This window comes from Thermodesulfovibrionales bacterium (assembly GCA_035686305.1).
Taxonomy (GTDB): Bacteria; Nitrospirota; Thermodesulfovibrionia; order Thermodesulfovibrionales; family UBA9159; genus DASRZP01.
Genome location: DASRZP010000002.1, coordinates 1 through 57671, shown reverse-complemented (window position 1 = coordinate 57671; position 57671 = coordinate 1). Strand labels below are relative to the sequence as shown.

Below are 57671 nucleotides of genomic sequence, written 5' to 3'. Positions count from 1 at the left end.
CAGGGCTCACACCTCCAGAAAATCTCTTATCTTCAGTCTCTGCACGACGAGCTTCATTTTCCCTGAGGGTCTTTTCGGGATCTCATCGACAAAATCGAGTTCTATCTCGATAGCGTCCTTCATGGGCCCAAGCATCTCGTCAAGTTTAGACCTGATGGTGAGAGTATCAGATTTGGAGAAGGCTTTCCCTCTTACGATCCTGAGATAGGCCCTCCCGGGTTCTTCTTGAACGAACTGAAACTGCTTCGTATTCGGAAATGTCTTTATCCATGGCATGAGACGCGGAATGACCTCGCCACCACTCCCGATGAGAAAGTCGTCCGTCCTGCCCTCAAGTGACGGGAAATTCTTATGGGGGCGGTTGCATTGCGAGCAGAATTCTTCATGACCCTTCACCAGATCGCCTGTCTTGTACCGTATGAGAGGCATGGCATAATTCGTGAATCCCGTAGCGACTATCTCTCTATAACCTGGAAGGGCATCCGTAAGTTCTGTCATACCATATGCAGGATGGAGGTGAAGGCGAGTGGAGCACTCGCATTCTGCCCCAATCGTCGAAAGCTCTGTCATGGCATACATCGAAAATACCCTTGCGCCAAAGGCCTCCTCAATAAGCGTCCGTTGCCAGTCATAGAGGGTTTCCGCATAGGATATAACGGCCCGGGGTTTTTTGCCCGAACTGAGATTCGTGTTCTTTATAAAGGATGAAAGGACTGATAGGGCAGAGGGAAACCCGGCTATAAACGCAGGATCGAACTCTCTTATCATATCGGAGAATTGATAAAGCCAGGCCCCTGAGAGATACCGTATGGAAAGAATCAGTTTATTGCCGTATCTGAGAAAAGGGAGGTTCTTGGTCCTTCCAACCTCTATGGAAGACCAGAGCATCACCTCTTTTGACCTGGTGCTGTGGCCTATCCTCGCTAACAGGTTAGCCCTGAAAGCATGGAAGGCGGCCACGGCTTCTCTGTTCTCATACATAGTCAGGGGTATACCGGAAGAACCGCTCGTCTGTCTTTCTCTGAGAGAGTCTGGGGCCAGATGCTCATCAACAAACTGAGCGGGATTGTCCCTTACCGTCTCTTTGGTGAGGCAGGGAAGGGTTCGTAAGTCATCGAGACTCTGCATTTTCAGGGGAGAGAAAGAAACATCGGGGAAGAGTCTTCTGTAGAAAGGGACGTTCTTCATTGCGTGATCAAGGAGATTCTTTGTCTGTTCGAACTGGTATGCGTCGAACCTCTCCCTGTCCCACTCCTCCGATTCCTTTAGAAAGGAGAGCCACCGAAAGAACCCGGGTCCGCAACATATCCTGTAACGGAGAGCGAGCGGCAACCCCTCATAGATATTGAGGGCCCAATTCTCCGCTATGGTTGACGACCTTATGAATTTTTTGAGAACCTCGAAAGGACTCATCGTCTCACATGATACTGTATTATACCTTTCCAGGGGAGATTGTGGCTTCATGAAATGTCTCAGCCTTTGCGAGCAGTATTCGTCCGTAGCCTTTTCGGGAACCGGCATCCGTTATTGCGCCCGGTAAAACCTTTGCGGCCGTCCTTCCCGAAGCAATCCCTGTGCTATAATTTTTTATCATGAGAGAGCTTGACGACATATATAGGACACCCCTGAAGAAGGTCCTCGATGAGATAAGAGAATGGAAGCGGGGCAAGGGACAATATGCCCGGTATGCGACCCGCAATATTCGAAAGGATCAGATCATCCTGTCCTTGAAGAACATTTCGAGAAAAACAGACCGTTCCACAGCCTATACCATTCGATATGATCAGGACATTTACTATGAGCCTCTCAGCGGTGTCTACTATCTCAATCACAGCTGTAATCCGTCAGGGTATATCTGTTTTGACGATTTTACCTTTCGGGCCCTCAGAGAGATAGAGGAAGGTGAAGAATTGACGTTTCACTATTGTACGACAGAGTTTGCATTGTCCGCTCCCTTCAGGTGTCTTTGCGGCTCAGACAGCTGCCTGGCATATATTCGGGGATTTCGGTTTCTCAATGTAAAAGAACAGATCAGACTCCTGCCGCTGCTCTCTCCCTTTCTGAAAAGATTCCTTTCTTGCACGAAGCCTCATCACCGGACCTGAAGCACTCTTCGGGCCGCATCGGAAGCTAAGGGTGTCCGGCAAAGGCACGGACATCGAGCATCTGGTGAACCATGGCGAACTTCCCCGACGGCATCTTCTCGATATGGTCAACAAAGACCATTTCAACCTCAAGGTCACTCTCCCTCCCCTCGAGACCAATGTCCGTAACAACCACCTTTCTGATCTTCCGGAGATCTGAATCGGAGAAGGAGTCCTTTCTCACAAGACGGAGGAGAACCTTTCCCGGGGTATCCTGGTAGAACTGAAATATTCTTACATGGTCGAAGACATCCGAATCAACCCCCACCGTCAAGGGAGAATAGAGGGCCCCGCTCTTGCCGACGAGGAGATACCGTACCCTTCCCATGGCTAAATCGAGGCACGGGTAATCACTCTTGCATCCCTGACATTTTCCCGCGGTGCGCAGCGTTCCCAAATCCGCGGTCTTATACCTGATCAAGGGAAGTGCGTAATTGATGAGGCCCGTTCCCACAATCTCGAACAGGTTGTCTCCCATGGACAGGCCCTCGAGAACGCCGTATTGCGGATAGATGTGATACGTCTGTGTCTCCATGCACTGGAAGCCATGGAGTACCTTCTCAACAAGACCGTAGGTGGTGAATGTCCTGGTATGGAACATTTCCTCGATCACTTCTCTTTGCCACGGGTAGAGGGTGTCACTCTCAACGATACAGGCCTTTATATTCTCAAAGGGTGCTATGTTTCTTTCCTTCATGAAGGTTGAAAAGGCATATAAGGCTGAGGGGATGCCATAAACGACTTCAGGCCCAAAGGCTCTCATGAGGGAGGCAAATTCTTGCTGGAGAGGCTCGTCATCAAAAAAGTAACGGGAAAGGAGCAAAGTGTTGCCGTAGCGTTTCATCCTCTGACGGCTGTTCCAGAACATGACGATCCTTGATTTCGGCGAGTAGCCAGTCTTGCTCCAGGAATAGGCAACGGTTGCCCAGTGCTTTTCCTCTGCTTCCTTGTCCGAATAGATTGTTAATGGTATGCCAGTGGAGCCGCTTGTGGTCTTCTTAAAGAGTGATCTGACCGGGACATCTTCGGCAACAAAAGCCCCGATATTATCCCTGACAATCTCCTTGTCTGTATAGGGCAAACTCTGAAGGTCTGTCGGAGAGTGCAGTTTCTCAGGCCTGAACCCATACTCGGCAAAGATCTTCCGGTAATAGGGCACGTTCTTTCCGGTATGGATCAGGAAGTGCCTCAATTCTTCAACCTGATAGGCCTCAAGCCTTGCCCTATCCCACGTTTCGCATTCCTTCAGGAAGCCGAGCCAGTATCTGAAGGTCGGACCGTAGGATATCCCGTAGCGGAACCTCAGGGGGAGTCTTTCAAGGATTCCCCTCGCGGCCTTCTCGATGATCCAGCTGGACTCGATAAACTTCTTTATGACGTCGAGCGTTGCCATCCCTTTCGGAGCCTGCTGATCCCTAAGCACCAGAACAGGGCGTAACGATGGTGTCCAGCCTGAGAGAGGGGGTTACACGATGAGGAGGGAAGCCTGAGTGTTTCGAGTCGGTCTTCGCACATTATCGAAAGGCATCGAAGAACCGAAGCAGTTCCTATTGAAAGAACTCTGTGTCACAAGCGCATGCTATCCGGAAACTCAGCAGAGGTCCGGAGAGGACCCGCTTCTCATCGCCATGGAATGTCCGCCGCTGCAAGCCGGGCCTCAAAAACTCTTGTCGCAGGACGCCTTGATAAGCTCCCTTAACCAATCATAGAGAGTCGCTTTTCCTTGCGTAAAATCTTTCAGGGGTTTCAGCTCTCTGTGCGTTTCTATCTTACCGTCTGAATAGAGCCCGATATATCCTGAAAGGATCTTCCCGCTGAGCATTGTGTAAAGACAGTATGCCCTTCCCGTGAGCATGGTGTTGTCACGGACAACGACAAAACCGATATTACCTGTGGGCGCCGTGCTCCCGTCTATTTCTCCGGGAGGGGTAATCAGATAGGTGAGTCCAAAGGCGAAGGTTCTGTCGAACTCTTTTACCCCTTCACTGACCTTCGAAAGGAAATCGAGGAGACCGCTCTCTTCTTCCCATGTCTGGAGTTCATCCACTCGTTCAATGGTCTTTTCACTCTTCACCATAACCTCTTTCTCCGCTCACGCCCGTTCTTCCCGGTGTACACCTGTCCTCCCCGGAGCCCTTGCGAAGTTCCTCAGGAGACCATCAGTATGATTGCATTGATTCAGGGAACGCCTCCCAGCCCCCTCGTAAGATAAGAGAGGCCGAGGGTGATCTATCCAACCACGGTAGCTGAAAGACTTATTTCTTGCCGAGGATGGCGTCTTTCGCTGCCTTTGCAACCCTGAACTTCACGACCTTCTTGGCCGGTATCTTGATAGCCTCGCCCGTCTGAGGATTCCTCCCCACACGCGCTTTCCGCTGCATGAGCACAATCTTTCCAATGCCGGGAAGCGTGAAAGAGTTCTTCGCCTCCTTGTAAGCGAGCTTCGCAATTTCATCAAGAACCATTGCGGCCTGCACCTTCTTGATGTCCGCCTTCTTTGCCAGGTGGTCAGCAATCTGAGACTTCGTCATAGCCTTTGCCATATCGCCTCCTTGAAAGGAATGAGTTATGAATTCTTTATAGCATAAATTATGATCTTAAGCAAGTCCGAAATGTTCTTGCCGAAGGGACCCGTCTTATATTTGTCACGGCGGGGTACTCGCCAGGTGTTAAGGTTTATGACAAGAAGCCCGATGGGAGTGTCGCTCCTTGATTGTCTGACCGGCTCCACGCAGTCTGATATAATGTGAGAAAACAGAAGGAGGAACGTATGAACGCTATCATCGAAGCGATAAGGACGAGAAGGTCAATCAGGTCCTATCAGTCAAAACCGGTATCCCGCGATATCGTCGATCTGATCATCGACGCAGGCAACGAAGCCCCGTCGGCAATGAACAGCCAGCCATGGAGGTTCGTGGTCATTGAAGACCCTGAGGTGAAGAAGAAGCTGCTCAAGGCTGCCCTTCCGAACGCAAAGAGGATTCTCGATCTGGTGAGGGAGTCCGATCCTGTGAGGTATGAGACGATCACCCGGCGGCTCAATGAATTGCCCGATCCTGTTTACTACTCCGCTCCGGTGATCATCTTCGTTATCGGATCGGGGCGTTACGCCGACCATTCCTGTCCGCTTGCCTGCGAGAACATGATGCTCGCCGCTCATTCCCTGGGGCTGGGAAGCTGCTGGGTCGGCTTCGGCTCCATGGTGACTGATGACGAGGAGGTAAAAGGGATCCTCGATCTCAAGGATGACGAGACAATATTCGGTCCCATCCTTCTTGGGTATCCCACGGCCCATCCTGAGAGGCCTCAAAAGGAGGAGCCCGCGGTGAAATGGGTTTAACCCTGATTATTCACCCGTCTTTTCTCCGGGGGCCAAACGCGGCTTCAGCAGAAGTTCTCTGTGATATATACCTTCCCGTCTTTTATGGAGGCGCCTATGCCATGGGACCTGAAGACGGGCTGAAGGATATTTTCCCTGTGCCCGGGGCTTTTCAACCAGCCCCTGACCGTTGAACGGGCGATCTCTTCAAGGCTGTTCCAGGAGTAATGGGCCCCCGTGTCCATGTATGTGACTGAAGAGAAGAGATTGTTCTGAGATATGTTCTCGGCGCCCCCATAAATGTGCTGGCCAACACGCACTGAACAGACAAAACCCTTTTTCTTATATCTCGAGAGGAAGTCCTCTCCCTCGGGGCTTCTATGGGAGAAGTAATCCCTTTCAGCCATGTCCCGGCTATGTCCCCTTGCAATGGCGGTGAGCATTGCATCCAGTGCGAGGGGCCTCAGTCCCGCATGGTGCCTTTCGATATTGATCAGCTCATGGATCCTGGTCTCCAGCTCTTTTGTATTAACGCGTGGCTCGGCAGGTTCGGCAAAGGATTGAGAAGCCAGGAGAAGAATTATGAGTAAAGGGATCATTCCTCTTCCTTGCATACATCTATTATATACAAAAAAAATGATCACACAGTATGATCATAGGCCGGATTGGCTTATGCGTGCAAGGGGAGGGTTCATAGCGCTGCTGTCTGCTGCTTCGATCGCTCCTCCCGCAGCACCTTGGCAGCCTCGATCACCGGCGAGAGGCCGAATGCACACCATGGAGCAAGCCCTCTCGTGAAAGACCGCCGATGCCATCACCCGACAGGACTTCCCATGCTACGTCGAAAGCCTTAGGCCTGCGACACCTCCCACGATCATGAGGACATAAAGTATGCGCGCCACACTCGCGGGCTCGCCAAGGAAGAGGACCGCAATCACGTTGCTGCCAACAATAGCGGTTCCGGTCCAGACTGCATAGGCCAATCCAACGGGAAGTTCTTTCAGAGACTGAGAAAGGAAAAAGGCCGCTCCCAGTCCGCAGAGGGCATAAGAAATAAGCGGCGCCACTCTGGTAAAGCCTTCAGAGAATTTCAGACTGAATATCCAGCCTATCTCAAAAAGCCCTGCCGCAGCAAGATAGATCCAGTGCATTCTCATGCCAGACAGCGCTCCTTTTCCGCGAATTGTCTGCGGAGCTTTCCCCGCGCACTCATCTCGCTTTCATAGACCCTTTTTACTCCATCGCCCATCGCCTTCTCGATGTCCCTGATGTCCTTGACGAGCCGATACATTCCGATGATCTCGACAGATGCCGCCTGGTCGGTCCCCCACATTGACCTGTCGAGGGTGACATGCCGTTCGATAAAGGTTGCGCCCAGGCTGATCGCTGCCCAGCTCGGGGCGAGACCGACCTCATGCCCTGAGTATCCTATAGGCGTCTCAGGATACTGTTCCCGGAGAGACCTGATCATCCGAAGGTTCAGCTCGGTGACATTGCATGGATAAGCCGAGGTGGAATGTGCGATAAGGAGGTTGTCCGTACCGAGCTGACGCACAGCCTCACCGATCTCCTCAGCTGTTGACATCCCGGTGGAGATGATGAGGGGCTTTCCCGTCGCCTTCATCTTCTTGAGGAGGGGGATGTCGGTCAAAGAGGCTGACGGAGCCTTGTAGATCGAAGGGTTGAACTGCTCGATAACGTCAACGGACTCCTCGTCCCAGCACGAGGCAAACCAGTCTATCCCTTTTGCCTTGCAATAGGCATCGATCCGCGCATACTGCTCAACGGAAAACTCAACCTTGTGACGGTATTCGATATAGGTCATCCTCCCCCAAGGGGTGTTCCGTTCCTGGTGCCACTGGGACTTGGGCACGCAAAGCTCAGGTGTGCGTTTCTGAAATTTGACTGCATTACAGCCCGCGAAGAGGGCGCCGTCGATCAACTGGAGTGCAAGGTCCAAGGAGCCGTTGTGGTTTATGCCGATCTCAGCGATGATATACACCGGTTCATTTTCACCGATGAATCGGTCCTTCACCCTTACTCTTCTTGCGTGATTCATTGTACCTCCCTAATTATGCCGGCCTGGTTATGTGGGAAATAATCATTTCCGCGAACTCGCGGAATGCCCCAAAGCCTCCTCTATTCGTCGAAACGAAATGGGCGATCTGAAGCACCTCCGGCACGGCGTCGGCAGGGCACGCGCAGAGGCCGACCGCATTCATCGCACCGATGTCGTTCGTGTCATCACCGATGAATGCGACTTCTTCTGGCATCAGCGCCCGTCTCTTCATGATTTCACTCACCGTCGCTTCCTTGTCCTGGACCTGAAGGTGAACCTCCCTGATCCCGAGTTTCTCGGCCCTCCTCATGACGGCGCCGGAGTTTTCGCCGGTGACAATGCCGGTCTCGATCCCCGCCAGTTTGCGGAGCCGTTCCACACCCATCCCGTCCCTCAGTGAAAATCGTTTCATCTCCTCGCCCCGCTCCGAATAATAGACTCCCGTGTCGGTCCAGACTCCGTCGATGTCAGTAAGGAGGAGCCTTATTCTCCCCGCTCTTTCCTTCATTCCATCGCTCATATAATGGTCCACCCGCCGTCAGCAACGAGGTTCTCACCGGTGATGTAGCTCGAGGCGTCGCTTGCGAGGAAGATGAGGGCACCCCGGTAGTCATGGGGATTGGCCATCCTGCCGAGGGGTGTCTTACTGGAGTACTTCTCAACAAAGAAACTATCCTGTCCGTTTCTGACCCCTCCCGGCGAGAGGGCGTTCACCCGAACACCGGCAGGTCCCCAGTAGGCGGCAAGATAGCGGGTAAAGGCGATGACGGCTCCTTTGCTCGTCGGATAGGCAGGGGACTTGAAGAACGCCTGCTCCCCCGCAGGTGTACGGTAGAGCGACTGGTCCGGAGCCACAATACCGTAAGTGGATGCAATGTTGATGATGCTTCCCTTTCCCTGCTTCTTCATCTGGCTTCCAAAGACCTGTGAGCAGAGGAAGACACCCGACACGTTCACATCCATGAACCGTTTCCACATCTGGAGAGGATAGTATTCAAACATGGATTCCTGAAGGGCGAGGAGAGGGTCTTCGAACATATCGTTCACCCCCGCATTGTTCACGAGCACATCGATGCGGCTGAATTCATTCATGACCGCGTCAAGAAGCCATCGCACAGAATCGGCATCAGTCACATCGAGAAAGTATCCCCGCGAGGGCGTCGGAAGACTCGAGGCGAATTCCCTGCAGCGCTCTTCTGCAAGATCGGCTGCGATCACATGGGCGCCTGCCTGTGCAAGACAGCGGCAATGCTCCCGGCCGAGGAGGCCGAGGGCACCGGTCACAATCGTGACGCTCCCCTCCAGGCTAAAGAGCTCCCTTATTTCATTATTCATAGCCGTCTCCCCACCGGTTTCATATCGAAATTCCCCGTCTTCCGGAAGACGGGTTCCACCGCTGCTCCCCGAAGATACTCTGCCACGCGCTGCTCCTCTACCGCCTGCCGCAGAATGGGAAGGACGGCTTCATACACGGCGAGCATATAGTCCACATCCCGATCAGAATGGCTGAAACAGAGATTATGGAACCCCGACCAGAGCACTCCGCGCTTGATCAATTCCTGCTGCATGAGGGACTTCATGGCAAGGGGGTCGCCTGCGGAAGCATCAAAGGTAATGATCGTCCTTGAGGGATATCCCTTGCATCTCGTGTAGTCCATTCCCAGGGCTTCGGCTCGCTCGTTGTAGCCTGCCTTAAGCCTTTCGCCCTGACGGGCAAGGTAGGTCGGAACATCCCTGTCTCGTATCTCTGTCAGCGTTGCGCGGGCAGCTGCGAGGGAAAGGGCCTCGCCTCCAAAGGTTGTGAAAAAGAAGACGTCTCTTTCGAGGAGCTCCATGATCTCACCCTTCCCTGCAAGTACCGAGAGCGGCATTCCATTTGCCAAGGCCTTTGAATAACAGGACAGATCGGCGCGGACCGAAAAATACTCCTGTGCACCGCCCTTTGCCAGCCTGAAGCCTGTCCACATCTCGTCGAATATCAGGACCGTATCGGTGGCGCTGCATGCATCTCTGAGATGATGAAGAAAGCTACTGCGGGGCTCGTCGAAGACCACAGGCTCAAGGATCACGCAAGCCGTGTCGTCATCGATCGAATCCAATACTGAGGTGATATCGTTATAGGCAAAGGTGTGGGTCATATCCTGAATGCATCGGGGGACACCGCTGTTTCTGTCCGTTACCCCGATATACCAGTCATGCCAGCCATGGTAACCGCAGCAGAGGATCTTGTTCTTTCCCGTATAAGCCCTGGCCAACCGCACCGCAGCCGACGTCACGTCGGCGCCGGTCTTGCTGAAGCGCACGCATGCTGCATTGGGGACCATCTCCCTGATGAGCTCTGCAACCTCGACCTCGAGGGGGTGCATCATCGAGAAGGTAATCCCTTCCTCCAGCTGAGCCCTGATTGCGTTGTCCACTTTTTCGTAACAGTACCCCAGTGAGAGAGGGCCTACGGCCATGGTGAAGTCAAGGTATTCATTGCCGTCCGCATCCCACACGTGGCTTCCCTTTCCCCTTACGAGGTACTTGGGTGCTATCCCCCGAACATATTGCCCCGGCCCCTTGGCAAGGGTCTGTGTGGCGGCCGGTATCAGGCCGACGGCCCTGCGATAGAGTTCATCAGATTTCGTGATCTCAGGAAAGGATTGGTTAAGATCGAGCGTATTCGGCATGCTTTTCAAGCTCCTTGGCAATTGATTCGGCGATGTCCTCGCCTCTGAACCTCTCGGAGAAGAGTACGTCCTGAAGCGGGGCCGGACGGAACCACCGGTCCTTCAGGTTTATCGGCATAACGTTTCCAGGCACCCTGCGCGCTGTAAGAATTTCGCATATGATCGAATAAAGTCCGCCTGAATGGAAATGGTCTTCAAGGGCAACGATGAGAGAACGGCGCGACGCTGCCTCCACGATGAGCTCCTCATCGACGGGCTTCAGGGTCCGCATGTTCACGACCCCCGCCGATATGCCCTTCGTTTTAAGAATCTCCCTTGCGGTGATCGCCTCTTTGAGGAGGATCCCGTAAGTGAGAATCATCACGTCCTCACCGGGAGAGATTACCTCGGCCTTTCCGATCTCGAAAGCCGGGGAATGATCGGTCACCGGATGGAGGTCGTTGTAGCGCATATAGCATGGAGCGGGACTGTCGATCATTGTCTTCAGTCCTATGAGCATGTCCGCCTCATCGGAAGGGCAGAATATCTGCATGGCCGGCACTAACCGCATGAGGGCGATATCCTCGATCGCCTGATGGGTCGGACCGTTTGCGGTAGAGAGGAATCCAGGAACTCCCCCAACGAGCTTCACCGGAAGTCCCGGAATTCCGATATCGGTCCTGATGAACTCGAAGCCGCGCATGGTGAGAAAGGCGGCGAGGGCATGGACGACCGGGATTCTCCCCCGCAGGGCGAGTCCGGCAGCAATGCCGATCATCGCCTGCTCTGCGATGCCGACATCTATGAACCGGCCTTCCAGGCTGTCCGTTATTTCACGGATTGCGGCCCTGTTTTCGGCGGTCAGCACCACAAGGCGACTGTCTTCAAGGGTGATATCCTTGAGACATCCGGCATAGCTCTCCGCCTTCACGCCGCTTTTCATACGAGCTTCGCCGCCAGCATCTCTGCCTCCTCAGAAGAGAAATTGCAGAACCATTTGTCTACGCGCCCCTCCAACTCAGGGAGCCCCTTGCCTCTCACCGTAGCTGCTATGACTACGGAAGGCATACCTTTTTCGAAGGGAAGGCCCCTGAAGACCCTTGCAAGGTCGGCGAAATCATGGCCGTCAACCGTTCGCACCGATGTTCGGAAGGCCGCGAATTTTGCCGCAAGGGGCTCCAGACGGACAAGATCTTCGGTCATGCAGTTGGCCTGAAACCTGTTCCTGTCTACAACGATGACAAGATTCTCCAGCCCCTGGCTGGCGGCAACGAGAAGCGCTTCCCATATGGACCCTTCGTTCAGTTCCCCGTCACCGAGAATAACGACGACCCTGTTTGAAAGCCTTCTCATCGCGCAGTCGATAGCAACTCCCGCAGCCACCGGAAGGATATGTCCGAGTGAGCCTGAGTGAAATTCGACGCCGGGGATAGCGGCGTTCGGATGCCAGTAGATTGAGTCCGCGATGCTGAGATGATCATGCAACCGGGCCGGATCGAGGACGCCCGTTTCTGCCAGAACAGCATAGAGAGCAGGCACGGCGTGTCCCTTGGAGAGAAAAAGGTAGTCCCGGTTGTCGTCGCAGAGCGTTTCTCTCGAGATATTCAAGAAATTTGTGTAAAGAAAGAGCAGGACATCGGCACATGAGAGGGCCGAGCCGACAAAGCATCCCCCCCTGGCCGACATCCGTAAGATGTGCTCCCGGACCTTTCTCGATGCCTTTCTGAGCCGGAGCTCTTCCGCATTTCTCGTGCTCATATTACTCATGCGCTGCGTCACGCTCCAGCCTTCCATGCGGCCTGCGCAGGCCCTATTGTCTTCAGTTCATTGGCATGATGCCGGTACCAGATCACTCCTGCATGTCTCCTGTTGATCTCCTGGATATGCGGCTTTTCATCGAGGAGTTGAAGAATCTCTTTCATGTCGAACGAAGGGTTACGGGGGTAAAGTTCGTCGTATACCCTCTCTATGAATTGATAATCCTCGCGGTAATCGAGCACCCACCGATGGCTCATCGAGTAGTCGAAGCCCGTTTCCCACGTGACATTTCCGATACGAAATCTCTCCGGGTTGTCCCAAATGAACGGTGTGGTATGCTCCCTCTCGAAGGTCTTGTCAGCCTCCTTCCATGCCGCCTCAAGGACTTCCATGGGAATGACCTCGACGTCATTTCCATCAGGATAGGAGGCAGGATGGAGATTGCTCACAAAATCGAGGGAACCGCGATTCCCTTCGTAAAAGGCGACAACACGGTCGATGATCTTCGGATCGATGAGGGGACAATCGGAGGGTATTTTCACGACCGTGTCAGCTCCGAAGGCAAGGCCTGTCCTGTAGTGTCTGTCGAGGAGGTCGGAAGGATGGCCCCTGAAGCAGGAAAAGCCTTCGCGTTCACAGAGATTCAGGATTGCATCGTCTTCGGATGCCGTTGTCGTCGCGACGACGGTATGCGTCAGCAGAGCCGATCTCAGGACCCGTTCGACGAGCCGGACCAGCGCTGCCTTGCCGGCGAGGGGCAGCATGACCTTTCCCGGGAGCCTGGTGGACCCGCAGCGGGCCTGGATAACCCCAAGTATCCTCATGCGAGATGCTCCCGGCATACCTGCGCAATATTTTCGGCTGATCTGCCACCGTTCTGAATGGGCAGCAGCCGTTTCAGCTCTTCCCTGTCAAAATAGGAGTGGACCTCCTTGCCGAGGGCAAGGCCGACAAAAGAGACGGAAGAATACTGGGTGATCAGCACATCGCAATTCGCGATCATCGGATTGATATCGCAGTCCTGGAAGACGAGGGCCTCGGGGACAATCCTCTTGATCTCATTCGCGCGCTCGGTCTTCTCATTGGGGTGGAGCTTGAATATCATGGGTCTGCCGTTGGAGATCTCTTGCGCCTCTCTGATAAATCGCTTCCTGTTGTCGGGCTTGAATGTCTCTCTCGCATCGGATGTGGCGACGAGCGTGAAATTCTTGTGCGGGAAATCACTGAAACGATGCCTTTCGATATTGTCGAAGTTGGGCAGGCCGGTAACGGCGATCTTCTTCGGATCAACTCCCTTTCGCACGAAGAGCTCCCGGTATCCTTCGGAGGCAACGCAGAATTTCTCGTAGGAATGGGAAAGCCCTGTCATCGCGGTACTCGCAAGATACCGGGGCAGCCTCAGTGTGCGCACGAGATGATAGACAGCGTTCTCGGGATCCGTCATCCCTTCCTGCACGAGCACGATCTTCTTGTCCCTAATGTTCTTCTGGATAATGAGGTCCTGACAGGTTACCACGAGGTCGTAGGAGTTCCGTTCACCCCGGTAATCGATCTTGAGGCCATGCTTCTGGAAATGCCCTTCGGTATGTTCCCTGAACCGTCCGCCGAGCACCGTGAAATCAAGCAGTCCCCTTTCGGTAAGAGCCTTCACGATGCCGTCTCCGTAATAGGGGGTGAAGAAGCATTCATGTTCGACGAGATGGTTTGCTATCTTATGCATGATGGTGGTCTGGTTGAGGGAGCCGCAGATGAAAAGTATCTTTCTCTTTTCTCTCTTCACGATTTAGAGCATACAACGCAATTGTTAACAGATAATTAACAGAATATTACAATTGTGTGAAATTTTGCGGAACCGCTGAAAGACCTCTGGGCCAACCTCAGACCGACGGAGGGGTTCGTTCGAAAACAGGGAAGGGTCTGCCTTACGAGAAGAGTGTGACGTGAAGGAGGAAAACGGCAAGGGAGGCGCAAAGACAGTATATTCCAAAAAAATGCCAGCGCCCGCGCTCCAGCCAGTCGGACAACCAGCGAAGGGCCAGGATACCGGTGCCAAAACTCAATACCATCCCAAGGAGACTCGGGTAGAAGAGACTCATCATACTTGCTGACATTGACGGGCTCATGTGGTGCGCCTTCAAGAGCCTCAGGACTTCCCGGACGATAACGGGCGGAGTAAGGACAACGGCGAGGGCAAAACTGAATTCCTCTATCCTTGCTCTTTCGATCCCCAAGAGGAGCCCCGTCGAGATCGTCGCCCCTGAACGGGAAAAGCCGCGGAATGGCAGGCAGACACCCTGCATAATCCCTATCCAGATCGACCTCCTCGTGTCCAATGCCGACGGTGCTTCCCGGCGCTCATGGGCTTTCCATCCCGCGATGATGATCAAAATGCCGACTGTGGCAAGGGAGATCGAGATCAGAACCAAATTTCCGAAGAGCAACTCTATTTCGGCATGAGGGAGATCCTTCATAAAGAGTTTCTCGATGAGGAGTTTCAGAGAGAGGCCCGCCACCGCCGTGAAGACTGTGGCGAGGGCAACGAATTTCGCTGAAGTTAGAAACACTTTGCGGGAAGCAAAAAAATGTCGCTTCCATGCTCTCCAGAAAAACCCTATGACGGCGAACATGGTGCCCGTGTGGAGCATCACGAGCAGCAGGGTCATTTCAGGGCGCGTGGGATCAAGCCCCATGAGTTTCTCTGCCACAATGACATGTGCGGAACTCGATACCGGCAGCAGTTCAGCAGCGCCCTGCACGATCGCGAGCACCATGATCTTGAATATGCTCATATCACGCAACCCCCGTCAAAAAGGCCGTCGACTGCCGTCATCTGCAAAAGGCAGACACGGCGTAAAGCACACCATTATATCATACGGGAGAAAAGGGTTTTTATGGAGGCGCGGGCGCGCCGGTATCGCATCTGCAGCCCGTACTCCTGCGGCAAAGGAAACATATGCCCGCGTCGACCCGCTCCGATCCTTTTTGGGCCTCCTTCACTGAGGTCCGCCTCTTCCTCTTGCTGTGCCGCCGCGACTCGATCGCATAGATTACACATCTGTCATGCCATGCAGGGGTAGAGCAGTATGTGAGATCTATCATCAGCGATGACAAGGCGGCTTTGCAGAGTTTCGGCTTATTGACGCTCAAAGGACACATGACTTCATCCCACCAACGCAAGGGTTCTCCTCATAATTCTATTCGGGGCACCATTGCAGGAGTATGACGGTACTGTTAAAGATCCGTGAACAATGAAAGCTGACTCCTTCAGCAGGGAGTGAAAATTTAACGCGAGATTCATCATTCTGCAACAATAATCTGGTATAGTTCAGTCAGTTCGCGGGCACTTTGCCGCGTCAAGCGGGGCGGAAGACCCCGTCAATCCCGTGGCGGTGTATCACTCTATGGAGTTCCCTGAGTCCTTGTTTATTTGGGGTAAGAAGCCATGGGGCTTAAGAGGAAACTGAGATGAGACTTTATTCAAGACTGTTTCATTCGCGGCGGCGTCGCAGAGAGTTGCCTGCCCTGACTGCAAACCTCTGCGATGACCTGGAAGATGTCAGGCGCCTGTGGTTTCATTCATGCCTCGAATCCTTGAAAGAAACGGCCGGATATCGTGCGGCTCAACCCTTGAGTGATGATCTTGCGAGAAAGACTGCCTGCACCGTAAAGGCTTATCAGGCGACCCTCCTTTCCCGCCTGCTCCGAGAGCATGCTTACCTGGCTCCGTCAGTGGCAGAAGAGTTTGTTCCTCTGTTGTGCGAACAGATCCTGGGAGAAGAGTTACACGACTGTATCCTGTATTACAAGAGGTATAGTGAAGCCGGGGAAGGTCAGCAATTGTCTCTCTTCTCTTGTGATGTCGCTCAACACTTCCTAGGCTGCGAGACTCCTTTGCCGGAGTCTCTGGTAGTATCATTGCGTTGTTGCTCCCTCCTCGTCGATCTCACTCACATGTGCGTTGCGAAGACCTTTGACGATCACGAGACTGTCCGGACGTTAGAAGACCGTCTCAGGAATGGTTATGAGAACAAAGGGCAGGACCGGAGGGACAATCCTCTAGCCTTTTTGCGCGGGTTATATGGCGGCGGAAACGAGGAATAGCGAGGATCGGCGCTCAAGTGTTTACGGCACTTACGATCCGATCCGGTACAGGAGCCATTGAGCGACTTGCCGATAATCGTGCGCCCCATGTGAGTGCGGCGAGTAGAGCACAGCCGGCAGCCCGCTCCTCGGCGCCTCGGCGAGGGACACGTTCTCGCGGACCGTCGGTCCAATCCCTCCTGGCAGAAGCTCCTCCATCTTCGCAAGAAACTCACTGTGTATGCGCCGCCGCATCTGAGCCCTGCAGGGGAGTATGGCGCTGACGGAGAGGGCTGGATTTTCCGATCGGAACAAATTTACTGCCTCCATCATCTGCATCAATCCCACATAGGAGAGATAATTGGCTTCCACAGGGATGACGACATGGGGGCTCGCCTTCAAGGCGTTCATCGTAAGAATTCCTAAACTGGGTGGACAGTCAGCGATGACAAAGTCCCATGATCCTTCCGTATGCCTGAGGCATCGCATCAAGAGTTCCCTTCCGGCATATCCAGCAAATCTCTGCCTCGCTTCCGCAAGCCCCCGTCCTGCCGGCACGAGGTCTACTCCTCCCGCCCTTGTTGAGAGAACAGGTAGGGAGGATGTCTGCTGAAGAGCACGAAGGAGGGCGCTTCCATCGTCATCGATGCCGAAGGACAGACTCGCGCTCCCCTGAGGGTCGAGATCAATCACAAGGACTCTCTTTCCCATTTCGCCCCAACAAGCAGCAATATTTATTGCCGAGGTGGTCTTCCCGACCCCGCCCTTATGATTGACGATCGCGATAACCTGTTGCACACGGCCTCCCTGACAGACATTGTCGACCGCCAGACTCATCGTGCCGGTATGCTGCACTGATGCGATGGGGCCTCATCTCTGACCGATTAGAATGTTAGAGGCATTATAGCCGATCCTCGGGAGTGAATTCCACCGAGCTTCGAGCAACCTTCATTTCGTTCTGAAGTTGCAGGTTGATACCTGTTCGACAGGAGCAGCAGCTTGAGCAATGGGACGTTTTAGGTCTTGGGCTTCCACGACACCTGGACGCACTCTTCCTGCTCGTTGTGCTTTCCGCAGAAAGAAAAACCCGGACAGATCATCGGATCGCTCCGGGTTTTTGGTCCGGGTTTTCTGGTCCCTGGTAAGAGGTCAGCAAAATCCCCGGCCCCATCGAAAACCACCGAAGAGGTCGGCTATGCCCGAAGCTAGCAATAGTTATGCCTAAGCAAGTAATATCATGATACCATACTAACCCCTTATCCATGCAAGTTTCTTGTATGCCTATCCCCTCCATAGCCGGGATGATTCTTGACAATAACCGCCATATCACTGCCAAAAAACTTACTCCTGTGAGGGGGAGCTTGTTTTCACCGAGGTGTTAGAATTCACATAAATTTAACCCTGTTGTCATAATGTTGTAATGCGTTTTGTGGTTTACTATGAGTAAGCTGTGCGGGTACTCTGCTGACCTTATAAGTATATATGAGGAACCAAAAAGCCCACCTTCTTGAGCGATATGCTCGCGAGGTGGGCTTTTTGGTTTAATAAGCAACATATTCTGATCTGAAGCCAAAGCCATCTTGAGATGGCGGTCTGAAGTAAAGGAATTTACGATAGAAAGGAGGTGATATCATGCAAACAGCTAAGAAAATGGCCGTTGTTATGCTTTTGGCAATGGTCGCTCTGACTGCGATCAACTCGACAGCCTATGCCACCTTCGAGATGAAGTTGTGGGACAGCGACGGCAATTCGGTGACCGTTCCGGAGACCGTCCCTGGGTCAGGGCAGATAATTAAGATTGATGGGACTCTCGGCAGCTGGACATTTTCGCAGAATGTGGGATTGGGCTCTCCCCTGGTAGGCTCTCTATCCGCCCCTGAGATGGACCTTAACTTTGGCATATCATCAGGTCCCACCACCAGTGGTAAGTGGCTAAAGATTGCACTGAGCGAAACAGGTTTTACAACGGGACCTGCCGGGGTGACGCTCACAGCAGGTGGAACACTGGGTGGCGGTAACGACGTGTTCCAGGCTTACTATGATCCGACCAATCAACTTTATGGTGGAATCACAGGTTCAGCAATCAGTGCCTTAGGTCCCTATACCAGCAGTTCCTTTAACGGTACCAACAGCAACGGCTCAATTGCCGGCGGCTTATATTCACTCTCCGTACTGGGTACTTTTACCTCGAATGGGCAAAGCCTGCATTCCGGTGGCGACGTGGGTATGACAGTAACGCCTACACCAATTCCTGCCGCGCTGTGGCTTTTCGGCCCCGGTCTGGTTGGTCTTGTCGGGCTCAGGAAAAAGCTGAGCTGAAAATGTGTGGCTCTGGCCTGTTGTGACTGGCGGGCATGCGCAAGAAGATGAAGAAATAAGACATAGCTTAATGTGACGAAGGGGAGCGGTAATGCTCCCCTTTTCTGATCATAGCGCTGCATCAACTATATTGTTTATTACGACTTTTTCTGCCTCCCTTTCCTCATATACGCATCGGCGAGCTCCCCCTCGGTACGCGGGGCATGCTGCTCACGCGCTTCCCTTTCCATCCGTGGTCTCGAAAAAGCGGTATTTCCGATCTCCTTGACGCCCTCCACAACTCCGACGAGCATGTCTTTTACCGCCTTCAGGGCTGTGTTTCCGATACTGCCCGCTCCTTCGATCGCTCCTCCTACGGCAGCCTTGGCAACGTCAGTCACGTTTCCTCCGATTTCCTTGGCAGCCTCGATCACCCCGTCAACAGCCCTCCGTGCCACAAGAGCGATGTCGGCTCCAACTTCCGCAGCTCCCTTGACCGCACCCTTCGCCGTCTGGCTCGCAACCGTAACAACGTCTCCACCAATATCGCTCACTCCCATGACAATGCCCTTTGCCACGCTCTTTGTGCTCAGAACAAGACCGGCGCCGACCTCCTCTGTTGCGGTTATGGCGCCCTTGAGCACCTCCTTTGTGATTGACAGGCTCTCGCCCGCCACAGCTCCGCCGGCCCGGAGGGTGTTCGACACGGTATTCCTCACGAGACTTACGATCTCAGCCTCGATCTCATTAATCCCCTTCAGACTGCCTACGATACCTTCCTTGACCGTCGTGCCTGCAATTCCGATTCTTTCATGGTACGGTATATCACTGACTCCTTCGGCGTACATAATGCACCTCTCTTTCTGCTATCCATCTTCACTTACAAAGTAAAAAAAGCGACCTTCTCCAGATGGTTTAGCCTTCTCGTCCTCTCGTCTACAGGCTACCATACCCTTCAGTTATATACAACGGACAAACATGCCGATAACGTCAGGAAGAAGGCAAATAAACGGCCTGCAGCCTTGATAATTGTTTTTATCTTACTTTCAGTCGCGAAAGGACCAATTCGTACATTGCCTCATGCTCGGGAGCGCGTCTTTCATTACTTGCCTCCGATTGATGCTACCAGTAACCACGATCCAGGACAAAGGCTAACATCTGTTCAGAATAAATCCCAGGATCTTCTCCTTCGGAAGGAACTGGAGCGCCCTCTTAACATCGTCCATCGATGTCTTGCCTGCCTGAACAACGACAACCACATAATCTACAAGCGGGGCAAAAGCCAGGACATCTGCGCCGGTCAGGATGGGAGGGAGATCAAAAAGAAGATACCGTTCGGGATAGCGCGTCTTCATCTCCGACACCAGTTTTTTCATGAGGGGCGATCCGAGGATTTCTGCGCTTTCCTTGTAGGAACGGCCGCCGGAGATAAGCGTCATTTTTTCGACTCCCGGCCACGTGATTAATTCGGAAAGGGGCGAGCCGTCCACGAGGTGATCTATCAACCCCTTTTCGCTGGCGTATCCCAAATACTTATGAATACTCTGATTTCTCAGATCGCCATCAATAAGCAAGACCGTATGCTGAAACTCACGGGCGAAGGTGAAGGCGAGATTAATGGCCGCAAGGGTCTTCCCCTCTCCCGGCAGGGCGCTGGTAACCATGATGGTGTTGCTCCCTGACCCCCTGGTCCGCTGCAGGAGATGTGTCCGCAGGACCCTGTAAGACTCAGCCTCCGGCATATTGTCGAGATAGGCAAGACAACGGTTCCTGGCGATGACCCCGGGGTCCAAGTCGACAGTCCGGGATTGAGAGTACTTTGGAGAGACCCATCCGGATATCTCCTTGTCTTTTTCTTCGGGATTGATCTGCACAGGGGGCCCGGATCTTTCCCCGCTCTTCTTCTCCGGACTCTTTCTATTGAACGACGTCAGCGCCTTCCTTATCTTCCGTATCATTTCTTCCACTTCCTTAAAAATAAACACTCTTTCCTATTCAGCCCGGCAAACGTCGTGCGACACGAGCCCAAAGGACGTTCAGATCGATCACAAAGAAATGGAGGGCCATGACGAGGGCAACCATCAGGAGCAACGCTGTACCGACAATCACCCTTATCCGTCTCCTCTTTCGAAGCTCATCCTCCAGGGTGACAATCTCCGGTATCTCTGCAAGAACGGGGAAAGGGAACCGCGCAGCAAGATCTTCATGGCTGCGCGCAGAACTGTCACCGGCCTCCCGCAGCCACGCTGTTCCCGCGCCAGATCCGACCCCCAAAATGAGGCCGATCAGGAGGATCGCGGGGCGGTTCGGTCTTACCGGTTTTTCCGGGAGCCTCGCAGGATCAATCACGGTGAAGCGCTCTCCCATTTGGCCTTTTTCGAGGCCCTGAGCCACCCTCGCCTCCATAAACTTCTTCATGAGATCGTCATACTTGGCCTGGGTATTGTTTCTCTCCACCATCAGGTTCTTGTACCCCTCCTCCACCCTGGGTGACATCTCCAACCTTTGGCTGTAATCGTCTCTCTTCTTCTCCAGATCACTTATCTGCCGTGTGACTGACTTGATCTCGGACTGGGTGCTGGCCAATTGTGCGGCAAGGGCAACATAGGCAGGGTTGTCCGGTTTTTCCGGGTTCGGCTCCTTACCGTTTTCGGCGCGGAGTCTCTCTTCAAGCTCGGCGATTTCCTTCTTTGTCTTCTTCACGTCGGGATACTCGTCGGAATACTTCGACCTGAGCATTACCAGCTTCGCCCTCAGATCCTTCAGGAGTTCCTTGTCCTGATTCTTTGCATCAGGCTCCATGCTCGTGAGCTGGCTCTGCAGATAGCTCTCCTTCTCTCTCAGGGTACGGAGCTGGTCATGGAACTGATCGAAACTCCTGTCGGCCCAGTCCAGGGTCTGGAGGTTGTAATTGAGGAGCTCGGGAAGTGAACGAGGGTTCTTCTCCTTGTACTCGGCTATCTTCTTCTCTAACGACAGCAGGTGCGTCTGGACGGTCTTCATCTCGTCCTCGAGGAATTTCGAGGTTCCGGCTGTCTGCTGACCTACCACCTTCATGTTCTCCTCGAGATAGAGAGAAGCAAGGACATTGGCGACCTGCTGGACCACCATGGGGTTCTTTCCCTCGTAGGACACGGTAAAGGCGATGGTCGCAGCGGTCTTCTGGCCTGTCCGGCGGTCTATCACGTCTGCCATGACAGTCTCGAACTTTATATCCTTCTTTCTCATGCCGTCGATGATCTCTTCCGTAGTCAGCCTGCTCCGTTTATCAGCGTAGAGGTTGAAGCGGTTGATGATCTCGAGGAGACGGGCCGAGCTCATGATCCTCTGGTTGATGCTCTGGAGACGCTGCTCCACGAAGCTCGTCACCGTTGCCATGACATATTCCCTGGGGATTTCCTGCTCTTCGACCAGGATCGTCGATGTGGAGCGGTACACAGGCTCCAAAAGCACCACGACCCCCGCCGACAGGAGGAAGACCGCAAGGGCCGGCACAAGAAGCGCCAACCGTCGCCTCTTCGCTATCGCGAGGACATCCCCGATCTTTATCGCCTCATTTTGTTTCACAACACTTCCCTCATTTCTCTTGATCACCCTAATGGAACAAGGGGCTCTGGAATAACAGGCGAAGAGAGATCACCTGTCTGTTCGCCGAGGTGTTTGACGCAGGATAGTCGACCTTGGTGTATTCGTAGGACAGCTCCATGGCCATATCTTTCGAGAATTCGTAGCGGAGCGAGGGGCTGACCACCAGAGTCTTCTGGTTGATAACCTGCGAGGAGAATCGTGAAGGGTCGGATTTGAGCGTGTAGTAGGAGGAAGAAAAGAGGGCCGACAGCTCTGAAGCAAGCCGATACTGGGCCGAGAGCGTCACGGCATTGCTCTCGGCTGCACCGTTGTAACCGGTCGAGGTGCTGAGACTCCTCGTGTAAGCTAGAGCGCCATTGACGTATTCACCGCCATAATTGAGCGAGGCCTTTCCCCACCATCCCCAGCCTGAATTAGTCCGTTGTTCCGTGACCACGTGGTAGCCAACGGGGATCTCCAGGCCGTCGATGTCCAAAAAATCAGGTACCAACTGACCTACAAGCACGGTGGACCTTACGTAAATGGGTCCAATGTCGGCGCTTACACTCCAGAGTTCATCAATCTGCCGTGAAAAACCCACTGTACCCGCGATATTATCGGTCCGGGAAGTGCTGGAGAAATAATGACCGTACCCGGCATTCAGTCTCCCCTTCACCGAGGGGAAGTACTCGCTGAGATCGTATTCGAGCCCTGCGTTCAGATTGTGGGACGTATCGTTACTGCTCGTCGCATTTTCAAAATGGTCCCTGGCGTAGCTATAGGAGAGTTGCGCTGCTGCCTTTTCGGTAAGCCGATAGTCAGCGGACAGGGAAGAAGTAATACGGTCCCAGGGAGACTTTGTCGTCACGATGCCGGTACTCCCCGTAACGAGGGCCGGATTGGGAAGCCTCACATAGGACGCTTCGGCTGAAATGCCGAGCAGGGGCGTGACGAGGTACCGCAGTCTTCCGCTGTAGGTCTTATTTGTCGCGCTGAGGCCCTGGTTTTCGGCATATTCGAGCCTGTCGAATCGAACAAGCAGATCTCCATCGAAACGCCCTGTATGGTCGACGATTTCCAAACCTGGAGAGATCGTGGTGATGAAATCATCCTTCATATCGCTTGCCGCCAGCAAGATGTTCGTATTATATTCCTCTTTGACCGTGATTGACGGAACAATGCTGAAGTCGTCTCCCCATCCGGGCGCCGCGCATGACAGGAGCAAGAGGATAGAAAGGAGTACGGGCACATAGAGCATCAGGGGATGACGACAATGTCGCCCCGTTTGAGCATGATGTTCCGATCGAGCCGCTTACCTTCGACAACCTCGTCGTATTCAAAGGGAAAGATGACGGTCTCGTGGTCTTCCTGCCGGAATATCTTAATCTTGTTCCTCTTCGCGAAGATATTGAGACCCCCGGCAGTGGCGAGGGCCTGCAGGACATTGACATTGGTATTCATGATGTACCGGCCGGGCGCGTTGACTTTGCCGATGACGTAAATGATCATGCTGTTCACCTGCTTGACCTCAACTGACAGCGTCGTCCCCGGGACATAACGGTCGAGCCTCTTTTCCATCTCTTCTTTGACGTCGGCTACGGTCCTCCCCTCAACACGCACTTCTCCGATCAGAGGGAATGAGATGGCCCCATCGGGCCGCACAATGCACGACCGCGTTAAAGCCTCATCCTTCCACACGGCAACATCAAGCACATCTCCCGGCCCTATGAGATAACTCGACGCATCGGGCGCCCCTTCCGTCGGAGACGTTTCGGGGGTTGCCGCTGCCTCGGACCCCGGGGGAGCGGAGATATCTTCGCCTCCAGCCCGCGACAGGACCGGAGAGGAGGCGACGAGGGTCCCGGCCATTATGAGAGTCAGTACTATCCGAAGCATTCTCGTTCGTTCCACGACAGTTCTCGTAACGCAGCTTGCGCCACAGTATTCTTACGATGGGTCTCTTGCCGTACTAGTTTCGCTGACTGAACATGCTAACCCAAAGGTCATTACCGTTTTATTACACTTCTGTTAAGATTGTGTTTCAGGCAGGGTCGAATCGGCAGTTCGCCTGGAGTGCTTCAGTGGCAGAAAGCCTGAATCAAGATCAAACGATCATCCCTCGATCCAGGCTTTCCGATGCTAAGGACTTCTCAACTCATTTTCAGATGTGCTAACGGATCCCTGCCATGGTCTTCTCAGCCTCCTCCTTGCCGGGGAAATCGGTCTTTGAAGCGAGTGCAATCTTCAGATATTCCTTCGCCTTCGAGGCGTCGCCGGCGCGGCTATATGCCATACCCAGATGATAATTGATCGAGGGGTTCCCAGGGGCCTTCTCCTGCGCCTTAGCGAGTAGGGCAACGGCCTGATTCAGATCACCCTTCCGGTAGTTGATCCAGCCGACGGTATCCATGACAGCGGGATTGTCAGGATTCAGAGATTTCGCCTTCTCTGCGAGGAGAAGAGCCCGGTCGAGGTCTTTCCTTCCTCCGCCGTATTCAGTCAAGAGGTACGCGAGATCATTCGCAGGCGACCACAGCTCCGGATGGGTGCGCACGACATTCTCAAGTTCTGCGATTGCCTTGTCCCATTTTCTTTGTGCCATGTAACAGGCGCTCAGTTTGACATAGCCCAGGGGATGGTTGGGCGCCAGCCTCTCTATAGCAGCGTATTCGGTCTCTGCCTTTCTGAAATCCCCTGCCCTCATCATGAGGTCCCCCAGGTCGGCCCTGACTTCAAGGTCTTTGGGATTGGCAGCAAGAAGCCCGCGATATTGGGCTTCGGCATTCTTGAAATCTTTCTGGACCCCGTAGAGGCGGGCCATTGCGCGGATCACATCCCTTGAACCGGGCGCGATCTTCAATGCATCCCGGAGGGTGTCGAAGGCAAGATTCATCTCCTTATTCACGGCATGAGCTTCGGCAAGACTGATGTATCCCGGAATGAATTGCGGGTTGTCGCTGATCACGGTCCGGAACGATGAAACTGCCTGCACCCCTTCCAGCTTTCTGAGATGGATGGTACCCTTCAGGTAATTTGCATCGAGGTTCTTCGGGCTTTCCTTGAGCACCTCATCGAGATATTTTGTTGCTTTGTCGATTGCCTGCCGGGCAAAATAGATTTGGGCAAGAGAATTCTTCGCATAGAGGACCTGGGGATTCGCCGAATCCTTCTCCAGCTTCAGACATTCCTGAAGTGCAGCGATGGCTTGATCAGGGCGGTTGGTACTCACATACAGCGCGCTCAGGGCAAAGCGAATCCGGAAGCTTTTCTCGTTCACGCGGATTCCTTCTTTTAACTGCTGTTCGGCTTCGGCCGGTCTGTTCCTCGTATTATAGAAGTCTGCCGTCTGGACCCATCGTTCCTCCTTTTTCGGATCGGCCGATACGAATGATTTCAGCACGTCCACAGCCTGCTGTTCTTTGCCTGCATTCCAGTAAATCCCTGCGAGCGTAAGATGATGCCGGGATGCCTCAGGCTCCAGTTTGACGAGCTTCTGCATAACGCCCGCTGCCTCATCGGTCCTCTTCGTTTTCAGGTAAAGGTCTGCAAGGGCCAGGTGGAGAGGCACCGCCTTTTCATTGAGCTTTATACCCTCGAGCAGTCTCTTTTCGACACCCTCCGTATCTCCCTTCTGCGCGTAAAGAGAGCTCAGGAGCAGATAGCCCTCCGGTTTTCGGATATCCCGTCCCACAACGGATTCCAGGAATCGACGGGCCTCGTCATTACGCTTCTTCTTCACCAAGACAGCCCCTTTGAGAATAAGGGCATCCTCGTCTTTCGGTTCGCCCTTCAGGACGAGTTCAACCTTATCCATCGCCTCGCCTGTCTTCCCTGCACCTAACAGAAACCAGCCGAGTTGTATCTGGGCGCCGGCGTGCTGCGGCGAGAGTTCTACGACTTTGGAAAAACTCCCGTACGCGGCCCTGGGGTCTCCTGATTTCAGTGCGACGAGCCCGAGCATGTAGTAAGCGTCAGCATACTTGGGATCGATCTGGACGGCATTCTTAAACTCCAGTCCGGCTTTCACATAATCCCCTCTTTCATACAACGCCTTGCCCTTGCTGTAAAACTTGGCCTTCTTTTCCTCCGGCCCGCCGCAGCCCGACAAAAGCGCGACAGCAGTCAGCATCATCGCCACTCCGAGCATCATTCTACGCTTCATGAACATGAGATCTCCTCCTTATTTTGCTTGCTGTGGAGGGGCGTCTCCTGAAGACCGGCTAGGCACACAGGCCTACCCCTCCAAGACATCGTTCTTTGCTATAATCCCGCTCCGCCCCTTATAGCGAGGAGTGTCAGGGCCAGCAGGGTCGAAGCTGTTAAGGCATCGAGTCTTCCCCGACGCTCGGTAATCAGGACTTCATAACTGAATAACAGCACGATGATCTCTACCGCGAGAAGTCCCAGGTGGTAGTTCTGGATCGACTGGTCAGGCAGATTGGGCACGACAACGGCGATGAAGATAACGAGAAAGTCCATGGTCGTCATCCTGAATGCCTTCGTATTATTCGCGTATTTCACCGAGAGAAGAACGAAGAGCGCCGTCAGACCGAAGGAGAGATGATACAGGGTGAACATTATTTCGCCGTGCCAGGCCCCTCTGCCTTCCCGAATGAGGTAGAGGACAAGGGGGACAGTCAGATAGACCACAAACCTCAGGCAGAAACCCATCTGCCCCTTCCAAAGGAGCCGAACCGCTACGATGAGCAAAGAGAAGCACACGGCGATGAAAGAGACATATCCGGGGATATTTGCAGGAAGAAGGCAGGACAAGAGAAGGAGCACCGGAACGATTATACTCGAGAGGGCGAATGATATCCTGGTAATCCAGTTGTCATCCCTGATTCTTCGCAATCTCCCCCTGATCATCTGACCGATCACCGGATGCCATGAGAAGCGATACCCTTTCCTGCCGGCAACGGCAAAGGCGCTTATGACGACTGCGGAAAAAACGGCATACGAGATAACAAGCGCCCAATCCGAGTAATACTTGAAGAGGATGGCTGAAACGATCATCGCCGCCTGGACAAGATAGATCGCGAAGACCGCCTCGGTATGTGAAAGTCCGAGGCCCATGAGCCGGTGATGAAAGTGGTTCTTGTCCGGAGAGAAGGGAGACCTGCCCTCTCTTATCCGTTCCGCCATAACGGTCAGCGTATCGAGGATGGGAAAGCCGAGGATGATCAGCGGCAAGACGGGGCTGAAGGGCGTGTCGCCCTGGGTAACCTTCATTGCAAGCACCACCGACGCAAACCCGAGGAGCTGGCTTCCTGTATCGCCCATGAAGATATTCGCAGGATAGGTGTTATAGCGGAGGAATCCGAAAATCGCGCCTGCCAGTGCCAATGACAGAAGGATAACAACGGTATTCCCCTGAATATGGGCAAGATATCCTATACAGCACAGTACGAGAAGGGAAATGCCGCCTGCCAGACCGTCCAGGCCATCGGCCATGTTGACGGCATTTGTGACACCAACAATCGCGACGAGAGTGAAGGGGAAAGAAAACCACCCAGGCAATTGCATTCCGCCAGGCAGGAGGCTTCCCATGGAGTCTATCCTGACGCCTCCGAAGACCACGATGATCACTGCCGCGAGGATCTGTCCGGCAAATTTTGTCTTGTATCCAAGTCCTTTCATATCATCAACGAAACCGAACAGCACAAGCGTACCCGTCGATGCCATGAAGGCCCTCACAAATTGATCCGACGGCATCCAGATGATGATCGGAAGAAAGGCTCCGGCAGCCATCGCCAGACCTCCGATCCTCGGCACAGGTCGCACGTGTACCTTTCGCGGGTTGGGGAAATCAACCATTTGATACCTGGTTGCCAGCTTCACCGTGATCGGCATCAGGCTGACGGTGATGAACACCGACATCAGCAGGGTCGTTGCGTATATCATGAGGCTTACCGCAGGTCCTTACCGGGGATGAACCCTTCCAGGACCGGCACGATCTTTCTCGTGAAAGACTGCAGACGCTCTTCGGCATCCTTCATCCCCTCTGAATCGTATACCGGCGTTATCACGCGTACCAATGCGCCGTCTGTCCTCTGCTTCGTCAACGCGTCCCAGAATGTGAACAGTTTGAGCTCGTAGAGCTTTGTGAGCGTGCGGCCCCGCTGAGGGAACCAGTAGTACGTGAGTTCCCTCATTCCTGCCTTTTCCATATAAGCCCTGCTCACCGGCAGTGAAGACCCGCCATCATTGAGGGGAACGGTTACTGCACCGGCGTCCTTGAAATCCCAACCGCTTCCCGGGAGACAGGATTCCGGCGAATGAATTGACTCGCCCTTTCGCTGGTCCTGGTAGTAGGCAACGTAGAAGTTCACCGTCTTACCTTGCGGATTTCTGTAATTCGCGATGATATAATCACTAAAGTTCAAGGCATTTCGAAACTGCGATTCCATCTGTTCGCTGGTCCCCTTCCATTCCCCGACCTCCATGGGAAACTCGTTGAAGGGTTTACTGACCGGCACCTTTTGACGGAACTCTACACCGTGGGAGAATCCGAAAGTCAGCAAAAGCATCGCCATGCTGACGATGAATTGAGGGAGGAGGAGTCTCTTCACCGTTGATGCCTCTTTGTCCTGGTTTTCGGGGGTGACGGACTCCACCGCCCCTGCATCCGCGCGTACATGCACCAGTGCATCTCCACTTCCGGCATCCCTCGGGGGCAGTCTCTTCAAGACCCACATCCCGGCAAGGAAGACAGGAAAGGCTGCCATGAAGACGAGCCATCCGGAAAAGCCATGGAAGAAACCTTCTGCTGCGGCCGGGCCGACAATACTGTATAACATGCCGGTAAAGGCGATTCTGAAACTGTTCATGAAGATCGAAAGCGGCAGGGACAAAAGGAACAGCGCCGTTTTCTTCCAGATATGGCCCTTAAACCAGTATGCAATGAGGAGGCCGATGAGCATCATAGGCACAATATACCGGAGACCGCTGCAGGCGTCGACGACCTGAAGCCGGGTGAACCCGAGGTCGATGATGTTGCCCTCGCGATATACGGGCATTCCTGCTGCCTGGAGCATCCAGGCGCCCAACTGGGACGAAACCATCTTTGCCCATAGGGTAACGCGCGTGTAGACAAACGTCGGCAGGGGGAACATCGCAAGCATCACCACGAACGGGAATGCAATGCTCTTCATCTTGTCCCGGCCTATATGGAGCCACACAATCCCGATGATGACAAACCAGAGCGACACATAGAGCGTAGTGTACTCCCCCCCCAGTTCACCCAGCCAGAAAAGAAAGATACCGATGCAGAGGAGCGCGAGCCCCTGCCAGGAAGGAGAGGAGGGGAGCCTGCCGAGCTCCGCCCGCTTTTCCCATATCAGGTAGAGCACAATGAAAGGAATAAACCAGCAGTATGAGTACTCCTCTCCCGACCATTGAGAATACAGTTCCTTTAGAGCCGTATAATAGACGAGAAACAGCACGACAGCATAACATGTCGCCTTCATCCAACCCGCAGGGCTGATCGAGATTCCTTCGAATGCTTTCATTACTGTGTTCCTTCCCAACTATCTCTTTCTCTTCACAAAAACTGAATAACCTTAGATAACGGCTTAAGATATGTTGTCCAGGGATAAGGTCGTAATCCGTTGACCTCCCATGCGAGGCGGTCCATTCGATTCGCCATTAGCCGGTTCTTCAGTGATACGTTGCTCACTCCACCTGCGCGCATCCTGACAAGGACCTCCGGTATATAAGAAGTGGTGATCCTGCATTTGACCAAGAGGCGAAGCATCAACTCATAATCAGCGGCAGAGCCGAGGGTTAGTCTAAAGGCACCGTATTTCTCGTAAACGGACCGCCGGACAAAAAAGGTCGGATGAGGAGGCATCCATCCCCAGTGAAACCTTCGGTCATGATAATAACCGGACTTCCACTTTCTCACAATTCTCGCTGTGTCAGCCGGGTCAAAATAGACAAGATCGCCATAACAGGAGTCAATGCCGACCTGCGACAATACCTGAGCGACCTTCTCAAGTGTATCCAGGCCGGCGTAGAAGTCGTCCGAATTCAATATGCCGATGACATCTCCAGTGGCCAGTTTAATTCCCTTATTCATGGCATCATAGATGCCGCTATCGGGTTCTGAAACTATCGTTGCGACATGGGGATATGATTTGACAATGTCTAATGTGCTGTCAGTCGAGCCGCCGTCAATAATCAGATGCTCGACTTCGATACTTTGATCATGGATGGAAGCAAGACAGTCACCGATAGTCGCCTCGCTATTCAAAGTTGCAGTTATTATAGATATTTTATGCAACGGCTGACTCTTTTATTAAGTACCTGTATTTTCGTGTAATTTCCATTTCATAGCGGGCCATAAAAAGACACATATCAAGTCCTGCATTTCCGTCAAGAAAGCCCCGCTTCATTATATACATATAAAAGAACCTGAACAGCCACCGGCCGGGCAAATAGGGCCAGATCCTTTCCTTTATTGCCCTGCGCCTTTCAAGTGTATTACCAAGGAAAGACGGCCTCAGACCTCCGGTTGATTGCCCCAAAACAGTCTTCACCATCTCCCGCGCTTCGAGCTCCGCATATTTCAGATGTTTCTGCCATAAATAATCTCGACCCCGCCGATCTTCATGACGCATCTCGTTTTCAAGGTATCCGACGGGACCATCGACCACCATGTGTTCATGAACATCGCGATCCTCGTACCTTGCCCTGCCATGCCTTATAAACCGGAGGTTCCAGGACGGGTAGTAACCGCAATGGCGAATTCTCTTTCCTCCCCAGACAAAATATCGGTTCACATGATATCCGGCGTTCTTCGTGGAAACCTTTCCCGAAGCTATGGCGATCAACTCATGACGCAATAACGGTGTTATTGCTTCATCAGCATCCAAGATAAACACCCATTCGGCCTTGATCGGCAGATTGCACAACCCCCAATTCTTCTGGCGGGCGAATCCTTCCCATTCATGGTGTTCGAAAATAGCGCCGGATCTTTCGGCAATCTGTCTTGTCCTGTCGCTGGAACCCGCATCGAGGACGAAGACCTGGTCTGCAAACGAACAGCTTTCGAGGGCGTAGGGGAGGTTTTTTTCCTCATTGAGCGTCTGAATCAAGAAGTCTATGTTCGTATTCATGGCTGACTCTTTAGGACGCGTTTCTTTATCGCCTTCGCAGGATTTCGGGCAACGATGTCCCAGGAAACACCATCTCTTACAACCACTGCCCGTGCGGCAACTATGGCCCCTTCGCCCACAGTGACTCCCGGACCGAGAAAACTGTCGGCACAGATCCAGGCCTGATCCGCAACATTGATCGGGGGCTTCAGGAGTGGCAGGTCTGGGCATGTATAATCATGCGTGCCGGCGCAAAGATGCGCTCTGTGCGAAATGGTCGCTCTTGAACCGATCGTAATCGTTCCCAAATTATAGATATATGCATGCTCTCCGATGCTTGACCAGTCACCTATGACCAGGTTCCAGGGCATATAGATGGTGGCCGTTTTGTATTTATGGACATGTCTCCCAAACTCAGCACCGAACAAACGCAACAAGAAATTGCGCCAGCCGAAGGAAATTCTAGGACTGAAGCGAAACAATGGAGTAACCATTCCCCAGGCAACCCTAAGCAGCATTTCCTTATTTGAATAGTTCGACGCCCTGCGGTTGTCTACTATATCGACTTTTTCCGCAGTCACAGGAGACCTTTTCACGCTAAGATCGGATGTTTGATAACTTCGGCCGATGCGACGGCATCAAGCACACCATACTGGAGAAAGGGATATCCGGGTATGTGGAACTGGCAATCTCAAACGTTCCTTCTCACATCCAACGCCTACAACGTCGGTCCCAGCACATTGGTCTTCACCGCCTCAAGGGGGATAAAACTCGCATGACGGGACCTGCTTGAGTGCGGCCGCGCTGAAGACATAGTCGACTCCGGTCATGGCGTTCTTAGTACTACCATAATCACGAACGTCGCCGATGTAGAATTTCACTTTGTCGTTCTTCAGCTTGATCCTGAGGTCTTCCTGCTTCTTTTCGTCCCTGCTGAATATCCTGATTTCCCGTATCTCCGAGTTGAGAAAACGGCGCAGCACGGCATTGCCGAATGTGCCGGTCACTGTCAATGTTTTGGCTCAACGCTCAACGGTTGACAAACAGTCTTCAGGGCTTCGTGCACTGCGCTAACCAAAATCTGGCAAGCGACGGCCAGCGCGGTGCAGATCGCTGAACTTGAAGACCGTATCCGATCTGATAGATGGATCTAATGAACTTGTAAGCGCCCCATTGTCGCAATAGATAACATGAAGCTTTGAGCGTCACCTGAAGCGGCCAAAACGGTAATGGGTGGGGGATGTACGCTTGACCATAACAATTGTCTACACGAAAGTATTGGGACAGCACACCAATAAACTCCTTTTTACTATACTCACGCAGGTGAAAGGGATGGTTAGGGCGTCCGCGAAGATAATAGAGCGTGCTAAAGTGGCGATCAGGGGTGGAAACAAATAAGGCTCCCTCGGGCCGTAGTACACGGTAAAGGGTTCGCAGGTAAGCACCTACATTGGGCAAGTGTTCAATAGTCTCAAATGAAACTACAAGATCAAAAGTATCATCGTCCACTGTTTCTAAGTATTCGGCATTATCGACCAAGAAATGAAGATTGTTTGCTGCGTAATTAGCCTTGGCATAAGCTACGGCAAGATCGGAAATATCAAAGCCGCTGACTCGCTGCGCCCCTGATTTTGCCAACAGGGCAGATCCATATCCTGATCCGCATGCAATATCACCCACCACCTTGCCGACGACCAGCGGCGCAATGAATTTGTAACGTTCCATATGCTCAATTTCGACGATCTCTTGCGCATGGCCTAGTGTCATCCGTTCGCAACTTTCGAGCTTATTGTGAGAATCATTGTTATTTTTCATAACCCTTCTGATTTAAGAACAAATGATTGTAGCGTAATCGAACCGGACGGCAACTAAATCCGAAGGAACGGACATATTTTGCGGCAAAGGCCACGTACTGTTTGTTTAGTGATTTCCTTCGTACTGGAATAGTTCTTGCTTCCATGGCCGGCGATCCCTCTATATTTGGGCTCCACCGGGAAACGGCAAATAACTGTATTGCCTCTTTCAAGAGGCTTAATTGCCCGATAGTAATTCTCCTCCATCGAAAATTGCCCGGCAATATGGTATTCTGAAAGCATTGACAGGTTAATCTGAAAAAATTCTTTTGTAAATACAATAAATCTGGTATCACAATAACGTCCAGGATAAGGCAAGTGGAGCCACTCATAAAGCGGATGGTCGCGAAAGTCACACAACAATTCTATCGGCCCTCTTATTCTTTGAAGAATTTGCGAAATATTAGAAAGAAAGATTCTACCTGTCATTTTTGCAACATATCTGGTTTTGAGTGCCAGAGCCGATAATTCCAATGCACTCCCAATGAGATGATGTTCCCCCCAGCCTTTGCCGAATTCTCTCGGGTAATCATTCATGTCCAGAGAAACAAATTCAAGTTCCTTGCCGTAGGGATTCACTTCACTGACCTTCCTTATCTCATCTAGCGGCCATCCCGAATTCTCAACAAATACTATTCTGGATACCTTCTGATGATTTGTAATATAGTAATTCAATGCAGCCTTGTAGTCGGAAATACGGCGCTTAACGTCGAGGATAGCATCCGGCATGCCTTTTGGGTTGATGCAGGCGGACAGCAGCAATAGCGTGTCTTTTATTATTGGGTCGTTTGGGTGCAAATCTGGTTTTTCCGTCATATGTGAGCAGTGTCAAGTCCTACTTAATCAGCTCTCTGACTGACTAGGAATGGATGCGACGCGCATGCATTCCACAAATTCCGCGTTTGCGGGAAATCTGTGCCTGAACTCTTGCAGAGAAAGCCAGATCAGTCCCTCAGCCATCGAGAAAAGCATACGGTTCGTCCGTTCCTAACCCATCTGCATCGACTTTTCAAACCTTCTCTCCATCGAGAGACAGATCGTCAAGCCCCCAGTTGAGCTACACTATGTAGTTCCTCAACCACGTTTACGGTTTCATTATGAAATCGGGCTTCGGTCCGTCGCCCAAGACCCAGGCGTACACGTTTGCCATGTCCCTTCCGATCTTAGTCCATGAATACCGATCGGCAACCAGTTTGCGACCACGTTTACCCATTTCGCAGCGCTCCTCATCTGTTAAAGCAATCGCTGACCGCAATGCTTCGGCCAGGGGCTCAACGCCTATCCGTATCCACCAACCGCAATTATGCGTTTGAAGTTCCTGCCAGGGAGCTCCGGTAGTAGTTATAACGGGTACTCCGCAAGCAAGGGCTTCAGCAACCACAATGCCGAAGTTTTCAGAAAATGTTGGCAGGACAAAAATATCCGCTCTAAAGAACCAATCCCACTTTACTATATCGTCGACCGAACCGATCAACTCGAAACTGTCCTGCACCCCCGCCGCATTGATAGCCTTCACTACCTCTGCTTTATGGCCGCGTTCATCGGGGCCGGCGACTACAATCTTCCATCCAGGACCCTTAACCTGCCGCCAGGCGCTGACGAGATTAAGCAAACCTTTCTTAGGATGAATCCGTGATAGAAAAAGGATTGTCTTCTTCCCATCAGCCGACCTAGTCTTCTCTCGACAGAGCGGCATTGTAATCCCGTTGGGGATTATTGCTACAGGCTTACGTAACCCGAGCTCCAGAATATTTTCTGCCTCCTGTTGCGATGTTGCATGAAAGAGGTCAACGCAGGCAAGATCGTCCCGCTGGTAAAGAAGCCACGCAAGTTTCTTCTTAAATGCCTTATGATTGATTGCCCACGGCTCAAGCATCCCGCGCGGGCTTACGACCAGAGGGATTCCGGTCCTTTTTGCTACCCCGATCGCCGCATGGTTATTTAACAGCCAAATCCCCTGATCGTGGATAACCGCCCTCCCGGCATGTTCTCTCACCCAGCAGGACAAGTCCTTTCGCATTCGTCGGACGGCCCTAAATATGCCGAGTTGGGATCCATTAAATGAATAATAATATATTGAATATTTGCCATTACCCACGGCCCGCGCGTCACTGGTACGCAGGCAAGTCAACAGGCGGACGTCAATCCCGTCCATTGAGCCCAAGTGATGCGCAAGACTCGGCACAGACCGTGATGGTCCTCCGGATGCCGCGTCAATCCCCGCTATGGTGATAAATATATCCATCCTTCCCTTTCTCAAATTAACCATCTTACAACCAGAGTTGATACCTTACTGGACCGCCATTTTTTCCGAGAGAAGCCAATCGGCGATTACCCTCGCCCTTGCGTCATAACTGTAGGCAGGCACGCACCTGTTGTATGCCCGTTCGACCATCTCTCTTCTGATATCATCACGGACGAGATAGTACTCGATTTTTTCGAACAACTCCTCGATATTTTTGAACACATCGATCTCGACTCCCGGCACAAAGAGCTGCCGGACTTCCTCATTGTCCACATGGAGCATAAAACCCTTGCAAGCGGGTATTTCGAATGTTCTGGTAGACACACGGTCATACCATCCCGAGCTATCGGTAATGCCCATATGGATTCCAAGATTTATTTTTGCGGAATGGATAGCCGCCGCATAGTCCCTACCGTAAACGGGACCACCAGTTACAGATTCTCCAAGAATTGTACTGCAATGAGCATTTTGCCAGCGGTTGCCGAATATTTTTATTCTCAGCCTTGGAAATCGCCGCTTGACTGAAAAGAGCCATGATTCCTTCTCCAGCGAGTGGTTTCCGATATAAAGGATATCCGTATTAAAAAGGGGGGCTGACAGATCGGGAGGCGCGTGCACACCGGTCATATATCCATGATGCAGGAACTGGACCTTATCCGGACCGAGTCTGTCTTTTAGGTAATCGACGTGGAAAGACTTTGTCGTAAAAATCCTGTCGTAGCCGCACAGGATTGATTCATCAAACCCTGGATATGACATCCGGCAGTCGGGGAAATAATTCACCGCAGGCACACAATCTTCAGCTATAACTTTCAGTGTTGCCGGACTAATGAAACTGCCTTTCACGGTGAGAAACAAATGAGGCCTTGAGGCTATTACGGTCGAAATAATATCATTGTTATATCGACGCACAATGAACGGCCGTAGAGCCCGTCTTACAATTCGTTCAATTTTAGACTCCTGCCCGGAAGATCGACTCAACGCCACTTCGCGCACGCTCCATCCCAGGGATCTAAATCCGTTCGCCAACCCCAACGCCGTGGAGTTATAACGAAAATCTCCGGCAATGACGATAGATGTCTTCTCTTTCGACCCTGCATTCATTGCATCATCGCATCACTGAATAAACCGCATTCATAAATCCTCTGACGCTTGCGGAGATGTTCAATTCCTTGGCGATCTTCAGAGACTCATCTTTCATACGATCATAAAGTTCCTTATCGCTGGCCAAGCGCTCGATAGCGTAAGCCACTGCACGGGTGTCTCCACAGGAGCACACGATAGCGTTCTTGCCGGGACGAGCGACATCCGTTGCGCCGATGGTTCCGACCTTGTCGCTTAAGATAAGAGGAAGGCCTGATAATATCGCCTCTGAGTTGCAGAGCGGGTGCGCGTCGACATCTGAAACATGTGCGAGAACGTCCGCCATAACGTAATAATCGGGTAATTCATCGATATTGACGAACCCGGCAAACCTGCAATTTTCACGTGCTCCCTCGCACTGTTTCTCTAATAAATCCCGGATAACCCCGTCTCCAACAAAAACAGCGTAAACCGCTTTCCCATTATTTCTTGTACCCTTCAGCAATCTCAAAGCCTCAATCACATCTCCGGGACGCTTGTATTCAACCAATTTGCCGACAACTAATACGACGAAAGCAGAAGCAGGTATCCCAAGCTTCGTTCTCATTTCTTTGCGAATCGAGTCTCTGTTTTCCCTTGACTTCTGAATGGCGTCCTCATCGAACGTAAAAGGGGTCCGAAACATTCGCCGTGCAGAAACGCCATAATTCCTGAAATACGCTTCATTATTTTCTCCGACGGTCAAGAAGCCGGAGAAAAGGGAAAAGAACGGCCGCAAGACAAGTTGCTTCAGGAAACGCTTCAAAGGCTTGCGCATTCTGAGCAACTCACTGTCCGACCAGATAAGGACGGGCACTCCGTGCAGTCTGCACCAGAACAGAGCCCTAAGAAGTGTTATCTGCGCATATCCGTGCAACTTCACGATATGGGGCGAGAACTCTTTAAGCACACGAGAAATGCTTGGATTATTGACCGATTGAAAGCCCGTTCCATTAATTCTCGAGGCTTCTGGGAGAAAAACATGTTTATATCCGGAAAGCAGGTCTGAGTGCCAGGTGATCTCAACTCCCATGCCTTTATCAAAATATTTCCGGACGCCTATGTCCGAGCAATAAATAACTAACAGATCAAGGAACGGCTGTTTGGCCAAAGCACGGTATAAGTGGATGAAATGCTGGATAGGATGGGAAACTACAATTGCTACACGTATCTTTTCAGTCACAATTCATTTTCCCCTGTTTTTAAACATGATATGAAGAATCAATATAATCCCCGCCGATCTCATGAAAAGTATGTTTTGCTGCGTATAGCCTGTCTCGAACCGTATAATGAGCAGATAGATGGCGCTCACCAGAATCAGCATCCTCGAGACCGTTGCCTGTCCCCCCATGGCTGCACTGCCTCCTATGCCGCCCCAGAAAACGCCTGTGCACATCATGCCGACAAATATGCCGGCCCATCCAAAGTTCCAATACATCTCGCCAATGAACGAAGTCGAGATGTAGGTATTGGGATCCAAAGATACATGAAATTCACGGTTGAACAACTGCCCTACGCTCACCGTCGGCTTCCCTGGCCAGATGAGCCTCGGCACAAAAAAAACAGGTAGTTCCGCAAAGGTGTGTCCCCCCTGAAACTTCACGCTGTGGCCGGTCCTATTGATTATCATCTCCATTTGGGTCTTCAAATTAGTGCGCCCCGCAATAGACTTGATTCCACCAGCAAACCCGCCTGTTTTACTATCCTTTTTCATAGCTTTATCGAACAGATCCTCAGACCTTTTCAGCGATTTTGAGACTGATAACTGGTGTTCTCCTAGAACCGTCCGATAGGCATATGCGAGGGGGAAGAAAAAAACCAGGACGACAACTGCGACTATCAGCCAGCGAAGAGGTATCCGTCCGTCGTAAAGCCAAGTCGTGACCAGAAAGATTGCAATGAAGGAAACGCCGATTTCTTTAGAGTTGAGCAGTATGCCAATCGGCAGCTTGACAGCCGCCAGAGCCAAGACTACAAGCAACAGCCTAAAGCTTCTCGTCTTCAGATAGGCGTATGAAAGAAGTACCGCGGCGACCGGTTCCATCATGCGTCCAAGTACAATAAGCGACGCATTGAGCGAACTTCCCATATTGATTGTTTGATTATATGCAACCGAAATCTGACCTTGCCATGTGGCATATACCCCCACCGTGAAGCAAAGAAGTCCAAGTGCAACGATGTTTGCCGTCTTCCAATCGGCGCAAAGGAGGCTCTGGCCTTTTCGTCCGATCAATTTAGTCCCCCCTGTATATCCCAGGAATAGACAGCCGATTCCCAAAAGGATCGCCAGTTCGGCCGCGGTGAACAACCCGCCCGCAGGAGCCCTGTAGTATCCGGGGATGTCGAGAAAGTAGCTCGCGAGGTCATTGAACCCGTAGTAGAAAAAGAGAACAGGCCCGGTAACGACAAGAAGACAGAGCGGCCCATTGGATTGTTTCACCATAATAGTCGGCAGGCTGCACAGTGCAAAGAGCAGCAAAAGGTAAGCAAATGGATCATGACCAGGACTCGCGTTATACGTCTCAAAAGAAAGCAATATAACAAAGAAGATCAGATTAGCAAATAAGTAAAGCCCACCTCGACGCCCCTTTTTGATAACTGGCGGGGCAGGCTGAGCCTCTTCAATCTCAGAAAATGGCTGAATAATATCCAACGTATCGTCCATGTTTATAATTGCGGGCATCGAGTTGCAACCAGACTATTTGGCCCCAGTACCTTATGTGCGTCGGCAATTGTTGTAACCTTCACGCCATTCTTCCACTCAATGAATACATGTGAGTTCCCGCATACTCGATTGGATGACACAAACAAACGTTTAAACTCGGCCGCCCCCGGTTGAGCAAAGTAGAAAGGAGCAACCGCTGTATTTAAGAAATCGTTATCCCGAACATAATAATCATATGCAGGATCATCTGCGGGAGCAAAGACCAGTCCGTAAGCGCCGCCCGTGCATTTATTCCCGATGATCTTTATGTTATGCGAATTCATCACTGAAAACAGAATCTGGACGTTTGGATTGGTCGGTGTTAACTCAATGTAATTGTCTTCAATAACCAGCGGAGGCTGAAGCTTCATATTTCCTCTTACGTGTATTCCGGCGGCTTCGGACAGGACTATCCTGTTATGCCTTATCGTCGGAACGCCGAGGCGGTCGTCGATATCTACAAAGATCGCCTCAGCAGGACTCAACCATTTACTCCCCGGCAACCTGATGTCCTCGATCACATTTTCGGTGATCAGGGCGCTTCCCGAACCGGTACAGATGCCGCAGCCGCTGATTGCAAGGTGGCGAATGGTATTACCGCGTATCAGCACCCCGACGTTTTCGGTTTTGACTTCTATGCCGTCGCCATTGAACGCCGATGTCGGACCTTCGCCGCGCCAACCGAAATTGCCGTCGTGGAGGTCGCCGACCACGTTGCCGGTGATCTCGACTGCAGTCCTTGCAGCGTTTTTGCCGATATAGATACCTTCCGCACCGCTCATGCGGATTGTATTATTGCGGATGGCGATTCTGTCGTAATTCATATAGCCCGACAAACAGACAGCTGAAAAAGCATTGCCGACAAACATATTGTTTTCTACCAGCACGCTTCCCTGAGTCATTTTGTCTCCCTGCCACCAGACGCCGATCCCGTAGCGGTTTGCCAGTGCGATTTCGACGTCGCGGACCACCAGGCGGTCAATATGCGCATGCTTTATCTCGACCACATTTTCCTGTCTGCCGACAAAAAAAGTCTTTGTCAATGCACTGTCGGGGTTCAGGGGCTTGATGAAGAGCGTCTGTGAGCGCTTGTCATAATAAAAACGTCCACCCCAGATCGAGTCATCGAAGAAACGTTCCCACTCATCCCGAAAGTGTTCTCCGGTCAATGCCTCGAGGGATTCCACTCTCTTGTAAAACCTGTTTTCCGGCTCCATAACCAGCTGAACTTCCCAGTTTGTCCACTCTTTGCGGCTTGCCGGTCTCGGGAAATGTCTGGAGTAGATTCCGTTTCCGCGGTTTTGCCAGTCTGAAACCGCAACGCTCCCCACAAGACGGGGAGGCGCACCTGTGCCGTAAGCGCCAATAGTGAGATCAGGTGAGGTTACATCGATCATGACGTCGAACCACTCTCCTCCTCGCTTAAACAGCAGGACATCTCCGGCTAAGAACTGCTGCCTGTTTACACGATCCACCGTCTTCCACGGGGAAGCTTCTGCGCTGCCGGGATTCGCATCTTCACCGGCGATATTGTCCACATAATAAGTCTTTGCCACCGCGTTGACCGGCATCATGCAAAGATAACAAAAAAATACCAGATGAACCGCAACTCGCCCAAACAACGGTAACTGAAGAAAGCGGTTCTCGCAGATCCTGCAGATTTTCGATTGAGCTCTGGCCATCCAAATGATCAGACTTGTAGGTGGATGTTTTCTCTTCCTCATAACGTGGCAGAGAGGACCTCAAAGAGAGAAGGCCTGGCTGCGAGGTTGTCGACACTATGGAGAAATTGGTATATCTTCATTAATTTTGATTTTGCCTGAGTCCCCGACACACGCAGCACATTCCAGAGAAGGTTTCTTGATATTGAGTCTGGCCGCTATTGTTGTCATCAGCAACATCAGCCCAAAGTAAGCCGGCACCGCCATCGCTGCGCCGATCAGTCCAAAGAACTTGATACCGACAACCGCCAAGACGAGACTGACTGCCGCTCCTACCACCTGTACCATCAGAACTCGTCCGGTATATCCGTATGCGTAGCAGATTTTGATAAAAACATCAGCGAGAGCCAACAGCGCATATCCGCCGGCGATCCATGGCATGAGGGCAATCCCGCTCCGGTACTTCTCTGCCAGCAAGATCTTTGTTATCAGCGTGTCGAACAAAATGATACAGACAAACCCTGTACCGACCACTCCTGATACAATAAGCAGCCATTTTGCCAGTAGCCGATCGGCCTGCTCATGCATTCTGTCGGCTACCAGGCGATTGTAAAGAGGTCTAAGCGTCAATTCCACTATTCCAGAAATCATCGTAAAGGGTCTGCTCATGAGGCCGTAGACAGCTGAATATATCCCCGCCTGCTCCAAGCCGAGCATCCCCCCGATCAGATAACGATCTCCAACGCCGTTTATCCAGCCAAGCGCTGCCATAGGGATGAGAGGCAAAGAGTACCCGTTGATAACAGATCGAATAGAAGGGTCAGGGTGTGTATATGAGCCCGAGCCTTCGAGGCGGGTGGTGCAGTAAAAGATGCAGAGAATGACTGCGCTTGTGAAGGCGTACGCCAAGAGTATCGATACGGCGCTTGAACCAAAAAGCCGGAGCGCCCATATAGCTGCCATAGGTCTGCCCCAGGCCTCTCCGTTCGAGATCATGGCACACGCGGCCTGCCTGCGTGCGGCATTCAGCAAAGACATTTCAAATGTCCTCAGTCCGTCGAGAATTAGCAGGACTGCGCAAAGAAAAACTAACGTTACATCAACGCCAAACAGCCATGCAGCCAGAAGCGCGCCCACCGCCGCCGCTGACAGGCAGAGAGCAATTCTCTTTGCCAGAATATTCAGGATGGCGGATCTCAGCGTGTGACCACGTCCATTCGAATACTCGGGATAGTACTTCAACGCTGCCTGCATGACAGGTGACACTATCGTACCGAGGACCAGCGTAGTGCAGCCGAGCAGCAAAGCGACGGCACCGAATGTTTGCGGCACTACGAACTCAGTAAGTGCTCTAATACCTATCAGCGTACCGACCGCAGAACCAATCTGGCCGATTGACACCCACACCCCGTCCTTGATAAGTCTTCGCCTGTTGATCATTCAGTTCCTGGTCCCTGTTACGACAGTAAGCATCTCTTGAACCCTTACCTGGAAAGCCTCTTCGGAGAAGTAAGCCAGACCTTCCGGTATACGACGTTGGGCCTTTAGAGCATTCTTTACCGCTTTGAGAATCTCCTTGTTATCAGCCGGATTTACCAAAGCTCCCAGCTTACCATCTCTCAAAGCCTCCCGGCCTGCATCAGCCCTGCTGCCGATTACAGGGATTCCGCACGCCATTGCCTCCAGAAAAACAATGCCGAAGCCTTCACCGCGACTTGGCATCACATAGGCATCCGCAAGACGATAATGGTCTGCCTTCTCTTCCTCGCGGACAAATCCTGCAAATACGACCCTGTCTTCGATCTTCAGCGTCCGTGCCTTCTCCGCGAGTCTCGCCCTGTCAGGTCCGTCACCAGCTATCAAATAGACTATGTCGGGTATGTCACGGGCAATGTGGGGCAGCACCTCCAGAACTTCGTCAAAACCCTTGGCACGTTCTTGAGAATCAAGGCGCCCCAGCGTCATCAGAACAGTCTTACCCTTCAGCCCATAGCGGTCCAGCAGTCCCTCGTTCTTAGGCCCCGGCCCGAATGACTCGAGATTAACGCAATTGGGAAGTATGTAACAGTTGACTTTTCCCAACTTCGCCCATTCGCGAATGCGGTTCCTCGTATATTCGCTTACAGAGATCAGGGCGTCAACCTTTCCGACGAGATGATTGGCCAGAAGACTTCTGGTCGGCTTCCAGGCGTCGACCCCATGCACCACCAGTGCGAGCGGCCTGCCTGTCAGCCACCGGCAAACGCATGATAAGGGGAGCAGGTTTATATGGCCGCAGATGATCAGGTCAAAATCGCGATTGCGGGCTGCGATTCTCAGGGTCGTGGTGATAAACCGCGCCTTTCTGTTCAATGCTTCGGTCACGTGTGTAAGCTTCTTTGGAAGAACTCCCGGTGAGTTGGGCATGATTCGCGGAATTGCCACGACTTCCTCCACGGTTGAACAAGAGCAAAGCGCTGTGAGCAAGTCACGGTTAAACTTTGATATTCCACCATAACTGCCAAAGGCATCGGTTATGAGGCAAAGGATTCTCATGCGCGCCCTGCCACACGCTACCCGGTTTTGCGGTATTCATCGTATTCAGCAATAAGGTTCGCGGCATCGCTGAAAGGATGGACCATAAACAACTCGTTGGCGTGAATTCCTTTTCTGTAATAACTGAGATCAAAGTCCGAATCATTTCTGATGTAGTGCAGAATGTCATGAAGGATGTCATTCCACATATCCGCCAAAGTCATATCTCCTTCCAGGGGAAGTTCTCTCAGGTCATGCATGGCGTCGAGCGCAAATACTTTTTCCACCTGCTGTTGTGTAGTCAGACTGTAAGAATACACGCTTTTCAATCTTTTCGGATGCGAAAAGAGCGGAGGCAGCGAAGTGGTAGCGCCTCTTCGCCCAAACGGGTAACGATTAGTATGAACGTAATGATTGCTATAGAGGAAGATCTGTCCTTTCTTTTCCGGTTTCACTCTTTCCAGCGCCTCCAACACCGCCAGGGACGAATATTCGTGGTCTCTATTTGAATCCAGGATAGGATGCGGCGTGACGATAATGTCAGGGTTTATCTTCTTCAGCAATATACTCAAATCGGTGACCAGACTATTCCACGTTGCCTTGGCCCCTGAATCAGACAGTGCGGCAACGTTAATCTTGCGGGATCGAGTTACATCCGATGTCTTTGTGTACTTGCTCGTGTTTTCCCTTTCAGGAGAATTGTGCATTGCCTCAAGGGATCCATCAAAATAGCCCAGGTTATAACATCGTACGGGGCTTATCCCCCCGATCATCGGAACGGTTATGCTGTCGATCACCCTCAGCTTTGCCTTCAGCTGATATGATGCGGCCTTATCCTGTCCCGGAAAATATTTTGAATATCTCGCAGCACCTGCGCTCCCATCGGTTATGGTAACGACATACGAATCCCTGTTGCTATAAAACCCGAACGCCGCTATTTCGGCATCGTCCGGGTGCGGCGAGACCACGAGAATTTTCTTGCCCGATATCGTCGGGTTTCTGAACAGCAATAGCTGCCCATCCTGACTTTCCCAGGAGATATGGCGCCCTTTGATAAGTACCTTGTCCGGATGGTGATCAGACAAGGAGCTTAGATTTATATACCGGATCCCTTCCGCTCCGATTTCAAAGTACTGCCTGAAAGACTTGTCGCCGTGGGACACTTCTATGAAAGGTCTGTTGATTTCTCCCGATAACGTGGGGTGCACTCTGATTTGCAGGAAACCCGTGTCCCAATTCACAGGTATCGGGGGAAATAAGACATAATCCTTAGAGATCTTTGCAGTCGTGCGGTGCAATACGTCCGGATCTTCCTCAAACTGATAGCGGTAATCCGCCTTCACGTCATACCAGTACTCGGATTTGAGATGCCTTATATACAATATCGTCATCGCCAGCAAAGTGACTAACAGAAATATACTTACCGTTATTATTTTCTTGTGTTTTGTCAATTGGTATGTTATTCTATGCTGAAGATTTTTCGTGGTTATGGTAATTTTTGATTCCCTCAATGTGATTCGCTGACAACGCGACGAAGTATCAGCTTAACCTACAAAAAGAGAATACAGACCGAACCAGCAGATCTTAAGATACTCCCGTATCACGAAGCCCCAGTCGACCTGGTTCACCTTTCGCAGCCCGCCCGGCACGGCTTCATATCGTGTCGGGACATAGGCAAACGACCGGGCCTGCTCGCCGAAGACCTTTTCTGAGATCATGCGGATGCGCTTCATATGATACGGGGAGCTGACCATGATGGCTGATTTGAGTCCCAGGGCGTCCATCATCCTCTTCGCCCGAAGAACTTCCACATGCGTGTGTTCATAAAACCGGGGAAAGTGCTGATAGCCCATGATGACGGCATTCTCTTTCGAGGTATCGACGACCCACCGGGGAGAAGATGGAGGCGTGAGCACGAGATGGGATGACGGAATGATGAGATACCCCGCATACCCTTCCTTGCGGAGTTCATAGGCCTCTTTCTTCCTGGCGATGTCACCCTCGAAGACGATGATGGCGTCGGATCTGGTCGGCTTGTCAGCACAGGCCAGGTAATGAGGGGCATAATATATCGCGGTCCCCGCCAGAAGTATAAATGCCATAATCAATATGAGCCACTTCTTTTTTCCGATCCGCATGCGTTATCAATCCGTCGAGTACTTTCTCTTTTTGGGGGGAAGTCTTCCGGCACGGCCAGTTCTTTTCAATGCTCCGCCCTCTCGGTCACAGTGCCTCAAAAGGACAGAACCGGGAAGGCCTTTGTTATTCTCTATGAAGCCCGGAGAGACCGACGATCAGGCGTTCCCCCGCAATCAATACCGGTCAGTCTGCTCCAATTTCAGATGTCTGAAGCATTACTCGCCAAAATCCTTGCCGAGGTGATTCTTCTTGACCCTCTGTTGATCGATCCTTTCATGGTACTTCTGAACGAACTGTTCCAGCTCGACTCTCTTGACCTGTGTCAGGGGCTCTTTGTGCTTAAGGACCGTTCCAAACCCCTTGTTCTTATATTCCTTTAAGAGCTCCTCTGCAATGATACAGAGCTCGGCATTATTCGACTCGCTCGTATCGAGATCCTGACTCATCTTTCTCAGCTCTGCCTGAAGGGCCTGTTTCTCACCCGCTGTCCTCTTGAGCTCATCGGCCAGGTCCCTATTCTTCCGTTCCATCTCCTGGACCTCTCTCCTGATGCCGTCGGAAGCAGCACGTGCCTCGCTTAATTCCTTCCTGGTCCTCGCACTTGATTCATCCGCTTCACCGAGTTTCTTTTCCGTCTTTTCCATCTGGTCCTTCAATGTCCTCGCCTGTCCTGCCAGGGCCTGCTTCTCATTCTCGAGCTTATCCAGGTCGCCCCGGAGTCTCTGTTCCACGGAATAGGCTGCCTCGTTTCTTTCCTCCACAGCTTTTTTCTGCAGAAAGGCGATCCTCTTGTTTGCCTCTTTGATCTTTTCCTGAAAAGCCGTTTGCTCCTTTGTGATCTGGATATGGCTTATGCCCAGTCCTGCAATCAGGCCGGCCATCAAGGCAACGGCAGGAATCATTATCTTCGACCAGGCAGGCCTTTCCATCCCCTTCCCCCTAAAATCTCACGTTAAGATCCAGCTGAAGCACATCGATGGCAAGCTTCGGTCCGTTGATCTCGTTAGACGACATCCAGCGAAGGGTCGCCCAGGTGTTCTTCAATAATCCAACGTCAGCCCCCAGGATCCATCCTTTGGCGTTCGTGCCTCCAAGATGGAAATCAGAATCGGTAAAGGCGTCCACGACGGCATCGGCCCCCAAATACTTATAAAGGAGGTACACCTTCCACTTGCCGAACTCCTGGATCGCCGGATGACCCACAGTCAGACCGAGTTGAAATCCAACGGTTCTCTGAGGGGGATTCGGGATCCCCGTCCGCCGGGCCACATCAGGCTTGTCAAAACCGAGGTTCTGGACAAAGTCTCCAAGGAACACGACGTGCACAGGGTCCCAGAAACCGATATCGACGGTACCTATGAGATTCAGTTCCTTGAACTCTGAGGCGTAGGCCGTCAGCACGGTCGAAGGGTCTGCGCTGATATTGAACAAGGTGTTCCCCTTCTGCTGGAACAGAGGTGCTGTCCAGTTGTTGGCGCCGGGATTCTCAGGGGTGTTGCGGATGCCGTTCATGTTGGTGAAATAGTAATATGCTGCCGCGACTTTGGTCGTTATGCCCGACCGGTTTTTCGTCTCGGCTCCCATTTGTCCTGCCGCGAGCCATTTGCTGTGCTGTGTGAAATCATTCTGCTGCAATGGAAACGCACCGACAGTAACAAAGGATGTCCATGATTCGTTGAGGGGAAAGTGCGTGTTCAGGGCCACGCCTTCAAAGTTCAGGTCCCTTGCCCAGAGGAGGTCCGACGAAAACCAGGGGTTCGGGATACGGCCTCCGTACGCGGTGAAGAACTCCGATGGCTTCCACTTGAGATAGGCCAGGTCGAAGAGGACGTTGTCTTTGTTCATGAAGTCCCCGATGATCGAATTTGTCGAGACAGGGTTCGATGAGTTTCCTGTAGAAAGACGGGCAACTGCCTCAATCTGCTCATTCACGTCCACGGCTACCCCTGCGCGGACCCGGTACTTGTAGCGGTCCTCGTTAATCCTGGTATTCATAAGCTGACTCGGGTTGGAGGGTTGAGCGAGTTCAGCGTTGTTCTGGTCAAAGCGATCGGCTTCATAACGCAGGCGCACGTCACCGCCGAAGCGGACCCGCTTGGCCCACTCAGGAGCTGATGCGGCCAGCTGAGCTGCCTTACCCGAATAGAGTTCCGCAACTTTCTGTGTAACGTCCGATAGTTTGTGGTTCAGCTCATCGATCTGTTCGCTCTCATGGACGCCTGTCCCTTTCTCAGCCTCCATCGCCTTCCTTTTTTCCAATTCTCTGGCAACCTCGTCCCGTACGTCGGTCCTCAGTTGCTCCTGCACGCCCTTCTTTACCTCCTCGGTGACGTTCGCGGTAATCTTCTCCATATACTCTTTGTCTCTTCTGTCGGAAGCGATCGTGGGGACCTTCTGACCGGCCGGCCCGGTTACATAGGTGCGGGTGAATCTGGTAGCCTCTTCCTCGCTGAGCATCTTCTTATTCTTGAGCATCTCCACCAGGGCAGCGAGACCCTGATCAGGGGCTTCTTTGCGATATTCTTTATGGAAACGGTCTGCGTCATCCTGAGTAAGCATCCCCTTCTCTTTCAGAAGATCGACAAGGGCGCCGACGCCCTCCTCAACGCTTCCGGGAGCATGGTCCTCCCCGAAAGCGAAACTTCCCGACATGACAACAATTCCCACGACGGCAGCCGCCACAAGAACGGTTATAAATCCCTTCATGGATGCTCTCTCCTCACCACGTTTCCGCTTTTCACCCCACGGTCAATAGCCCCCCTTGAGGTAACCCAAATGCGCACCTTCCGCGTGATCATGAAATTATGTGTGTTGCTGAGGAATCGTGAAACAGCTTCGTCTTCTTTCTCGCATCATGTTAGCATTGTGATTGTTAAGGGATTATGACAATACTGTTTCAATTTGTTGAAGAATTCTTCACAGAATGTGTGTCTCGCAAAATCATTAGGGATTTGCTGTCCGTTGACTGCGAATGAGCGAGTACAATAAGATCGCAGGGACCATGTACTGCCCGACTACGAGGAGCGTCAGGTCCACTGGCAGGACAGCGGTAGCATTGAAGTAAGCAATCAGGACGTTGTCGATTCTGTGAAGAAGATGAAAGGCGACAAGGGCTCCGAGTCCTATGGCGAGCCCCCTGATTCTCATCGCACCCGGTATCTTTCTGGCGGCAAGGACAAGGGATACGGTGATGACGATACTGAAGGTTTCATAGTAGACGCTCGTATCGTGCGCAAGCTCGACGCGGTAACCGAACAGTGAGAACCCGATGAGCATGAGGCGGTCCAGGCACCAGATGTACCAGTGATGGAGCCTCAGCCAGACAAGAAAAAGGCATCCTGATATCAGCGCGAAACGTCCGAGGAAGCCCGCCGCTTTCATGGCAGCACCGGCCCCGGTCTTCTGCCTCTCAAGCCATTTGAGCCAGAACAGGCAGACCATAATTACCAGGAAGATGGTGAATACCTGCCCCAGGTAGGCGTGGACCACATCGAAGAGCCTCCGGTCATGGAGGCTGACGACATATGTCGCTGCAAGCCTGACAAGATTGCCCAGATAGAGCGCGGGTATTCCCATGACGAGACCTACGGCCTTCTGAGAGAGTGCGGCAGGATGGAAGGCTATGAAGCAGGCAAAGAGGCACGATGAAAAGAGCGGCGTGCATTCGGGAATGATCCTGAATGCCAGCCCCCCCCCTGACACCGTGTCTCGAACGGTGGTGACGGGAAAGCCGAGGACATTGAGGAGCATACCCAGGGCGGCGGCGGTGTGCTCATTCACGGTCCCGGTCAATGAGGGCGGAAGGGAGTAAATTGCCCAGTAGAGGCCGAGGCAGGAGAGCGTGAAGGCGAGGGCGAATCGAAAACGCCCGGACCGGACCCAGGACCACAGAGTCGCCATGTCTTGAGCATGCTGCTTGGCGCCGGCCCGCCTTTTATCACGTTTTCCTCTCCGTTTCTTTGGGGCCATATGCTCAGGTCCGTTATCGGCACTTGGCTATGTATGAGACAATTGCACGGAGAGTATAAGCGGTTATTCTTTACAGAGTGATGAAGGGCACGTTAAGGTTTTGTTAAATTGACCGGCGCAAGTGAGAGGGGGTGAAACCCACTGAGCTGATTGGCGGCATACGCTTAGGACGAGGCCCTGCCTCACGGCAGGGCCTTTCCGTGCCAAGGACCACCAAAACTCCTAGATCCGCGCTCTTCTCCGAACGCCGATCAGTCCCAGGAGACCAGAGCCAAACAGCCATACCGCCGCCGGGATAGGCGTCGGGGTTGCGCTGACGTCGTCAAGGTGAAATACGCTCTGATCGTTCTGGAAATTGAATGTGAGAGTTGACATGCCTAAGTTGTCAGAAATTGCCGTAAACTGATACTCAGTATAGACGGAAGCTAAGGTGAGATTTAATACGGGGCTGACATTCTGGATGTTACCATTCCAGAGCACCTGAAACACATTGGTCGAATCCTTATAATCGTTCGCAAGCCAGAAGCTGACTTTGTATTCGTTGCCACTTGTAGTTGCAAACGTCTGCGAGAGCGTGCCGGCAGTTCCATATGTTCCCAATTGAGCCTCAAAATTCCCTGAATGTTGAGTGCCTGAATTTAACACTATTGCCCAGTTATTGAGTTGATCTACCGACCAGCCGGTGAAATCGCCGGTCTCGAAGCCGCCGTTCACAAGGTCCGCGCTCGCGATACCGGTCTGCGCGCCGAGGGAAAGGAGTGCCATTGCTGCAATCACAATTATCTTCTTGAACATGTTAGTTTCTCCTCTTTTCTTGATCTAAATTTTGTGCCCGCTATTTCTGAACCACAGCGAACTGTCCGGAGCCGGTCGTGTTGATGACGACCCAGGCTGTATGAGTAGCAGGATCAACTCCATACGTACCCAACGGGTATGCGCTATTCCAGGGACCAAGGATGAATCTTTTTCTGCTGGTGCCGACGTTTTGATTAACCGCATCCACCCAATTCCCCGTCCCATCCTTCGTGCTAAGGGTGACGATATGGCCCTGGTTGATAGTATCGGCGGTTACAACTACAGACGGATCATATGTCATGGAGAGGGCAAATTTGTCTGTAGATGCTGCCCCGAGATCGGTCATGCCCCAGAGGTACAGGACATCACTAATGGTGTCGGTAGTCTTTGCCGCCCAGCCGGTGTTCACGGCCTTCGTCAGAGCTTTGTTGTAGTTCGTCTTAGCGCTGCTGTTGTTGGTCCCGGAGAGTATGGACATGGAAGTGCCGAGGAAGCCGTTTTCCATTGTCGTGGCCTTGGTGGTATCGTCAGTCATGGCATATGATCCGCCTTCGGCAACCAGTTTCTCTATGCCGTTCAGGCTGTATCCGGTGGTCGAACGCTTCACGAAGGTGAAGGTCGGGGTAATCTGCTTGGGATAATTAGTAAGATCGTTCGCCCCATAAGGATAGTTACTGTCTGACTGCCAGTTGCCGTGGTTGTCGGCGTAATAATCGATGGTCACGCGTGGCCCATCAACGGTGAAGATATAGTAACCGACACGGGCCAAGTCCTGCTCAACCGGCATATCATTGGACGAAACCGGGAGTGTCGGGGTATAAAATTTGGAACTGTCTGACTGGGCGATGAGCTGATGGACCTTGCTCTGCTGGTCCGGGCTGGTCACGATAGAATTGTAATGATGGTGATCGTGGCCTGAGATCATGTACTTGACCTTATTAGCCTGCAGGAGGGAAAGGAAGGTGTTTTCGTTCGCCCGCTTTTGTCCCACGGTAAGGCCAGGCGTGTTGGAAATGTTCGTGCTGTCAGCAAGCGTGTTGGGAATGCCCGTGACAGGATCAAGCGCATAGCCGTCACCAGGATCGCCGCTGGCATTGCCGCCGAACATGTTGTCCTTGTGATTCCCGCCCAGGATGTTCTTGTGAGTGAAGGCGAAGGCGTGGGTGTTGGCAGGACGTCCGGAAAGCGCATCGCTGATCCATTGCTGCTGATCAGGAATGATGTGGCTGGTGTAGTAGTCGGTGGACTTGAACTGGTCGAGTATCATGAATGTCGCGTTGTCATACTGGAACGAGTAAGAAACACTGTTATTTGCTGTGTTCGCAGTTGTGGGATAGGAGAAGTCTGAACCGACGGTGAAAGCAGAACCCGTTGCGACATCAGGCGGGAAACTAGTTTGAACGATCGAGGGAGAGATCAGGCTGATGGTGATGTCTGACGGGGTCATGTTATTTATGCCGGCGTTGCTCAGGACGTACCCGAGCTGCGGATAGGCATGCCATAAGTCTGCGTCAGAGGTCGCATAGGTGCCGTTGGCCGCCTCGTGGTTGCCGCGCATAGGATAAAAGCCGATACCAGCGTTATAGAGGTCCTGGGAGTAAAGCGCCCGGACATAATCATTGGCCTGGCTCCCGGTGTCAACCATGTCACCCATGGCAATGACGAATTTGAGATCGTGCGTGCTGTTATTGATGTTGATGAACTGCTGGTTAATCTGCTTAATGATACTGGCCGGTATGGTGTTGGGGTTCTGATTTGCCGGGTCTGCGGTAGTCCACTGGGTGTCGGATATTATGCCGAACTTCCAGGGTCCCGCGGCCACCACTGCGAACGAAGATGGTACGCTGACGGATATCGTAAGAACCAATGCAACGAGTAACACCCCTATTTCCCGTGGCCAAAATCTCCTTTTCGTTATCATAAGATGTTTCTCCTCTTTCTATAATAGATTATTCGTTAATAGATTATTCGTTTTGCTTCTTAACAACGTTAACTGCCACTTAGGTTCTCGTAGCGTCCCTCCTTTCCTGTCATTTTTGCGTTTCTCCGGTAGAAGACGCCCCGTTTAACGATTCTTTCTTGGGCTCCATTCTCTTCTATCCCCCGGGTATCGCCTCAAACATTATTAACAGTTCAAATAATATTTACAGATGTGCTCCCTATTATTGGTTATGCCCGAGATTCTTAGTCAGGCATCCATTCTGTTCAAAGTGGATTCCTGCCTTCGCGGGAATGACGGCCAAGAATATGCAGACTATTATGAGACCCTTAGTAAGTAGTAAGTATTAATTAGGTCGTTATGCTGATTCCTTCTCTTTCAGAACAACACGGCATCAATGACGGCTGCGGCGCCTCTGAGCCAGGTAGCCTCCCAGCGCGACTGCCGCGACCATGAAGCCCCAACCATTGAGAGCCGGCACCGCTGAAGGCGGCGCTGCCTGTGAGATAGTCATCGACCCTGCGGCTGTCCCCTGATAATTGGGGTCATTGACTGTAGCAACCACGCTGTAGGAGCCAGGACCGGTTGGAGGCGTTTGCGAACCGTTATAGGTGACGGTCACATTGAGGCCGGGAGGATCTGTCGTAACAGACACACTCTTGGCTGAACCATCGTACGTGAAGTTCATTGTGCCGAGTGAGACAGAGGCTGCGGCTTTGCTGATTGTCAAGGTTCCTGTTGCGGCCGCGCCTATATAATTCGGGTCTGAGATGTTCGCAACCACCGCATATCCTCCTGCTCCGATCGGGAGTGTTGAGGAACCGTTGTAAGTGACGGCGACGGCAAGGCCAACCGGTACTGTAGTGACGTCAACGCTCTTGGCTGTTCCGTCGTAGGTCTGGTTCAGGTTACTGATGCTGATGGTAGCCGCGCCCGGACCGATGGAAAGGGTGCCGGTTGTCGTTGCAGTGTTTCCCCCCTGGGTCGCCGTCGCCGTCACGGCATAGATGCCGGGGTTCACCGGCAGGGTTGGGCTGCCGTTGTAAGTTACACCGTACGAAGTTCCTGCCGGAATAGTGGTGACAGTAACAGCCTTCGGAGAACCATCGTATTTCTGATACAGACTGCCAAGGGAGATGATCGGGTAATACGCAGGGGTGGCACTATAATGCGTGAAGGCCTGGGCAGCCGCTGGCGCAGGTTCGACATTATTGTTACTGTCGGTCGCCCGGCTGTAAAATTCATAGTAGCCGTAGCCCTGAGGGAAGGTGAACGATGTCGAATATGGCGGCCCTCCCATAATCGTAACGTATGACGTCCACGGTCCCCAGGTCGCGTTGTCCGACGAGTAGCGATAGAAGACCTGTACCTGCGTAATAGTGGCCGAACTCGCGGTTGTGGCCACCTGGAGATTTGGTTTGTTGCTGCTGTATTCTTTCGAGTCAAATTTATAGGACGGTGCTGTTGCGTCGGGTGATCCTTCTGCCACAGGCTTTACCACAAGGGAGACGAGCTTGTTGCCGGTCCATTTGGACTGGACAAAGGCAGTAACATTCCAGTTGTACCAGAGGTTATACGTGCCTGCCGCCAATGTCTGAGTATCGAGGACATCGCCGAAGGCAGGCTGGTTGTTCCAGGTGATCGATCCGCTGCCAGATTCAATCCATGTGTCGCTCTGGCCGCCGCGAACCTCAGTCGGCAGCGCTGCACCAGCTACCCCCCAGTTATAGAGCTGAAGCGTAGCGCCGGTAATGCTCGCGCCTGCCGGGATACTTGTAAGGTCGAACCTCAGCCAGCCCCGTTCATTGCCGTAAGTGCTCGTGGTGCTGCTCTGGATATAGATGGTCGTGCTCGTGCCGTAGTTCGATGTCGGTCTTCCGCTGCCGACGTATGAATCTGCAACCGGCGTGAGATTATAAAGCCCTGCACCTACGCTAGCGGTAACGCTCAAGGTTGCCTGTGATGAGACCGTGCCCGCAGGTATGGGATCCATGTGAGACGAAGGACCGGTCATCGGCGGAAATGTTGCAGTGGTCACTACTACGTTATCACAGCGGAAGCGCAGGCCGTAGCTCTCCATTGTCGGAATGCCTGAGATCAGCAGCATGTCGCCAACACTTCCCGGCAGGGTCTTGGCCGTGTATGCGGTAGCGTCCATGATCGTGATGGTGGTGCCGTATTGATCCGCCACAGTATTCGTGCCCGTTTTCTTCGCAATGAACTGCACATAGTGGTTCTTATAGTTGTCGTTCCAGAAGGAACTGATGGAAGTCATGAACGTCGGCTTGCCAAGGCTCTCGTCATGGCCCACGATCTTGAACTCGCTGCCGTCGCCATAGATCCCTTCCTGGTCGACAAACTCGGGATCGCCGCCATAGGAGCTGCCTTTGCCCCATGTCTCGATGATATCACCCGGTTTGAGCGCACCGGTCTTGAAGCCGAGAAAGCTCCGATAAAGCTCGTTTTCAGACAGCCGGTTCGCCGGGTTGATCGTGCCGTCAGCGTTGACCATGTCTGTGGGAACCTGTTTGCTGCCCCGGCGCGCCAACGTCTCCGGCGTCGCGCTTAAAAGGCGGATAAACGCGTCATCGTAAACCGGCTTCGTATCATTGTCGTTCATCATGGTGACAACAGCACGGTAGCCGCCGGAAAATTCCGTATTCAGGTGATAGCGCGGCCCACCTATCCTGTATGGATTAGCTGCAGTGAACTGACGCATATAGTCCACGATACCGTCACGGCAGAGGACCGTCGATGTGAGCGGACTAGTATCGGACCACGTCCAACCCGTCGGCGGATGGGCATACATGTAACTGTTGATCGCCACGGTGTAGGTGTGGTTCACATCAATCGGCTGCCCATTGAATTTGGCGCTTGACGGGATACCGTCGAACGCGGTAACGTCCAGGCCACTCGAAAACCCGGCATCCATATTGTTTTCTTTGACGAAGTTGATGATCTCCTGACCGGTCATGTTGACACGGTAGAAGACATCATCACTCCAGGGAAAGGTTTCATAAATCTGAAGATAGGTAACGGGTCCGGCAGGGATGTCGGCGCGAACACCGCCGCCTGTCTCGAAGGCAAGGTCGCACTGGCCGAAGAGTTGCGCAGCCTTCCACTGCATGGCGTCGCAAATCCATTGCCCTGCAGTATTATTGCCGCTCCAGGGATATTCCTCTAAAGACCACCATTTCATCTTATTGTCGAGCAGGAGGTCGCTTGCGGTGTAGCCCACAACCTCATCGATAGGATGTCCCGGATGGACCTCATCATACTGGGCAATGAGGTTGTCTATGAAAGCCTGTACATCAGAGTCGGGCGTGATATCCGTATTGCGAAGCACGTGGTTGGTCGCGCTCACGAATGCGCCGGTATCGGTGATATCGATCTCGCCAATGTATTTCATGAAACTTCCGGCCTCGGTGAAGATCGTCTTATAGTTGAGCATATACGGCTGCCATGCGGCTGATTCCGCCCAGGTATGCCAGTGGCCGGTGACCACAACCTCGGGAAGTCTGGGCGTCACCGTATCGACGAGGATCGGCGCAGCCGGGTCAACCAACGCACTGTGGCCGATATGGGGGGCAAATACGACCACATCGCAGCCCTGATTGCGCAGGTCGTTAACGTAGTCCGCAATGTGGCATCCGGTCCCTGATGGCGGATTGGGCGAGCCGGCAGTATTCCAGTCACAAGGGACGACCTCCAGGGTGTTCGAGAGGGAGGCGCCTACTTCAGCCGCAGAGGTGGTGTAACCGAGGATACCGATTTTCTTGCCGTTGATGGTGACGACAGTGTAAGGGGCAAAGTGCGGCATATGGTTAGAGATATCCCGGACATTCACAGACAGAACCGGCGCGCCCGAGGCCTTGAGGTTATCGAGATTGGCGATGTAGCTTGCGTCACGAACATCGTGGTTTCCGACCACCACCGCGTCCATGCCGCGGCCACGCTGGGCCAGCAGCTTCTTGGAGAGCAGCTGGTAGAACTGGGTCATGCCGCAGTTGCTGCTGATGGTGCCTGGCAAAAGGGGCGCACAACCGCCGATTGTGTAGTTCCCGATGGTAAGGGGGCTCGTGCTGCCGCCGAAGTCGCCGATGGGGTTGCCTTCCGAGATGTCGCCTGCATCGATCACGAGTGCTTCCGGATTCGCAGCCGTAAGCTGCAGCATTTTTCCGGCAAGATATGCAGCACCGCCCACGTCCTCGAACTGGCTGTCAGACGTCCCGTGCGCGGGTACGATCATCTTGTGAGGCGTCAATCTGGCATGCGTGTCATTGACATGGAAAATGGTAACGTTTGCTTCGGTCGCGGTGCCGGCCGTCAGCCCGAACGCAACGATAATGAAAGCAATGAAGAGATTCTTGTGTTTGATTGCCGGCAGCCGCTTACAGAAATTCATAGTCGTCCTCCGAAAGAGTTCAATGCTTGAAAGAACCGTTATGGCAGTTCCCTGGCCTGAGCCGGAACCGCAGCCAGGACATCTCCTCGAAGCAGATTCCGCAGCAATTATCAGCCACTACATTCGGCGTGTCATGGTCAATTAGGAGCAATCCTAGAAGAGGCTTCAGTTTCTTGGCGCTATTAGCTGTCTCCTCTTCGGGCCCCACGAGAGGTTCAACGACTCTCCCCGAAACTCATTCTGCTCAGTTCCAACCAGCCGAATATCTGAGAGGGCCTCGTAAGACCGGTCTCGCCAGCGTTACCATCTTCGAGATACCCGGAATTCTCTTGACAGGCTCTCCGTTGTTCGATCGGGATGCGGCCTCGCCCTCACACGACGTGACGTGTCTTCCTTTTGGGCCTGTCTTGAGCAACTTTCTCATCGCGTCTTTCCTCTGCCGTAGCGCTTTCAGGACTATCTGTTTGACCTTCTCCGAATCCCCACCAGACCGACCAGACCCGACCCAAACAGCCATACCGCAGCAGGGATGGGGGTGGGGTTTACAGTTCCGATGATTGAATCGTAATAGTATGTACCGCTGCTGTTATAGTCGCTTACACGGAAGGTGCCGGCCGATGTTGTCGTCGAACCATTTGCAGCGTTGGTGCCGATTTGTTCTAAACGGAACATGTAGGTCCCGGTTATTGGTCCCAGACTGCTGAGGTCGACCACGCTATTAAGATACGTTGCGTTCCCCTGAGTGAATGTGTTAAGCAGGGTTTGGTGGGCGAAGTTGTCTGATGAACCGTACAGTCCCATTGTTCCCGGGCCGTACGCAGAGGAGCGCGTTGCGATCCAGAGATTACTCAGACTTGCCTCGTATCCGCTCGCAACCGTAAGACCAAACTGTATGTAGTCGGTCGCCTCACCTGTCCATCCGTTGGAATTCAGAGAATTGGCGCCGGTGCTGTCAGTGAGCAACCCGGCCCCCCTCGTCATATCAATTGCCGTAAGGTTTGTAGAACCGGTCCCGGGAGTCGATGCCTGCTGTCCTGTCTGGCCATATTGGTTCCAATAGGCGATCGCACCGGGGGCGGCAATATCAGCCCTTGCCGTCCCTGCCGCAAACAAGACTGCCATGCATACTGCTGCGATTAACTGCTTCATCCTCTTTTCTCCTTTGCACCTCAAAATATCCATTACTGCCGATGGCAGTGGTTTTTTGGAATCGAACGCCCAAAATAAAAACCCGGGTCGATCCAATGACCGGATCGATCCGGGTTCCCTGTGTCCTTTTCGCTTATCAGGTCAGCAAAGTGCCCGTGCTTTGCAACAAGAGACTAACGACTGCCGGAGATCATTCATCCTT

At 52.5% G+C, this 57671-nt stretch carries 50 protein-coding genes; 4 read left to right on the top strand and 46 right to left on the bottom strand.

Annotated features, from left to right (window positions below):
- Positions 1-6: 6 nt before the first annotated feature.
- Positions 7-1413, bottom strand: coding sequence for a hypothetical protein (locus VFG09_00290; protein HET6513578.1), 1407 nt, complete (start codon positions 1411-1413; stop codon positions 7-9).
- Between the two features lie 179 nt (positions 1414-1592).
- Here VFG09_00290 and VFG09_00285 point away from each other — a divergent pair, with 179 nt between their 5' ends.
- Complete coding sequence (locus VFG09_00285; protein ID HET6513577.1) at positions 1593-2105, top strand: SET domain-containing protein; 513 nt, start codon at positions 1593-1595, stop codon at positions 2103-2105.
- 25 nt (positions 2106-2130) lie between these two features.
- On the opposite strand, the gene VFG09_00280 is transcribed toward VFG09_00285, so the two are convergent.
- From VFG09_00280 to VFG09_00270, 3 genes are all read right to left on the bottom strand, one after another.
- Complete coding sequence (locus VFG09_00280) at positions 2131-3537, bottom strand: hypothetical protein (GenBank protein HET6513576.1); 1407 nt, start codon at positions 3535-3537, stop codon at positions 2131-2133.
- A gap of 264 nt (positions 3538-3801) precedes the next feature.
- On the bottom strand, positions 3802-4221 hold the full coding sequence (locus tag VFG09_00275) for a hypothetical protein (protein HET6513575.1): 420 nt from the start codon (positions 4219-4221) through the stop codon (positions 3802-3804).
- Positions 4222-4399: 178 nt separating this feature from the next.
- Positions 4400-4687: an HU family DNA-binding protein gene (locus VFG09_00270; protein ID HET6513574.1), complete on the bottom strand. Its 288-nt coding sequence runs from the start codon at positions 4685-4687 to the stop codon at positions 4400-4402.
- A 227-nt stretch (positions 4688-4914) separates the two neighbouring features.
- On the opposite strand from VFG09_00270, the gene VFG09_00265 reads away from it, so the two are divergent.
- Entirely contained in the window at positions 4915-5484 is a 570-nt protein-coding gene (locus VFG09_00265) for a nitroreductase family protein (GenBank protein ID HET6513573.1), read from the top strand.
- Between the two features lie 44 nt (positions 5485-5528).
- Here VFG09_00265 and VFG09_00260 read toward each other — a convergent pair whose 3' ends face one another.
- From VFG09_00260 to VFG09_00210, 11 genes are all read right to left on the bottom strand, one after another.
- Complete coding sequence (locus VFG09_00260) at positions 5529-6062, bottom strand: CAP domain-containing protein (GenBank protein HET6513572.1); 534 nt, start codon at positions 6060-6062, stop codon at positions 5529-5531.
- 237 nt (positions 6063-6299) lie between these two features.
- The gene (locus VFG09_00255; GenBank protein ID HET6513571.1) at positions 6300-6620 is read right to left on the bottom strand and encodes a multidrug efflux SMR transporter; all 321 of its coding nucleotides are present in this window, start codon (positions 6618-6620) and stop codon (positions 6300-6302) included.
- Complete coding sequence (locus VFG09_00250; GenBank protein HET6513570.1) at positions 6617-7522, bottom strand: N-acetylneuraminate synthase family protein; 906 nt, start codon at positions 7520-7522, stop codon at positions 6617-6619. The genes VFG09_00255 and VFG09_00250 overlap by 4 nt, the downstream gene beginning before the upstream one ends.
- Before the next feature lie 13 nt (positions 7523-7535).
- Positions 7536-8030 (bottom strand): HAD-IA family hydrolase, encoded by a 495-nt coding sequence (locus tag VFG09_00245; GenBank protein ID HET6513569.1) that lies wholly within the window; start codon positions 8028-8030, stop codon positions 7536-7538.
- Positions 8031-8038: 8 nt separating this feature from the next.
- Positions 8039-8857 carry an SDR family oxidoreductase gene (locus VFG09_00240; protein HET6513568.1) on the bottom strand — a complete coding sequence of 273 codons (819 nt, stop codon included), beginning with the start codon at positions 8855-8857 and terminating at the stop codon, positions 8039-8041.
- Entirely contained in the window at positions 8854-10194 is a 1341-nt protein-coding gene (locus VFG09_00235; protein ID HET6513567.1) for an aminotransferase class III-fold pyridoxal phosphate-dependent enzyme, read from the bottom strand. Before VFG09_00235 ends, VFG09_00240 begins: the two co-directional genes overlap by 4 nt.
- On the bottom strand, positions 10172-11116 hold the full coding sequence (locus VFG09_00230) for a transketolase C-terminal domain-containing protein (GenBank protein ID HET6513566.1): 945 nt from the start codon (positions 11114-11116) through the stop codon (positions 10172-10174). Before VFG09_00230 ends, VFG09_00235 begins: the two co-directional genes overlap by 23 nt.
- Positions 11113-11967, bottom strand: a complete 855-nt coding sequence (locus VFG09_00225; protein HET6513565.1) for a 1-deoxy-D-xylulose-5-phosphate synthase N-terminal domain-containing protein — start codon at positions 11965-11967, stop codon at positions 11113-11115. Before VFG09_00225 ends, VFG09_00230 begins: the two co-directional genes overlap by 4 nt.
- The gene (locus VFG09_00220; protein ID HET6513564.1) at positions 11949-12755 is read right to left on the bottom strand and encodes a glycosyltransferase family protein; all 807 of its coding nucleotides are present in this window, start codon (positions 12753-12755) and stop codon (positions 11949-11951) included. The genes VFG09_00225 and VFG09_00220 overlap by 19 nt, the downstream gene beginning before the upstream one ends.
- Positions 12752-13711, bottom strand: a complete 960-nt coding sequence (locus VFG09_00215; GenBank protein ID HET6513563.1) for a hypothetical protein — start codon at positions 13709-13711, stop codon at positions 12752-12754. The genes VFG09_00220 and VFG09_00215 overlap by 4 nt, the downstream gene beginning before the upstream one ends.
- A 142-nt stretch (positions 13712-13853) precedes the next feature.
- Positions 13854-14720, bottom strand: a complete 867-nt coding sequence (locus tag VFG09_00210; GenBank protein ID HET6513562.1) for an undecaprenyl-diphosphate phosphatase — start codon at positions 14718-14720, stop codon at positions 13854-13856.
- A gap of 676 nt (positions 14721-15396) precedes the next feature.
- Here VFG09_00210 and VFG09_00205 point away from each other — a divergent pair.
- Positions 15397-16032 carry a hypothetical protein gene (locus VFG09_00205; GenBank protein ID HET6513561.1) on the top strand — a complete coding sequence of 212 codons (636 nt, stop codon included), beginning with the start codon at positions 15397-15399 and terminating at the stop codon, positions 16030-16032.
- A 30-nt stretch (positions 16033-16062) separates the two neighbouring features.
- Here VFG09_00205 and VFG09_00200 read toward each other — a convergent pair whose 3' ends face one another.
- Complete coding sequence (locus VFG09_00200; protein HET6513560.1) at positions 16063-16809, bottom strand: ParA family protein; 747 nt, start codon at positions 16807-16809, stop codon at positions 16063-16065.
- 834 nt (positions 16810-17643) lie between these two features.
- Here VFG09_00200 and VFG09_00195 point away from each other — a divergent pair.
- On the top strand, positions 17644-18330 hold the full coding sequence (locus VFG09_00195) for a hypothetical protein (protein HET6513559.1): 687 nt from the start codon (positions 17644-17646) through the stop codon (positions 18328-18330).
- A 137-nt stretch (positions 18331-18467) separates the two neighbouring features.
- Here VFG09_00195 and VFG09_00190 read toward each other — a convergent pair whose 3' ends face one another.
- The 30 genes from VFG09_00190 to VFG09_00045 form a co-directional block, all read right to left on the bottom strand.
- Positions 18468-19157 carry a hypothetical protein gene (locus VFG09_00190; protein HET6513558.1) on the bottom strand — a complete coding sequence of 230 codons (690 nt, stop codon included), beginning with the start codon at positions 19155-19157 and terminating at the stop codon, positions 18468-18470.
- Between the two features lie 303 nt (positions 19158-19460).
- The gene (locus tag VFG09_00185) at positions 19461-20267 is read right to left on the bottom strand and encodes a P-loop NTPase (protein HET6513557.1); all 807 of its coding nucleotides are present in this window, start codon (positions 20265-20267) and stop codon (positions 19461-19463) included.
- A gap of 37 nt (positions 20268-20304) precedes the next feature.
- On the bottom strand, positions 20305-21876 hold the full coding sequence (locus VFG09_00180) for a GNVR domain-containing protein (GenBank protein ID HET6513556.1): 1572 nt from the start codon (positions 21874-21876) through the stop codon (positions 20305-20307).
- Positions 21877-21904: 28 nt separating this feature from the next.
- Complete coding sequence (locus tag VFG09_00175) at positions 21905-23125, bottom strand: hypothetical protein (protein ID HET6513555.1); 1221 nt, start codon at positions 23123-23125, stop codon at positions 21905-21907.
- An 8-nt stretch (positions 23126-23133) separates the two neighbouring features.
- Positions 23134-23787 (bottom strand): polysaccharide biosynthesis/export family protein, encoded by a 654-nt coding sequence (locus VFG09_00170; protein ID HET6513554.1) that lies wholly within the window; start codon positions 23785-23787, stop codon positions 23134-23136.
- 259 nt (positions 23788-24046) lie between these two features.
- Positions 24047-26038 (bottom strand): tetratricopeptide repeat protein, encoded by a 1992-nt coding sequence (locus VFG09_00165; protein ID HET6513553.1) that lies wholly within the window; start codon positions 26036-26038, stop codon positions 24047-24049.
- A 98-nt stretch (positions 26039-26136) separates the two neighbouring features.
- Entirely contained in the window at positions 26137-27780 is a 1644-nt protein-coding gene (locus VFG09_00160; protein ID HET6513552.1) for an MraY family glycosyltransferase, read from the bottom strand.
- A gap of 5 nt (positions 27781-27785) precedes the next feature.
- Positions 27786-29387: a VPLPA-CTERM-specific exosortase XrtD gene (gene xrtD, locus VFG09_00155; protein ID HET6513551.1), complete on the bottom strand. Its 1602-nt coding sequence runs from the start codon at positions 29385-29387 to the stop codon at positions 27786-27788.
- Positions 29388-29419: 32 nt separating this feature from the next.
- A complete protein-coding gene (locus VFG09_00150) occupies positions 29420-30160 on the bottom strand; it encodes a glycosyltransferase family 2 protein (protein ID HET6513550.1) in 741 nt (246 codons plus the stop codon).
- Positions 30153-30995: a glycosyltransferase family 2 protein gene (locus tag VFG09_00145; GenBank protein ID HET6513549.1), complete on the bottom strand. Its 843-nt coding sequence runs from the start codon at positions 30993-30995 to the stop codon at positions 30153-30155. Before VFG09_00145 ends, VFG09_00150 begins: the two co-directional genes overlap by 8 nt.
- Positions 30992-31555, bottom strand: a complete 564-nt coding sequence (locus tag VFG09_00140) for a hypothetical protein (GenBank protein HET6513548.1) — start codon at positions 31553-31555, stop codon at positions 30992-30994. The genes VFG09_00145 and VFG09_00140 overlap by 4 nt, the downstream gene beginning before the upstream one ends.
- Before the next feature lie 174 nt (positions 31556-31729).
- On the bottom strand, positions 31730-31981 hold the full coding sequence (locus tag VFG09_00135) for a polysaccharide biosynthesis protein (GenBank protein HET6513547.1): 252 nt from the start codon (positions 31979-31981) through the stop codon (positions 31730-31732).
- A 43-nt stretch (positions 31982-32024) separates the two neighbouring features.
- On the bottom strand, positions 32025-32789 hold the full coding sequence (locus VFG09_00130; protein ID HET6513546.1) for a class I SAM-dependent methyltransferase: 765 nt from the start codon (positions 32787-32789) through the stop codon (positions 32025-32027).
- 53 nt (positions 32790-32842) lie between these two features.
- Entirely contained in the window at positions 32843-33643 is an 801-nt protein-coding gene (locus VFG09_00125; GenBank protein ID HET6513545.1) for a hypothetical protein, read from the bottom strand.
- Positions 33644-33911: 268 nt separating this feature from the next.
- Complete coding sequence (locus tag VFG09_00120; protein ID HET6513544.1) at positions 33912-35096, bottom strand: glycosyltransferase; 1185 nt, start codon at positions 35094-35096, stop codon at positions 33912-33914.
- Between the two features lie 21 nt (positions 35097-35117).
- Positions 35118-35864 (bottom strand): glycosyltransferase, encoded by a 747-nt coding sequence (locus VFG09_00115; protein HET6513543.1) that lies wholly within the window; start codon positions 35862-35864, stop codon positions 35118-35120.
- Positions 35865-36180: 316 nt separating this feature from the next.
- On the bottom strand, positions 36181-37377 hold the full coding sequence (locus tag VFG09_00110; protein ID HET6513542.1) for a glycosyltransferase family 4 protein: 1197 nt from the start codon (positions 37375-37377) through the stop codon (positions 36181-36183).
- Between the two features lie 3 nt (positions 37378-37380).
- Positions 37381-38877 (bottom strand): O-antigen polysaccharide polymerase Wzy, encoded by a 1497-nt coding sequence (gene wzy, locus VFG09_00105; GenBank protein ID HET6513541.1) that lies wholly within the window; start codon positions 38875-38877, stop codon positions 37381-37383.
- A complete protein-coding gene (locus VFG09_00100) occupies positions 38862-40454 on the bottom strand; it encodes a right-handed parallel beta-helix repeat-containing protein (GenBank protein HET6513540.1) in 1593 nt (530 codons plus the stop codon). The genes wzy and VFG09_00100 overlap by 16 nt, the downstream gene beginning before the upstream one ends.
- Before the next feature lie 222 nt (positions 40455-40676).
- Complete coding sequence (locus VFG09_00095) at positions 40677-41999, bottom strand: lipopolysaccharide biosynthesis protein (protein HET6513539.1); 1323 nt, start codon at positions 41997-41999, stop codon at positions 40677-40679.
- A complete protein-coding gene (locus VFG09_00090; GenBank protein HET6513538.1) occupies positions 42000-43094 on the bottom strand; it encodes a glycosyltransferase family 4 protein in 1095 nt (364 codons plus the stop codon).
- 17 nt (positions 43095-43111) lie between these two features.
- On the bottom strand, positions 43112-44464 hold the full coding sequence (locus VFG09_00085; protein HET6513537.1) for a PIG-L family deacetylase: 1353 nt from the start codon (positions 44462-44464) through the stop codon (positions 43112-43114).
- A 153-nt stretch (positions 44465-44617) separates the two neighbouring features.
- The gene (locus VFG09_00080; GenBank protein HET6513536.1) at positions 44618-45175 is read right to left on the bottom strand and encodes a YdcF family protein; all 558 of its coding nucleotides are present in this window, start codon (positions 45173-45175) and stop codon (positions 44618-44620) included.
- A gap of 252 nt (positions 45176-45427) precedes the next feature.
- Positions 45428-46141 (bottom strand): hypothetical protein, encoded by a 714-nt coding sequence (locus VFG09_00075; GenBank protein HET6513535.1) that lies wholly within the window; start codon positions 46139-46141, stop codon positions 45428-45430.
- Between the two features lie 10 nt (positions 46142-46151).
- A complete protein-coding gene (locus VFG09_00070) occupies positions 46152-47918 on the bottom strand; it encodes a putative porin (GenBank protein ID HET6513534.1) in 1767 nt (588 codons plus the stop codon).
- Positions 47919-48155: 237 nt separating this feature from the next.
- The gene (locus VFG09_00065; protein HET6513533.1) at positions 48156-49112 is read right to left on the bottom strand and encodes an archaeosortase/exosortase family protein; all 957 of its coding nucleotides are present in this window, start codon (positions 49110-49112) and stop codon (positions 48156-48158) included.
- Between the two features lie 291 nt (positions 49113-49403).
- Positions 49404-49976 (bottom strand): hypothetical protein, encoded by a 573-nt coding sequence (locus VFG09_00060; GenBank protein ID HET6513532.1) that lies wholly within the window; start codon positions 49974-49976, stop codon positions 49404-49406.
- A gap of 40 nt (positions 49977-50016) precedes the next feature.
- Complete coding sequence (locus VFG09_00055; GenBank protein HET6513531.1) at positions 50017-51897, bottom strand: metallophosphoesterase; 1881 nt, start codon at positions 51895-51897, stop codon at positions 50017-50019.
- A 412-nt stretch (positions 51898-52309) separates the two neighbouring features.
- Positions 52310-56320: an MBG domain-containing protein gene (locus VFG09_00050; protein HET6513530.1), complete on the bottom strand. Its 4011-nt coding sequence runs from the start codon at positions 56318-56320 to the stop codon at positions 52310-52312.
- Positions 56321-56776: 456 nt separating this feature from the next.
- Positions 56777-57469 carry a VPLPA-CTERM sorting domain-containing protein gene (locus VFG09_00045; GenBank protein HET6513529.1) on the bottom strand — a complete coding sequence of 231 codons (693 nt, stop codon included), beginning with the start codon at positions 57467-57469 and terminating at the stop codon, positions 56777-56779.
- Positions 57470-57671 lie beyond the last annotated feature (202 nt).

What these genes read in the sequence shown, in the direction of transcription:
- wzy (HET6513541.1), bottom strand. Translation starts at nt 38,877, where the DNA reads ATGCCCGCAATTATAAACATGGACGATACGTTGGATATTATTCAGCCA.
- VFG09_00120 (HET6513544.1), bottom strand. Translation starts at nt 35,096, where the DNA reads ATGGTTAATTTGAGAAAGGGAAGGATGGATATATTTATCACCATAGCG.
- VFG09_00060 (HET6513532.1), bottom strand. Translation starts at nt 49,976, where the DNA reads ATGTTCAAGAAGATAATTGTGATTGCAGCAATGGCACTCCTTTCCCTC.
- VFG09_00260 (HET6513572.1), bottom strand. Translation starts at nt 6,062, where the DNA reads ATGATCCCTTTACTCATAATTCTTCTCCTGGCTTCTCAATCCTTTGCC.
- VFG09_00250 (HET6513570.1), bottom strand. Translation starts at nt 7,522, where the DNA reads ATGAATCACGCAAGAAGAGTAAGGGTGAAGGACCGATTCATCGGTGAA.
- VFG09_00225 (HET6513565.1), bottom strand. Translation starts at nt 11,967, where the DNA reads ATGGAAGGCTGGAGCGTGACGCAGCGCATGAGTAATATGAGCACGAGA.
- VFG09_00240 (HET6513568.1), bottom strand. Translation starts at nt 8,857, where the DNA reads ATGAATAATGAAATAAGGGAGCTCTTTAGCCTGGAGGGGAGCGTCACG.
- VFG09_00160 (HET6513552.1), bottom strand. Translation starts at nt 27,780, where the DNA reads ATGATATACGCAACGACCCTGCTGATGTCGGTGTTCATCACCGTCAGC.
- VFG09_00245 (HET6513569.1), bottom strand. Translation starts at nt 8,030, where the DNA reads ATGAAGGAAAGAGCGGGGAGAATAAGGCTCCTCCTTACTGACATCGAC.
- VFG09_00290 (HET6513578.1), bottom strand. Translation starts at nt 1,413, where the DNA reads ATGAGTCCTTTCGAGGTTCTCAAAAAATTCATAAGGTCGTCAACCATA.
- VFG09_00265 (HET6513573.1), top strand. Translation starts at nt 4,915, where the DNA reads ATGAACGCTATCATCGAAGCGATAAGGACGAGAAGGTCAATCAGGTCC.
- VFG09_00190 (HET6513558.1), bottom strand. Translation starts at nt 19,157, where the DNA reads ATGTACGCCGAAGGAGTCAGTGATATACCGTACCATGAAAGAATCGGA.
- VFG09_00095 (HET6513539.1), bottom strand. Translation starts at nt 41,999, where the DNA reads ATGATCAACAGGCGAAGACTTATCAAGGACGGGGTGTGGGTGTCAATC.
- VFG09_00210 (HET6513562.1), bottom strand. Translation starts at nt 14,720, where the DNA reads ATGAGCATATTCAAGATCATGGTGCTCGCGATCGTGCAGGGCGCTGCT.
- VFG09_00050 (HET6513530.1), bottom strand. Translation starts at nt 56,320, where the DNA reads ATGAATTTCTGTAAGCGGCTGCCGGCAATCAAACACAAGAATCTCTTC.
- VFG09_00270 (HET6513574.1), bottom strand. Translation starts at nt 4,687, where the DNA reads ATGGCAAAGGCTATGACGAAGTCTCAGATTGCTGACCACCTGGCAAAG.
- VFG09_00285 (HET6513577.1), top strand. Translation starts at nt 1,593, where the DNA reads ATGAGAGAGCTTGACGACATATATAGGACACCCCTGAAGAAGGTCCTC.
- VFG09_00165 (HET6513553.1), bottom strand. Translation starts at nt 26,038, where the DNA reads ATGAAGCGTAGAATGATGCTCGGAGTGGCGATGATGCTGACTGCTGTC.
- VFG09_00205 (HET6513561.1), top strand. Translation starts at nt 15,397, where the DNA reads ATGAGACTTTATTCAAGACTGTTTCATTCGCGGCGGCGTCGCAGAGAG.
- VFG09_00130 (HET6513546.1), bottom strand. Translation starts at nt 32,789, where the DNA reads ATGAAAAATAACAATGATTCTCACAATAAGCTCGAAAGTTGCGAACGG.
- VFG09_00080 (HET6513536.1), bottom strand. Translation starts at nt 45,175, where the DNA reads ATGGCATTTATACTTCTGGCGGGGACCGCGATATATTATGCCCCTCAT.
- VFG09_00235 (HET6513567.1), bottom strand. Translation starts at nt 10,194, where the DNA reads ATGCCGAATACGCTCGATCTTAACCAATCCTTTCCTGAGATCACGAAA.
- VFG09_00230 (HET6513566.1), bottom strand. Translation starts at nt 11,116, where the DNA reads ATGAAAAGCGGCGTGAAGGCGGAGAGCTATGCCGGATGTCTCAAGGAT.
- VFG09_00220 (HET6513564.1), bottom strand. Translation starts at nt 12,755, where the DNA reads ATGAGGATACTTGGGGTTATCCAGGCCCGCTGCGGGTCCACCAGGCTC.
- VFG09_00125 (HET6513545.1), bottom strand. Translation starts at nt 33,643, where the DNA reads ATGACGGAAAAACCAGATTTGCACCCAAACGACCCAATAATAAAAGAC.
- VFG09_00275 (HET6513575.1), bottom strand. Translation starts at nt 4,221, where the DNA reads ATGGTGAAGAGTGAAAAGACCATTGAACGAGTGGATGAACTCCAGACA.
- VFG09_00090 (HET6513538.1), bottom strand. Translation starts at nt 43,094, where the DNA reads ATGAGAATCCTTTGCCTCATAACCGATGCCTTTGGCAGTTATGGTGGA.
- VFG09_00075 (HET6513535.1), bottom strand. Translation starts at nt 46,141, where the DNA reads ATGGAAAGGCCTGCCTGGTCGAAGATAATGATTCCTGCCGTTGCCTTG.
- VFG09_00195 (HET6513559.1), top strand. Translation starts at nt 17,644, where the DNA reads ATGCAAACAGCTAAGAAAATGGCCGTTGTTATGCTTTTGGCAATGGTC.
- VFG09_00185 (HET6513557.1), bottom strand. Translation starts at nt 20,267, where the DNA reads ATGATACGGAAGATAAGGAAGGCGCTGACGTCGTTCAATAGAAAGAGT.
- VFG09_00070 (HET6513534.1), bottom strand. Translation starts at nt 47,918, where the DNA reads ATGAAGGGATTTATAACCGTTCTTGTGGCGGCTGCCGTCGTGGGAATT.
- VFG09_00280 (HET6513576.1), bottom strand. Translation starts at nt 3,537, where the DNA reads ATGGCAACGCTCGACGTCATAAAGAAGTTTATCGAGTCCAGCTGGATC.
- VFG09_00255 (HET6513571.1), bottom strand. Translation starts at nt 6,620, where the DNA reads ATGAGAATGCACTGGATCTATCTTGCTGCGGCAGGGCTTTTTGAGATA.
- VFG09_00045 (HET6513529.1), bottom strand. Translation starts at nt 57,469, where the DNA reads ATGAAGCAGTTAATCGCAGCAGTATGCATGGCAGTCTTGTTTGCGGCA.
- VFG09_00055 (HET6513531.1), bottom strand. Translation starts at nt 51,897, where the DNA reads ATGATAACGAAAAGGAGATTTTGGCCACGGGAAATAGGGGTGTTACTC.
- VFG09_00085 (HET6513537.1), bottom strand. Translation starts at nt 44,464, where the DNA reads ATGACGATATTGTATATAAGGCATCTCAAATCCGAGTACTGGTATGAC.
- VFG09_00065 (HET6513533.1), bottom strand. Translation starts at nt 49,112, where the DNA reads ATGGCGACTCTGTGGTCCTGGGTCCGGTCCGGGCGTTTTCGATTCGCC.
- xrtD (HET6513551.1), bottom strand. Translation starts at nt 29,387, where the DNA reads ATGAAAGCATTCGAAGGAATCTCGATCAGCCCTGCGGGTTGGATGAAG.
- VFG09_00145 (HET6513549.1), bottom strand. Translation starts at nt 30,995, where the DNA reads ATGAATACGAACATAGACTTCTTGATTCAGACGCTCAATGAGGAAAAA.